We start from the raw sequence: 54,715 nt of genomic DNA on the forward strand, positions 1-54,715 counted from the left end.
GAGCTGCTGACGCACGCCCTCAGCGTCGGCAACACCTCGAGCGCAGATGCCGGCGCAGACGCCGGCGCACCTGGCCAGAGCTAGGAGGTCGCCTCGGCCGACACGGGAGTGCGCCCGGTCTGCGAGTGGAGTTCGGCGACCAGCACGATCGACTTCGCCTGCAGGAAGGTGCAGAGCGCTGAGACGACCGCGAGCTCCTGCGAGAGCGCATGCACGTCGGCGGCAGACAGGTGGAGCGTGTGCTCGCGCGGTTCCATGGTCACCGACCAGCGCGGGCTCTCCCGCGTGCCCGGCTGCAGGTAGACGTCAGTGGGCACGTGCGTCAACTGCACCCGGACGAGGCCGGTGTCGTGCCCTTCATCGCCGTCCTGCACGATGACGTTGACGACCCCGGGCTCGACATAGCCGAGACCCTCGAACTCGCGAGCCCATGACTCGAGCACTTCCTTGCTGCGATACGGCATCCTGAACCTCCGAACCGGGGTGATCTCTTCCACTCCCCAGCATCCACCATCCGCGGCGTCTTCACCGCCTTCCCGCCCGCCCCTGGCGGAGGCTGGCACACTTTGCTGCATCGGGGAGCCTTCGAAGGCGCCGACTCTCGGGCCGCCGCCCGCATCGCCTAGGTTGGTCGGGTGTCAGACGAAGCAACCACCCAGCCGGCGCAGGATCCCTCGCATCGACCGATCTTCTCGTTCTCGCGACGCAGCGGCCGCCTCACCGACGGCCAGCAGACGTCGTGGGAGTCGCTCGGCCCGAAGTACCTCGTCGAGGTCGAGCGCGCGGAGCTGGACTTCTCCGTGAGCCCGACCTTCCGGGTCGACCCGGCCGAGCTGTTCGGCCGGGATGCGCCGCTTGTCGTCGAGGTCGGCTCGGGCACCGGTGAAGCGGTTGTGGCGGCGGCCGCCGCGCATCCCGAATGGAACTTCCTGGCGGTCGAGGTGTTCGTCGCGGGTCTCGCGCGCACCCTTCGGCGGGTCGAGGACGCGGGGCTCTCGAACGTGCGACTCGTCGAGGCGAACGCCGTCGAGGTGCTCGAGCACATGCTTCCCGCGGGCAGTGTCGAGGAGCTCTGGATCTTCTTCCCCGACCCGTGGCATAAGGCGAAGCACACGAAGCGTCGGCTGGTGCGGGATGGCTTCGGCGCCGTCGCGGCAAGGTCCCTCCGCGCCGGCGGCCGTATGCGGCTCGCGACGGACTGGGAGGACTACGCCTTCCAGATGCGCGAGGTGCTGAATGCGGCTCCCGAGTTCACGAGCGAGCACCCGGGCAGCTGGGCCCCGCGCTTCGAAGGCAGGACCCTCACGGTGTTCGAGCGCAAGGCGGAGAAGGCCGGGAGGCGCATCCACGACCTCAGCTACGTGACGGCGGGCTAGCTTCCGCCTGCGACGACTCCTCGTCCTCTCGCTTCCCCGATCCGAGCCGGATCGTCGCGGCGAGTCCGAGGGCCAGGAACGCGGCGGCGGTGAACGCTGACGCGCGGGTGCCGTCGGAGAGCGCGGCCTTGGCGTCGTCGGCGAGGTCGGCCGTTGCTGGGTTCTCGCCGAGGCCCGCGATCGCGCCGCCGGCAGAGTCGACGACCGCCGAGACCACCTGATCTCGCTGCTCGGCGGGCACCTGGGCGTCGTCGAGCGAAGCGCCAAGGGAGGCGCCCGTCGTGGTGAACAGGATGGTGCCGAGGATGGCGACGCCGAGCGCCGAGCCCACCTGCCGGGACGTGGACTGCGTGCCGGACCCCTGCCCGGAGAGCTCGACGGGCACATCCTGCAGCACGACACCCGTCAGCTGCGCCGTGGCGAGCCCGACACCGAAGCCGTACACGAACAAGGCGGGGATGAGCCAGCCCCACTGCGCATCCGGGGCGATGATGAACCCTGCCCAGGCGATGCCGATGATCTCCGCGAGGATGCCGACGCGCACGATGACCACCGCGCTCACCTTGCCACTGCTCGCCCCCGCGAAGCCGCTCGCGACGAACGAGCCGGCCGCGAGCGCCAGGAGCACGAACCCGGTCTGCAGTGCATCGAAGCCGAGCACGAACTGCAGCCACAACGGCAGCGACAGGATGATGCCGAACTCCCCGAGGGCGACGACAAGCGCCGCCACGTTGCCGTTGCGGAACGACGAGATGCGGAAGAGGGAGAACTCGAGGAGCGTCGACTCGCCCCGACGGGAACGGGACACGCCCCGCGCGATGAAGAGGGCGAGCGCCACGGCCGAGATGGCGAACGCCACCGGCACCGGCGAGATGGGGAGGGGCCACTCGAACGACCCGATCGTGAACGTCTCGTCGACCGCCCACCAGCCGTAGGTGCGCCCCTCGATGAGCCCGAAGACGAGCGCCCCGAACGTGACCACGGAGAGGGCCGCGCCGACGAGGTCGAGGGGCTTCTGCGTCGACTCCCGCGACTCGTTCACGAAGAGCAGGACACCGACGACGATGATGATGCCGAGTGGCACGTTGATGCCGAACGCCCACCGCCACGAGAACGCTGTTGTGAGCCAGCCGCCGAGGAGCGGGCCGACGGCCGCCATGCCGCCGATCGTCGACCCCCAGACGGCGAACGCGATGCCCCGCTCCCGGCCGCGGAAGGTCGCGTTGATGATCGACAGCGTGGTCGGCAGGATCATGGCGCCGCCCACCCCCTGCACGAGGCGGGCGAGGATCAGCAGCCCGCCGGTCGGCGCGAGCGCGGCAGCCACCGAGGCGAGCGCGAAGATCACGACCCCGATCAGCATCAGCCGCCGTCGCCCGACGCGGTCGGCGAGGCTGCCGAACAGGAGCAGCAGCGACGCGAACACCAGCGTGTACGCCTCCTGCACCCACTGGACCTCGGTCGACGTGATGCCGAGCTCCGTCACGATCGACGGCACGGCAACGTTCACGATCGTCGAGTCGACGATGATGAGCGCGACCGCGACGCTGATGAAGACCAGACCAACCCACCGACGACGCGCTGACTCCGCCATGATGCTCACTTCTTCTGCTGTGGAACGAGGAGGACGAGGTGAGACTACGCCCGCGATTCTGGAACTTTGCTCAATTGTTTAACTACTTTCGAGGCCGAGATGAATGAGGTGATGGTGCCGTTTCATTCCCTCCCTGACCGTTCATGACATCCTCCGGCGCACCATTTGTTGCGTGTCACGAAGCGTCACACCCTGGCCAGACCGATGGTCCAGGCGTAGCCTCGCTCAGTTCGTGAGAAATCTCGCGAGCTGAGAAATCGCATCGGGAGATCTTCCATGTCGGCCAACACCCCAGGCACCCCCACCTCCGAGGTGGCATCCAACGCCACCGGAGCAGAGGACACGCCGCGCCCCAAGAGCCGCGCGCGCAAGCTCCTCACCTCGTTCGGATTCCAGATCCTCGCCGCCCTCGTTCTGGGTGTTGTCCTCGGACTCGTCGCCCGCAACCTCGGCGACGACGCTGAAGGCAACCCGAACGGGCTCGCGGCGACACTCGACACCATCGGCAGCTCGTACGTCACGATCCTGACGGCCGCCGTCGTCCCGCTCATCCTGACCGCCGTCATCTCGAGCATCGCGCAGCTGCGCCTCGTGACGAACGCGGCGAGGCTCGCGGGCCAGACGCTGCTCTGGTTCGGCATCACGGCGCTCATCGCCGTGACGATCGGCATCACGCTCGGCGTCACCATCCAGCCGGGCAACCGCGTCGACCAGTCGCAGCTCGAGACGGGCGAGCCCTCCTCCGTCGGCACCTGGTGGAACTTCCTCACCGGCCTCGTGCCGCAGAACTTCCTCGGCATGGGCGTGCGCTCGCGCGTCGACGCCGAGACAGGCGACGTGACCTCGACGATCGCGTTCAACGTGCTGCAGGTCATCGTCATCGCTGTTGTCATCGGCATCGCGGCCCTTCGCCTCGGCAAGCGCGCCGAGCCGTTCCTCGAGTTCACGGCCTCTGCCCTCGCGGTCATCCAGAAAGTCCTGTGGTGGATCATCCGCATCGCCCCGCTCGGCACGCTCGGGCTCATCGCGAGCGCCGTCGTCGACTACGGCTGGGAGAAGCTCACGAGCCTCGCCTGGTTCGCGATCGCCATCTACGTGGGCCTCGCCCTCGTGCTGTTCGTCGTGTACCCGATCCTCGTGAAGGCGCACGGCCTCTCGGTCGGCCGCTTCTTCTCCGGCGTGTGGCCGGCCGTGCAGCTCGCGTTCGTGAGCCGCTCGTCCATCGGCACGCTCCCCCTCACGCAGCGCGTCACCGAGCGCAACCTCGGCGTGCCCCGCGAGTACGCATCCTTCGCCGTGCCGTTCGGCGCGACCACGAAGATGGACGGATGCGCCGCGATCTACCCGGCCATCGCCGCGATCTTCGTCGCCCAGTTCTTCGGCATCGAGCTGTCGATCATGCAGTACATCCTCATCGTGGTCGTCTCCGTCGTCGGTTCGGCCGCGACGGCCGGCACCACGGGTGCGACCGTCATGCTCACGCTCACCCTGTCGACGCTCGGCCTGCCCCTCGAGGGCGTCGGCCTGCTGCTCGCCATCGACCCGATCCTCGACATGGGCCGCACCGCGACCAACGTCGCCGGCCAGGCACTCGTGCCGATGATCGTCGCGAAGCGCGAGGGCATCCTCAACGAGAAGCTCTACAACGCGCCCCGCGGCGACGTCGCCTTCTCCGACGAGACCGACGAGGAGGTGGAGGAGACCATCAAGCGCTCCACCGCCTCGACGTCGGACCGCGAGCAGGACGAGTTCGAAGGCGCGACGCTGCAGGACGCGGAACGCCGCAGCTAGCAGCGCCGCAACGATCAACGGGCGCTTGCCCTCGGAACCCCCAGCGGGCATCCGGGAGCGGGCGCCCGTTCTGCGTCTGCGCCGCCAGCCCGCGCAGCGCCGCCTGCCCGCGCCATCCCGCGCCGCGCCGCCTGCCCGCACCATCCCGCACCGCCGAGAGCTGACTTGTGGTCGTTTCCAGCGAGTGTTGACGACCACAACTCAGCCCTCGGCCGCGGGACTCGCATCGAGGCCCGGGATGAGGTCGGGACACGTTCGGGGTGCGCGGGGCCGGGACGGGGGCTCTGGATGCGCGGGGCCGGGCGTGCGATTCTTGCCGCATGCGCGCATCCACCTGGACTCCCCTCGCGATCGTCTACCTCCTGCTCGCCATCGTCGGCGGTGCCGTGACGTGGACCTTCAACGTCATCGCCGGCATGGAGGGCAGCGCCTTCATCGGCGACTACTTCGGCAGCGGTCCCGCCGTCACGTCGATCGTGATCGACGTGCTCGTCGCCGCCACGGTTGGCGTCGTGTTCATCATCGTCGAGGGCCGCCGCCAGGGCATGCGGCGCCTGTGGGTATACATCCTGTGCTTCGGCGTGGCGTTCGCGTTCGCCCTGCCGCTGTTCCTCGCGATGCGGGAGCGGCACCTGGCGTCGAGACGGGCGGCCAGCGAATCGGGCAGGGCCGACGAAGACCCCAGCCACCCATAGCCGATCGCTCCGACCGGTCACGCAAAGGCCACGGAGGTTCTCCTGCTTGGCTCGTCGGATTCGCGGACGAGCGAGACGGAGGACCCGGATGAAGAACGCGCTCTGGTCGATCGGCGGGGCAGCCGCAAGCGTCACTTACGTCCTGCTCGTCGGGTACCTAACGATTCAGGTGAGTGGACTTGCCGGCGGGGCAGTGTTCGGCCTCGACAACCGACTCAGCGGCCTGACAGCACCCGGCCCGGGGCTCCTCCAACTGGCGCTCATTGCCGGAGTGAGCGGCGGCGCGCTCCTCGTCCTCACCCGAGCCGTGCGCAACCTGGACCCTGCCGCCCGCTTCGCGCTGCGGCTCGGCTTCGCGCTAGCGACGGCTGTCCTGGTCGGTGCGGCTTTCGTCGTGCTCTCGCAGCGCTTCGAGGTGCTGGACCTCAACACCGGGCCGGCCCCGTGGATCGAAGGCTGGCTGACCAGAGGCGGCACCGCCTCCGTCGTGCACCTGATGCTGATCGTGCTGGTGGCGATGCTGGTCGCCGGGCGCGAGCGAGACACAGTCAGACTGCCGCGCACTGCCCCGCAAGCCAGTCGTGGGCCAGCGCCGGGGCCTCACCCGTGAGCGCGGACACGTCCGGCTGGATGGGCTCTGGCATGACCGCGCCGGTTCGGTCCGTGTAGCGGGAGGTCGTGAGGAGGATCTCGGAGCCGTCGGCGAGCATGAAGCCGTCGACGCCGGTCGCGAGGCCGTTGCTCTTCTCCCCGAAGGTCGTCACGTTGCTCTGCCCGGTGAACGCGGTCAGCACCATCTCAGCAGCGGAGGCCGTGTAGAAATCCTGCAGGACGGCGATCGGCTTGCCGTCGAAGACGTTCGTGTCGATGTCCACTTCTGCATCGAAGCGCAGCTCGTGACCGTCGTCTGACGTCGCGCTCTCCGTGGTCACGGTGATCGCGCTGTGTGTGCCGTCGCGGTCCACGAATCCCGCGACGTCGTTCGTGTCGAAGAGCGGCGAGACCGCGCCGAGCATCGGGAATGCGCTGCCGCCCCAGTTGCCGCGCAGGTCCACAACGAAGCCGCACGTCTCCGTGTCCGCGAGCGCGGCCAGCCCATCGACACCGGCGCGCGCATACTCCTCGGCGAGCTGACCCTCATGTCCGATCGCCGACACGGTGATCGTGACGGTGCGTCCGTCAGTTGCCTTGACCGTCGGCGGGGCGCTCGGTGCTTCCGCGTACAGAGCATCCCGCTCGTCCGCGGGGAGGAACCTCGCGTGCCTTCCTCCGGCGTCGCCGGCAGCTGCCGCGATGAGTTCGTACGCCTCCTCGAGGTCTTCCGCCTGCGCGCCCGCCGCGATGAGGGCATCCCGTTCGAACGACCAATCTCCGCCCGAGTAGAGGCCGTGCTCTTCCAGGATGTGCGCGGCTTCTTCGACGAGCGCGGCCGGGCTCACTGGCGAGGGCGGACTGGGCGTCGGCTCCGGAGCTGCGGAGCACCCGGAGAGCCCCACCGCGAGTGCGGCAACCACGGCAAGCGAGACGCTGGCGCGCAGACTTCGCGTGCCTTGACCTCCGCGGGCGACGCTGCTCATGTTTCCACCCTACGATCTCGTCGATTCGCGTCAGCGGGGCCGCGGCGAGCCACGTATGCCCGGCTTCCCACGACTCCGCTCCTCACCGCGTACGACTCACTGGTCGATGGACGCCATGTTCGCGGCGTCGTGCCTGGCACCCGCGGCCGGCTCGAGCGCATCGAGGCGGGTGATCTGCGACTCGGTGAGCACAATCGCGTCGGCGGCGGTGTTCTCCTCGACGCGGCTCACGCGGCGTGTGCCCGGGATGGGGGCGATGTCGTTGCCGCGCGTGAGGATCCAGGCCAGCGCCGTCTGGGCTGGCGTCGCGCCGATCTCCTCCCCGATCGCACGGACCTCGTCGACGATGCGCAGGTTGCGCTCGAAGTTCTCGCCCGTGAATCGCGGGTTCGTCTTGCGCCAGTCGTCGTCCGCGAAATCGGCGACCGAACGGATCTGACCGGTGAGGAGCCCGTGGCCCAGCGGGGAATACGGCACGAATCCGATGCCGAGTTCTCGAAGCAACGGGAGGATCTCAGCCTCCACGTCACGCGTCCACAGCGAGTACTCGGTCTGCAGCGCGGTGACGGGATGCACGGCGTGCGCCCGCCGGATCGTCTCGGGGGATGCCTCCGATAGCCCGAAATGCAGGACCTTGCCCTCGGCGACCAGCTCGGAGACGGCACCCGCCGTGTCCTCGATGGGAGTGTTCCGGTCGACGCGGTGCTGGTAGTAGAGGTCGATGTGGTCGGTGCCGAGTCGGCGCAACGAGCCTTCGACGGCGGCACGGATGTTCTCTGGGCTGCTATCGACACCCGGCCGCCGCTCGGCGTGGGAGTAGAGACCGAACTTCGTCGCGATCTTGACCTCGTCGCGGCGCCCCTTGATCGCCTCGCCGACGATCTCCTCGCTGAGGAAGGGGCCGTAGATCTCTGCCGTGTCGATGTGGGTCACGCCGAGTTCGAGCGCTCGGTCGATGGTCGCGATCGATTCGGAGTGGTCGAGCGCGCCCTCGCTTGTGTAGGTACCCGCCATGGTCATGGCGCCGAGTCCGATGCGGGAGACCTCGAGGCCTCCGAGAGTGATGTGCTTCATGGAAAGCAGTCAATCCGCATCCATCGACGACAGCGCGGCCCTGATGTGAGGTGCACTGACAGGGCCCCTCTGGGCAGCGAGCTGCGGCGTATGGTCGCTGGCATGGACATCCATGACGACCTGAGCGCGTTCCTCACCTCTCGACGCGCGAAGCTCACGCCGTCGCAGGCGGGGTTGCCCGACTTCGGTGGTCGACGCCGCGTTCCTGGGCTTCGCCGCGAGGAGGTCGCACTGCTCGCGGGGATGAGCGCCGAGTACTACAAGCGACTCGAGCGAGGCAACGCCGGCGGTGTCTCCGAGGCCGTGCTCGATGGCGTGAGCCGTGCCCTGCACCTCGACGAGGCCGAGCATGCGCACCTGCACGAACTGGTGAGGGCGGCCAATGAGGGCACGCGCCCGCAGCGACAGCGCCGCACCAAGAAGCAGCAGCTCAGCGCAGCCATGCAGCAGACCATCGACGCCATGTCGACGGTGCCCGTGTTCATCCAGAACGGCAGACTCGACGCGATCGCGACCAACACGCTCGGTCGTGCGCTGTTCGCCCCGATGTTCGAGGATGCCCGCTCGCCTGTCAACGCGGCCCGGTTCCTCTTTCTCGACGAGCGCTCGCATGACTTCTACCGCGACTGGGAGGGCAACACGCGTCAGATCGTGGCACTCCTCCGATCCGAGGCTGGCCGCTCCCCGCACGACCGCAACCTCAGCAACCTCGTAGGCGAGCTCTCCACTCGCAGCGAGCTCTTCCGCAGGCTCTGGGGAGCTCACGACGTGCGCGAGCACCGCGACGGGCTGAAGCGCGTGCACCACCCCGTCGTAGGCGACCTCGACCTCACCTACCAGAGCATGGATCTCGCCTCTGACCGCGGACTGCTCATGCTCGTGTTCTCCGCAGAGCCGGGGAGCGCATCCCACGAGCGCCTGCAGTTGCTGTCGAACTGGGCGTCGACGCATCCGGATCCCGCGAGCGCGGAGGCTGCGAACCGCGCGCTCTGAACCGGGGGCGCCGAGAGCTATCCGGAGGCCACAGCGGTTGCGGGACAAGTCGACTTCGTCCATACTGAACATCTGATCGCAATGACGCACTAATGTTCGGAGCTACGAATGCAAGGACGCATCCAAGCCATCCTCGGAATCGACGCGGGAACCACCTCAGTGAAGACCGTCGCCTTCGCCCTCGACGGCACGATCCTTGCCGATGCGAAATCCAGTGTTCGCATCCACAGAGACGACGACGGCCGCGCCGAGGTCGATATGGCTCTCGTCTGGCAGGCCGCGGCCGCGACCATCACCGAAGTCGTCCACGAGCTCGGAGACACCGACGTCATCGCGATCGGCGTCACCGGCCAAGGCGATGGCGCTTGGCTGGTAGACAGCGACCTCCATCCGATGCGACCCGCAGCACTCTGGCTCGATGGACGGGCGAACGCACGCCTCGCCGACTGGCTCGAGGACGGTCGGGCAGCGACCGTCAACGACATCACCGGCTCCCCCCTCTTCGCCGGTGCACTCCCCCTCCTCGTCGACGAGCTCCAGGAAACCGGTGCACTCGACAACGACCGCCTCGGGTACCACCTGAACTGCAAGGACTGGCTGCGCTGGAACCTGACTGGCATCGTCGCCACCGACCCCAGCGAAGCTTCCCGCACCTACCTCGACACAGCCGTTGGCGCCTACTCGGATGAACTCCTGAGAGCCCTGAGCCACGAGCGGCTCCGGAACGCCCTACCTCCGGTGCAACCGCCAGAATCAGTCGGTGGGACGCTCCTCCCCCAGGTCGCGGAACAGCTCGGCCTTCCCGCCGGAATTCCCGTCGCCATAGGCCTTGTCGACACGGCCGCCGCAGGGGTCGGACTCGGTGCGATCGGCGACGGCCAGGGCTACGCGATCCTGGGAACAACCGGGTTCATAGGCGTGAACCACCCGTCCCGCACCGAAGTGAGGACCCGCGAGAGCATCGTGCTCTTCACCGGACGCGGCAGCCAAGTGCTGGAATCGATGGCCCCAATGACCGGGACACCGAACCTCGACTGGGTCAGAGACACGCTGGGGCTCACCCACGAGCACTGGGCGGCCGTGGAGTTGCAGGCCGACGTCGTCCCTCCGGGCAGCGGCGGTGTCATCTACCTTCCATACGGGGCCCCAAGCGGCGAACGCGCACCCTTCTTCGACCCGGCGGCTTCGGCGGGCTGGCTCGGGATGAGCATCACCACAACTCCCGCGCAACTCCTCCGAAGCGTCTACGAGGGCCTGGCGTATGCACTGACGGAGTGTCTCGACATGCTCGGCCTCGACGGTGATCTTCTCGTCTGCGGTGGTGGGTCGGAATCGAACCTGCTCTGCTCGGTCCTGGCCGATGTCAGCGGTCGCAGCATCATCCGACAGCAGGCCCCAGAGGTCGGAGCCCGGGGCGCCGCCACCCTGGCGCTTCTCGCGGGGGAACACGCATCGAGCCTGGAAGACGCCGTCCACATGTTGGCACCCGCCTCGAGCACCTTCACCCCTTCCCGTGAGCGAGCCGAGATCTACCGAGACGCCTACACGACCTTCATCGAGACGCGCGATGCGCTGAGGCCGGTTTGGCCCCAGCTGCGCGCGTTGCGCGAGCGATCAACGGCTCTCGCCGTGTCCACCGAGTATCCGAAATCCGAGCCACCACGACCCGCGCCCAGCCACCCAACCAGAAGCACGCACGTCCACCAAGGAGGATCCCTGTGACCGACTCCCGCCCATCCGTCTTGATCACCGCACCGTTTGACGCGCACCAGCTGGCGCTGCTGCGGACCAGCTTCGAGGTCACCAGCATCGCCCCTTCGATGGATGGCACCTCTCTGGCCCATCGAGGCATCGACGAGCAGCTCGCGGCCGCGGAGGTGATCGTCGCAGAGCTCGACCTCATCGACGAGGCGACACTGGCCCTTGCACCGAACCTCGCGGCCGTGGTCTCCTGCAGGGCAAAACCCGTCAACGTCGACCTTGACGCGTGCTCTTCCCGGGGAATCCCCGTGATCACCACACCCGGCCGCAATGCAGAGGTGACCGCCGACCTCAGCTTCGCCCTCCTCATGGCGACTGTGCGCCACGTGTCAGCGTCTGAGCGCTGGCTACGCGCCAAGAATTGGACAGAGAGCGATGTCTTCGAACCCTACGAACGCTTCAGGAGCATCGGCCTGGGCGGGCGAACGCTCGGAATTCTCGGCGGCGGAGCCGTCGGCCGCAGAATGCTCCGACGTGCACTCGGGTTCGGGATGAAGGTCAAGGTCTACGATCCGTTCCTCCCAGCTGACGCCTTCGGATCAGACGCGGTAGTCGCCACCCTCGACGAGGTGATGTCGACCTCGGACATCGTGACGGTCCACGTGCCCCTCATGGCAGAGACGGAAGGACTCATCGGCGCGCGGGAGCTTGCGCTGATGAAGAGCGATGCGTTCCTCATCAACGCGGGTCGTGCGGCGATCATCGACGAACAGGCGCTGATGGCGGTCCTCCGCGAGCACCGCATCGCGGGCGCAGGCTTCGATGTCTTCTACCAGGAGCCACTCCCCTACGACTCCGAGCTCTTCGCGCTCGACAACGTCACGATGACACCTCATATTGCCGGCGCCTCCGACGATGTCATCGCCGAGCACTCGCGCATCGCGGCCCACGCTCTGCAGCTCTGGCTCGCCGGAGAGCCGCTCCCCGGCGTCGCGAACGCCAAGGCTCTCACGACGGCAACCGCATCCTGACGCCCTCGTGCGCCCTCCGTTCGCACGCTGAACGGAGGGCGCTTCTCGCCGACTCAGCGGAGAAGCGCCGCGGCAGTCTCCGAGTCGGTCACGAGCATGTTGATCAGGCCACTGCCGAGCGCAGCACGGAGCGCAGGCAGCTTCGTCACGCCATGCGCCATGACGAGCCTCCGCGGGATCGTGCGCATCTGCTCGAGCGTCAGCCCGACGATGCGCTCATCGAGAGCGCCGAGGACGGCCTCACCCTGCGCATCGAAGAATCGACCAGCCAAGTCTCCGACAGCACCCTGCGCCGTGAGCGCGGCCCTCGCATCAGCATCCAGCGACTTGAGCAGGAGCCCCTGGTTCGCCTCGGTTCCACCGAGACCCGCGACCAGCACACCCGCCCCGCACGCAAGACGCAGCACCTCTTGCACGCCGGGGTCGGCGTACGCACTCTTCGCCGCGTCAGCTGACGCCGCAAGGAGCGGGGCGGGCAAGTGGAATGCCTGTCCACTGGTTCGTCGACCGAGCGTCGATGCGAGCTCATGCGGGTTCGCGCCATTGACGAGACCGCCGCCACTTCCGGCGATCGGCACGAACTTGGCACCGAGCGCCTGCTCCGGCACCTGGGCGGCGACGAGCGCCACAGCGGTCGAGATCCCGAGCGCGACGACCGCATCCTTCTCGATGACGCTGACGAGCGCTTCGGCGCCGACGGCCGCGAAGGCCCGGTCGGCTTTCGCGGAATCGGCCACACTCGGTGCGACCCACGCCTGGCGAAGGTCGTAGCGTGCCGCCAGGTCACGCTCTTCGTCAGCGAAGAGGGAGTCCTGAACGTGCACGACGATCTCGACGAGGCCGGATTCGCGCGCCTCTGCGAGCAGCCTGGTGACGCGAATTCGAGACAGGCCGAGCGCGTTCGCGATCTCCTGGTGAGTGAGGCCGTGTTCGTAGTACATCCGTGCAACGCGTCCCAGCAGCATGCCGCAATCCTCCCATGGAGCTCCGCCACGGTCGCCGATCTCGTTCTCGATCGAGTACTTGACACGGCCGGATTCGACGCCCACTATGTGTGGAGCATAAGTTCATTGTTGTGAACAAATGTACACCACTAGCCAGTACGTACTCAATGAGGAGTCTCCCTATGGCAATCAGTTCTCCCTCCAGTACCGAGAGTCGGTTCGCGCGGCTCCTGCGCACGCAGGGCATCGCTCGCCCCATCGCGTGGGGATTCGTCGCGCTGACGATCTTCATGATCGGCGACGGCATCGAGGCGGGCTTCCTCTCGCCGTACCTTGATCAGCAGGGCTTCGACGCCGGACAGATCACCGCACTCTGGGCGACGTACGGCATCGTCGTCGCCGCAGCCGCCTGGCTCAGCGGTGCGCTGGCTGAAGCCTGGGGTCCGAAGCGAGTCATGATGCTCGGCTTCGGTATCTGGGTCGTCTTCCAGGTGCTCTTCCTCGTCTTCGGAGTAATGGCCGAGAACTTCAGCATCATGTTGCTGGCCTTCGGCATCAGGGGCCTTGGCTACCCGATGTTCGCGTACGGATTCCTCGTGTGGGTCACGATGGGAACGCCGGAGAACGTGATGGGCAAGGCGGTCGGCTGGTATTGGTTCTTCTCCACCCTCGGCCTCGGCGTCCTCAGCTCCTACTTCGCCGGGGCGATCATCCCGGTCATCGGAGAGCTGGCGACGCTCTGGCTCTCGCTTGCATTCGTCACGGTCGGCGGCCTCATGGTCGCCCTCCTCCTCCGCAACCCAGTCAGCAAGAAGGTCACGGTCGCGAACAGCGTTCGGGGTGTGGTGAGCAGCATCACGATCGTCGGCACAAACCCCAAGATCGGCATCGGCGGCATCGTGCGCCTCATCAATACCCTCTCGTTCTACGCGTTCGTGGTCTTCCTAACGACGTACATGGTTCGAGACGTCGGGTTCGCAGTCGCCGAGTGGCAGGTCATCTGGGGCACGATGCTCGCCGCCAACGTCGCCGCCAACCTCATCTCCGGCTACCTGTCTGACTGGATCGGGCGCGTCAACGTCGTCGCCTGGGCCGGCGGCATCGGCTGCTTCGTGACGATCCTCGCCCTGTACTACGTGCCGACCGCAATCGGCCCGAACTTCGCAGTCACCATCGCCATCGCGATCGCCTACGGACTCGCGCTCGGCATGTTCGTGCCACTTTCGGCAATCGTTCCCCTCCTCGCCCCCATGCACAAGGCAGCCGCCGTCGCCATCCTCAACCTCGGCGCTGGACTCAGCCAGTTCATCGGCCCAGTGATCGCCGGACTTGTGACCCCGATCGGGATCCAGGGAACGATCTGGGTCATCGCCAGCCTGTACCTCGTCGGGTTCGTCCTGACGTTCATGCTCAAGCCCTCGAAGCCAGGCGTCACGGCGGACCAGATGTCGTCCGCCTCATCGACACCTGCGCCCATCGCCACCTGATCCATCCACATCTCGCCAAAACTCGGAGTGACACATGACCACACAACAGCGCGTCGAAGCGCTCACTGCAGAACTCAGCGAAACGGGACTCGGCGTCGTCGAGCGAGGCCTGGCCCTCGCTTCCGGAGGCAACCTCTCGGCACGCGTCGACGACACCACCTTCGTCGTCACCGCGTCAGGCACCTGGCTCGACCGGCTCACCCCCGACGACTTCACTGTGATGAACCTCGCCGGAGAAGTCGTAGCCGGCAACCCTTCTCCTTCCAGCGAATGGAAGTTGCACCAGCGGACGTACGAGGAGCGCCAGGACATCAACTCCGTCGTGCACGTTCACCCCCAGCACACTGTTCTCCTCGACGCGCTGGGCCACGAGATTCGGCTCATCACACTCGACCACGCGTACTACGTCCGCTCGATCGGCACCACGCCGTACTACCCGAACGGCTCCGACGAACTGGCCGATTCCGCTGCTGAGCAGGCAAAATCCCACAACTGCATCGTCATGGGCAACCACGGCTGCTCTGCGCTCGGGGAGACCATCTCCATGGCCTACCGCCGTGCACTGAACCTCGAGGAGGCAGCGACCGCGACGTACAGGGCGCTTCTCCTTGGAGATACGACAACCACGATGCCGGCCGACGCATTCGCCGCATTGCACCACGCGTGACCGGACAAGACAACTGGAGGACTTCATGACGCACCTCAACCAGCAGGCCCCGAACCTCGAAACCGCGCTTGGCCCCGACCTGAGCAGTGCCACGCGTGTCTTCCTCGCTGCACCCCCTCGCCTGCTGATCGACGGCGAGATGGTGGAAGCGCACTCTGCTCGCACGACGGACGTCGTCGACCCGGGCACCGGGCGCGTGATCGCTCGAGCCGCTGCCGCGGATGCAGTGGATGCGGATCGTGCAGTCCGCGCGGCTCGCCGGGCTTTTGCCGACACCTCACCGTGGCGCCGAATGAGCGCGCTGGATCGAGGGCTCGCGATCACTCGCTTCGCACGCATTCTCGAGGAACACCGCGAAGAGATCATCGACCTCGAGGTCATCGACGGAGGCAAGCTTCGCCGTGACGTGGAAGCCGGCGACTTCCCGCTCGCCATCCGTCATCTCGACTACTTCGCCGGCTGGACCTCCAAGATCGAGGGGAACACCATCCCCGTATCGATCCCAGACGCGATGGTGAGGACGGAGCGAGAACCCGTCGGAGTCGTCGCGCAGATCGTGCCGTGGAACTACCCACTTCTCATGGCCATGTGGAAGATCGCCCCCGCATTGGCCGCCGGGTGCACCATCATCCTCAAGCCAGCCGAGAACACTCCGCTGAGCGCCCTGCGCTTCGGTCAACTGGCGCTCGAAGCGGGCATTCCGCCGGGCGTCCTCAACATCCTGACGGGATATGGGGCTGAAGCCGGGGAAGCCCTCGTCGATCATCCCGGCGTCGACAAGGTCGCTTTCACCGGCTCAACGGCAGTCGGAACTCGGATCGCACAGCGGGCGGCCCCCATGGTCAAACGCGTCACACTCGAGCTCGGCGGCAAGAGCCCGAACATCGTCTTCGACGACAGCCCGGTACCGGAGGCCGCGCGAGGCGCCGCATCGGCGATCTTCTCGAACGCTGGACAATCCTGCTCAGCAGGCTCACGCCTGTACATCCAGCGCGGCATCTTCGAGGAGGTCGTCGGCGAGCTGGCAACGATCGCCGAGTCGCTGCGTGTCGGTCACGGTCTTGCAGAGCAGTCGCAACTCGGTCCGCTGATCAGTCGCACGCAACACGAGCGCGTCCGCGGCTTCATCGACGGCGCCCTGCAGCAGGGCGCCACAGCCGCCGCGGGCGGATCGCAGCTTCCCGACGGCGTCGACTCGGCGGGCTACTACGTGCGGCCGACCATCCTGACGGATGTCGACGACACCTTCACGGCAGTTCGGGAAGAGATCTTCGGTCCCGTCGTCGTCGCGCAGCCGTTCGACGACGTCGACGAGATCGCCAGGCGCGCCAACGACTCCCCCTATGGATTGGCGGCTGGAATCTGGACACGCGACATCGGCCGAGCGAATCGCCTCGCTCGGCGCCTTCAAGCAGGAACCGTGTACATCAACATGTACGGCGCCACCGACGCGGCCGCCCCTTTCGGCGGGTACAAGATGTCCGGCTACGGCCGCGACATGGGGCATGCGAACCTCGAGTCCTACCTCGAAACGAAGACGGTGTGGACCAGCCTCGACTGATCATCGCGCTCTGGCAGATCTCGATCGGTATCGTCGTCCAGATCCTGGCGATCTCGTGCTGGTTCGCTACAGCCGCCGCCGTCCCGTCGCTCACCATCGAGTTCGATCTTGGTGCGACGGGGCGGACGCTGCTGGTCGCCGCGGTGCAGGCGGGGTTCGCGCTGGGCGCGGTTGCCGTAGGGCTTTCTCGCATCACCGATCGTCTCGACCCCCAGCTCCTGATCCCTGTCGGCTCGCTCGCTACCGCGCTTGTCACGCTCTTGCCGTTGCTCGCTTCCGAGAGCCTCGCGCTGCTTGTGGCTTCTCGAGTGCTTGTCGGCGTCACACTCTCCTGCGTCTACCCCGCAGGGATGCGTGCAACCGTGTCCTGGTCGACACCGCGCTGGCGGGGCCTGGCGGTCGCAGGTGTCGTCGCCGCACTCACGCTGGGGACTGCAGCGCCGCATCTGCTTGAGGCAACGCCGGTTGAGGATTGGCGAGGTGTGCTCGTCGCCTGCAGCGCCTCAGCCACCGTTGCAGCGCTCCTCGGCCTCACCCTGCGGACGGGAAGCCACGCAGCTCGGCGCTCATCCGCTGGCGACGTGCCGACGGAGAGGTCCGAGCGAGCGAGCGCCCTCACAACCTCGCCGCTCGGTTCGCGACAGCAGCAACGCATCGCCTTGGCCTACATCGGCCACATGTGGGAGGTCTACGGACTCTGGGTCTGGCTTCCGGCGCTGCTTCTCACCCTTCCCGGGTGGATCGGACAGCAGATAGGCCTCTGGGCGTTCAGCATCGTCGGGCTGGCTGGCGCTGTTGGCTGCGTCATCGGCGGGGTGGTCGCGAGCCGCTACGGCAAGCGAGTCACGGCGCGCTGGTCAGTTGGGATCTCGGCCACTTGCGCCCTCGCGACGCCGGCTCTGGTCGCACTCCCGGTCGCATTCGCACTCGTCATCCTCGCCGTCTGGAGTGCATCCGCGATCGCCGATTCCCCCCTCTACTCCGCCATGGTCGGGGACGCCGCTCCCCCGCAGCAGGTCGGCAGCGCCATCGCCACGCAAATGGGTCTGGGGTATTTCCTCAGCATCGGTGCGATCGCCCTCGTCGCAGCTCTGGCCAGCGTCGTCGGCTGGCAGTACGCGTTTGTTGTGCTGGCGATCGGGCCGATCGCGAGCTTCGTCGCGCTTCGGAAGCCGGCACGCTCACAGTCCTGAACGAACGACTGCGTCGGTTGGATCGGCGAGCACGAGGAAGCTGACTCCCGGGTTCTCGACTGACGTCATCCACTCTCACCCGACTTTGTCGGTGGTCGCCGTTAGCGTCGCACCATGAACATCATCCTCATTCCCGGCTTCTGGCTCACGGGCGATTCCTGGGCCCCCGTCACACAGGCGCTCGAAGCGGCTGGCCACACCGTGCATCCGCTGACCCTGCCCGGCAAGGGCCCCGGTGAGGAGCAAGCCGGCGTCGGCCTTCGCACCCACATCGAGGCCGTCATCGCGCTCGTCGACTCGCTCGACGGCGACGTCGCGGTCGTCGGGCACAGCGGCGGCGGAGCCGTGGCCTACGGCGTCGTGGATGCGCGACCCGAGCGCGTCGCGAAGGTCGTGTACGTCGACTCCGGCCCGCTCGCAGACGGCGGCGTCATCAACGACGAACTGGAAGCGTCCGGCGCCACCCTCCCGCTGCCCGACCGCAGCGCCTTCGGAGAGCCCGAGCTGGTCGACATGAGCGAGGAGGTCTGGAAACGGCTCGAGGCAATCGCCGCGCCCGAACCCGCCGGCGTCGCGACCGAGAAGCAGCAGCTGAGCGACGAACGCCGCTACGACGTGCCAGCTGTCGTCATCACCAGCACCATGCCGGAACCACTGCTCCGGCAGTTCATGGAGGGCGGCCACCCCTACGTCGCAGAACTCGCTCGCGCACGCTCAGTTCGCATCGTCGAACTCCCGACGGGCCACTGGCCGCAGCTCACGAAGCCCGCAGAACTCGCCGCTGCCGTCGTCGACGCCGTGACGGACTGAGAACGACAAGACGCCGCATCCCGAGCACCGGCGGGTCAACCTCACCGAGCAGACATCACCGGGTGGATGTTGTCGCGCCGACGTCACCGCACCAACGCCAGCGCGTCGAACACGGAGGGGCCAAAAGAGGAGCGGGATAGAAAGAAAGAAAGAAAGAAAGAGGGACTAGAAGATGAGGGAGAGAAGGGGCAGGGGGCTAGAAGAGGATCTGGACGACGGCGAGCAGCGCGACTCCGCCCAGGACCGCCGCGAGCACGGCGACACCGATGCGCATCTGGGGACGTCGCCGCGAGCCGATGCTGCTCGATGTCTGCGCGAGCTGCGTCGCGGCTATCAGCTCCGGTGACCCGGCCGGCGGGAGCTGCTCCGTCACGCTCCCCGGGTCGGACGCAGGAACGTCGATCGAGTAGTCACTCGGGTCGACCCGCTCCGGCAGACGCTCGAACCTGCCGTTCGCTGCAGTACCCATGTCGCTCCTCCGCTCCATCGTCGCCCGCACCACTTGCCGCCCTCACCCTCACCCCACGCTATCGAGCCCAGGTCCGAGAGCCCCGGGAGCTGCCGCTTCTGTCCGCCATCCGAACCTGCGAGAATCCGCGCATGCGCAAATGGCTGCTCCTGGCCGCGGCGATCTCGTGCGAGGTCACCGCATCCCTCTCCCTCAAGGGGGCACTGGATGCCCCCGCTCTGTACGCGGTCGTCGTCACCGGGTACCTGGCTTCGTTCGCGTTCCTCGCACTTGTGCTGCGCGCCGGCTTGCCCCTCGGCGTCGCCTACGGCATCTGGGGTGCCCTGGGGGTCGCCCTGACCGCCCTGCTGTCGGCGGCGCTCTTCGCCGAACCGCTCACCGCACTCATGGGCCTCGGCATCGTGCTCATCATCGGCGGCGTGCTGCTCGTCGAGCTGGGATCGCAGCGCGCGCACGACCGCGCCAAACGACTGAGAGATCAGACGCAGAGGGCCGCCGGGGTGTCCGCGTGACGCTCGGCTGGCTCTTCCTCGCCGGCGCGATCCTCACCGAGGTCGGCGGCACGCTCTCCCTGCGGAAGACCGTCGACGGCAGCCGCCTCTGGTACCTGCCCGTCGCCGTCGGCTACGTGACCGCCTTCACACTGCTGTCGCTGACCTTGGCGCAGGGGGTCCCGCTCGGCGTCGCCTACGGCATCTGGGCGGCCGTCGGCGTCGCACTCACCGCCGTGCTCAGCCACTTCATCTTCAAGGAGCCGTTCACGTGGATGATGGCGGCCGGCATCGCCCTCATCGGCGCCGGGGTGCTGCTCGTCGAGGTGGGTGGCCAGCACTGAGCACCGGCCACCTCACGTTTCAGCTTCGGGCTGACGTGGCGGCGGCAACCGCTTCGACGGTGAGCGGCGGGCCGCCCTGGGATCGGCGCTCCACGATCGGGAATGCTGCGCCGTTCAGCACCACCACGGGGGTGGCGAGCGAGCGGACCCGGGCACGCACGGCGTCGAGATCCACCTCGACGATCACGTCACCGGCCTCGACGACGTCACCCTCCGCTCGCTTGAGGTCGAACCCCTCGCCGTGCAGGTCGACGGTGCCGAGGCCGATGTGCACGAGGACCTCGAGCCCTTCGGGGGTCGTGACGCCGAACGCGTGGCCGGTCGGGAACAACGCCGTGATGGTTCCGGATACGGGACTGCGGAAGTCGCCGGACGTCGGCTCGACCGCGAAGCCGTCACCCATCGTGCCCGCGGAGAACGCCTCGTCCTCGACGTCGGAGAGGCGGATCACCGTTCCTTCGACCGGGGCGAGGACGTCGATGCGCTGGCCCGCAACGCCTGCAATGCCAGCAGCCCCGCCGGTCACGCCGGCCGTGGCCGCAGCGCCCTCCAGCGCGGCCTCGTCGCCGAGCAGCTTGTTCTTCTCGTCGCCCTGATTCGCGTTGTGCTCGGCGAGGAGCGCCGGCGTGAAGCCCCAGAAGTAGGTGATCAGGAAACCGGAGATGTACCCGGCGAGGAGCCCGACGACATACGCGAGGATCGCGTATCCCTGCCCGTTGTCGCTCTGCAGCAACGGCAGCAGCGCCCACCCAGAGGGGCCGATCGCCGTCGCGCCGAAGGCACCCGCGAACTGGTTGAAGGCCCCAGCGACTGCACCGCCGACGGCACCGCCGAGGCAGGCGGTGAGGAAGGGGCGCCCCAGCGGCAGCGTGACCGCGTAGATCAGCGGCTCCCCGACGCCCAGGATGCCGACCGGGAGGGCACCCTTGATCGTCGTCCGCAGGGACCTGTTCCGGTTCAGCCTGAAGTAGATCGCGAGCGCGGCGCCGACCTGTCCCGCTCCCGCCATCGCGAGGATCGTGAGGAGCGGCGTGAAGCCCACCTGCTCGATGAGCGTCGCGTGGATGGGGATGAGCGCCTGGTGGAGGCCGAGCATCACGAGCGGCAGGAAGAGCCCGCCGAGCACGAACCCGGCAAGGAGACCGGAGTTGTCGAGCAGCCAGATCGCGCCCGTGCCGATGGCACTCGCGATGTTGCCCGCGACGAACATAAACACGAAGATCGTGGCGAGTCCGGAGATGAGGAGAGCCAGCGTCGGCGTGACGAGGATGTCGATGGCATCCGGGATCTTCCCGCGCAGACTGCGCTCGATCCAGGCGCAGAGCCCGGCGGCGAAGATAGCCCCGATGACGCCGCCCTGCCCGGGTGCGAGCACGATTTCGCCGAGGACGGGGAGGCTGTACTGCACGTCGCTGATGCCGGCGAAGACGATGATCGCCGCGACGGCGCCACCGAGCGCGGGTGTGCCGCCGAACTCCTTGGCGGCGTTGATGCCGGCGAAGATCGGCAGGAACGCGAAGAACGCCGAGCCGATGACGGTGAGAGCCGGAACCACCGCCTCGACGAACTCAGGAGCCGTCCCGACCGTGACCCAGTTGACGAGGAGCCCGCGAACGGCGGCCACGATGCCGGCTCCGATGAGCGCCGGGATGAGCGGCACGAAGATATTGGCGATCTTGCGGATGAAGTTCTTGAACGGGGTGTTGTTGCGCTGCTTCTGACCAGCCTTGATGGCCGCGCCACGCGCGGCGAGGGCCTCGGCGTCAGCACCTGAGGCACCGAGCGCTCGACGGAACCCGTCGGTCACCTTGGTGACCTTGCCTGGTCCGAGCACGACCTGGTAGGTGTCGTCATCGACAACGCCCAGCACGCCGGAGAGCGATGTGATCGCGCCGTCGTCGACCAGGTCGCGGTCGACGAGAGAGACCCGCATCCGCGTCATGCAGTTCTCGACGCCGGCGATGTTGCCTGGGCCACCGAGCAGCTTCAGCAGCTCGCTGGCGAGATCGTCGTTTGCGCTCATGGGCATCCTCTTCTCGCGACGTTGCTCGAATTTTGAAGAACAGTACCAGGATGAACGAAGAAAAGGTAAAAAAGTTCCCTTCGCCGGCGTGAGCCAGCGCGATCCACCACGGCGAGACGGGACGCCGCGACCTCGTTCACGCTCGTCGCCGAACCTCAGCCCCGCGGGACCGCCCGATGCGTCTTCTCGATGGCCGCGACAGAACCCTCGTAGTCGACCTGCGCGACCCCGGTGAAGACGCAGTCGACGACCATGAGCTGCGCGATTCGACTGCCGAGCGCCGCGGAACGCAACGGGGTCTCCCGGGCAGCGGTGCGCAGGACGATGTCGGCGAGACCGGCAAGCGATGACCGCTCATGGTTCGTGATCGCGATCGTCGTCGCTCCGGTCGACTTCGCGATGCGGAGGAACTCGACCACCCCAGCGGTCTCGCCTGAGTGCGAGATGGCGATCGCGACAGACCGATCGTCGAGCACAGCCGCGGCCGTCCATGCCGCATGGGCCTCCGGCCACTCGAGGGCGATTCGCCCGATTCGAGAGAGCTTGCGCTGCAGGTCGACACCGACCACTGAACTCGCCCCGATCCCGTGGATGTCGACACGGGCGGCGCCTGCGATGGCCGCGACGGCAGCCGCCAGGGAGTCGATATCGAGGACCTCAGCGGTGTCCGCGATCGAGAGCGTCTCGTTCATCGCGATCTTGGCGACGACGTCGGCGAGCGAATCGCTCGGTGAGATGTCGGCCGCCGGGGCGACCCCTCCGCTCGAGGCGAGGCGCTCTCGCAGGTTCTGCTCGGTGAGGTCGTGACGCAGATCGCGGAAGCGCGCGTATCCGGCACGTCGCGTGAACCGCACGACCGTGGTCGTCGAGGTGTCGGCGAGCTCCGCGATCTCCGCCATCGACTTCGACGCGAAACCCTCGGGGTCGGCGAGGAGCGCCTCGGCGATGCGACGCTCCGATGGCCGGAGCGAGGGCAGCAGCGCCCGAAGCTCAACCAGTACAGTGCGAGAGTTCGCCTCAGTGCCTTGAGTGCTCACGATCCACCTGCTTTCCGAGGACAGCGTAGCGAGGCTCCACCGCACCGCGCCGTGGAAGTTTATTTACTTACCCACCGCATCTCGTGTACTTTCATAACTCAGGATCGCACGGTGGCGAGCCGAGGATCGGAGACGAGCATGCCAGACACAGAGATCTCGACACTCGCGGCGCTCTCGACCGAGGGGCGCAATCCGCGCAGCATGGAGCTCGACACACTCGAAACCGAGCAGATCCTGCGCCTCATGAACGACGAGGATGCGACCGTCGCCGGCGCCGTCCGCGCCGCGCTCCCCGTCATCGCGCGAGCCGCCGATCGCATCGCGGAGGCGCGGCGTGCCGGCGGGCGACTCATCTACCTCGGCGCTGGCACCAGCGGCCGCATCGGCCTCCTCGACGCGGTCGAGTGCCCTCCGACCTTCGGCACCTCACCCGAGGATGTCCTCGGCGTCATGGCCGGTGGGTCGCAAGCGTTCGTGCGCGCCGTCGAGGGCGCCGAGGACGACCCCGAACTCGCTGAGCGGGAACTCGACGCAGTCGCCCTGCGGGCAGAGGATGTCGTCGTGGGACTCGCAGCGAGCGGACGCACGCCGTACGTCATCGGCGGACTCAAGGCCGCCAGGCGCCGCGGCGCCGCGACCATCTCCATCGCCTGCAACGCGGGCGCGCCCATCAGCGCGGAAGCCGATATCGCGATCGAGGTCGTGACCGGGCCGGAGGTCCTCACGGGGTCGACCAGGCTCAAGGCCGGCACCGCTCAGAAGCTCGTGTGCAACATGCTCTCGACGGCCAGCATGGTCCGCGGTGGCAAGACCTACGGCAACCTCATGGTCGACGTCCGCCCATCCAACGCCAAGCTGGTCGACCGGGCTCAGCGCATCGTCGCCGAGGCGACGGGGGCGTCACGCGCCGACTCCGACGCCGCACTCGCATCGGCGAGCGATCATGCGAAGACCGCCGTGGTCATGCTGCTCGCCGACTGCGACGCGCAGCGGGCCGCCGCCCTGCTCACCGAGGCCGAGGGAAGCGTGCGCAAGGCGGTCGAGCTCGCCGCAGGCTGAGCCCGGCGACCGAGAGCTGAGCTGAGCTGAGCTGAGCTGAGACACACCGCCCACAGGTCGACGGCCCTGCTCGTCACCGGGCGTCGAGGCCCACCAGCTCCGCGCTGCGCTTCCACAGGCCCTCGATGAGGTCCTCGTCGAAGATCTGCGGATTCACGTTGGTCGCGTGGTGCCGCTCGTCGTAGTACTCCCCCGCCTGCCAGGTCACACCGGGCTGCCCGGCGATGAACCACTCGAGCGTCTCGCCGCCCTTGGCCGCGCTGATCGTGAAGAGCTTCGCGAGCGGTGTGCGATAGAGCAGGCGCATGAGGCTCGTCGAGTCGGAGGAGAAATTCGTGCCGACAACCCCGGGGTGGAAGGCGACGCTCGCGACGGGCCGTCCCGCCAGACCTCGGTGCAGCCCCTTGGTGAAGAGGATGTTCGCGAGCTTCGCGTCGCCGTAGGCCTTGTTCGCGCTGAAGCGGGCGTCGTTGTTGAGGTCGTCGAGATCGATGCGACCCATGAGCCGCGCCGCGATGCTCGCCGTGTTCACGACGGCCCCCACGCTGACCTGGTCGAGCAGGAGGTTCGTGAGCAGGAACGGTGCGAGGTGGTTGACCTGCAGGGTCAGCTCGTGACCGTCGACGGTGCGCGTTCGGTCGCCGAAGATGCCGCCGGCGTTGTTCGCGAGCACGTCGATCGGGCCGACCTGCTCGACGAGTCTTGCCGCGAGCTCCCGCACTTCGTCGAGGCGGGAGAAGTCGGCGACGAAGCGCTCCGCCCCGATCTCCTCGGCGACGGTGGCTGTCTTCTCCGCGTTGCGCCCGACGACGACCACGCGCCACCCCTTAGCTGCGAGGGCCCGCGCCGCCGCAGCTCCGATCCCGTCCGAGCCGCCCGTGATGACGACCGTTCGCGCATCAGCCACGAGCGTTCGCCTCCAAGACGCTCTCGAGCCGCGTGATGATCGCCTCGAGTCCGAAGTCGAAGGCCAGCTCGAGGCGACGCGACGGCTCGAGCGACGTCGTCACGCCGTGGAGGACGGGGTGCGCGATGGGGTCGGCCGGCCACGGAATGGGCGGGGAGGCCGCATCCACGACCCGCCCGAAGGTGAGCCCTTCGAGCACGGCGATCGCGACGAGCGCCTGCTCGTCGGTGAACCCCACCGCGCGGAACGTGATCGCGATGGCCTCGTAGACGTTGAGCGTCTCCTCGTCGCTCACGGGTTCCTGCACCATGATCGGCAGGGCGAGCGGATGCTTCGCGAGGGCCGAGGTGTAGTCCTTCGACCATCGTCGGACCTGGTCCTGCCAGCTCAGGGCGGCGAGCGCCGCGAGGTCCTCGTCGGTGGCGTCCTCGAGTCCGATCGCGAGCGACAGCTCCGTGCTGATGAGGCTGCGGATGCCGTTGACGATGCCCTCCCGCCCATGCACGTGGTGGTACATCGACGAGGCGCTCACGCCGAGCTCCTTCGCGAGGACCGGGATGGAGAAGTCACCCTTTCGGTCGATCTGGTCGAGCGCAGCCAGACAGATCTTCTCGGGCGACAGGATCGGTACCCGCGGACGAGCCATTGTCACACTCCCAGTTCTCGATCCACGGCAGAGCGTGGAGATGGATCGGTCTAGAAGACTATGACGCTTCTCGCGCGCTCGCCTCTTCGCATGGCATCGAACGCGTCGTTGACGTCGCTCAGCTGGATGCGTTCGCTGATGAGCTTGTCGACGGGCAGGCGCCCGGCGAGGTAGAGCGCGGCGAGCTTCGGGAAGTCGCGGCCGGGCACCGTGGAGCCGTAGTTCGTGCCGATGAGGCGCTTGCCGGTCTCGGCGAGCATCAGGGCGTCGATCGAGACCGGGGCGTCGACCGGCGGGAGTCCGACGATGACGGCGGTGCCGCCCGGCGCGATGAGGCTGGGCAGGGACTCGATGGTCTGCACGCGTCCGATCGCCTCGAACGCGTATTCGGCGCCGCCACCCGTGATCGCAGCCACCTGGGCGGCGAGATCGGGCCCAGGCACGATCGTGTGGGTTGCCCCGAGCTCGCGGGCCGCGGCGAGCTTGTCCTCGTTGAGGTCGATGGCGATGATGGGGTTCGCTCCCACGAGGTGCAGGCCCATGATGATGCTCTGCCCGACGCCACCGGCGCCGATGACAACCGCTGACTCGCCCGCGTCGACGGAGGCGTCGTTGACGACCGTGCCGATGCCGGTGGCGATCGAGCAGCCGATGAGGCTCGCGACGTCGAACGGCACCTCACGGGGAACCTTGATGGCGGCCGACTCCGGCACCACCGCGTACTCGCTCATCGTGCCGGCCGTGAGGTACGGGTACACGGGTTCGCCGTCGAGCGACAGGGGCGTCGTGCCGTCGGGGAGGAGGCACTCCTCGCTGCGGCTGCCCGTGCACACGTAGGCGCGACCGCTGAGGCAGGCGGTGCACCGGCGGCAGGGGTAGAACCAGCTGAGGATGACGTGGTCGCCCGGTTCGACGTCGACGACGCCTTCGCCGATGGCGATGACCTCGCCGGCACCCTCGTGGCCCATGACGGTGGGCGATGGCAGCTGCCAGTCGCCGTCGAGCACGTGCCGGTCGGAGCCGCAGACGCCGGACGCGCCGAGCTTCACGAGCACGGTGCCCGGCCCCGGCTCAGCGACCTCGATCTCGCGGATCTCGAGCTGGTTGCTTCCCTCGAAGTGAACTGCCGCTTGTGCGCGCATGGTCAGACCCCTTTCCGGGTGGTCGTCTGGTGAGTGGTCGTGGCTTCCGTGTCCGAGAACGCGCCGACGCCGCGGCGCCGGTAGAGCAGCTGGGCGAGCAGCAGGTACACCCCGCCCGAGAGCACGGTGGCTGGGGCCGAGGCGGTGAGGATCAGGAAGAGCGGATGCGTCTCGAGGGTCACCGGGTTGTAGATCCACAGGTAGAACGCCGCACCGACGACGACCGAGATGATGCCGGCCCAGTTGACGCCGCCCGTGAAGTGGTAAGCGCTCTCGCCTCGGAGCCGGTAGAGGTCGGGGAGGCGAACCCACTGGCGTCGGAGCACAAAGTAGTCGGCGAGGATCGCCCCGGACATGGCGGCCAGGAAAGCGCCGGAGATCGTGACGAACACCATGAACTGCTGGTACATGAAGTCCGGGAAGAACGTGAGGATCGCTGGGAGCACGAAGAACGCGCCGCAGAGCAGCGGCCAGGGCACGCGCCCGAGGAGGTTGCCGCTCGCCTGCCTGATCGCGAGCACCGTCGAGTAGACGATGGAGGACATGCTCGTGATGTTGGCGAACGAGATGAACAGCAGCATGAACGCGCCGAGGATCGGACCGCCGAGCGGGAGCATCCACACCGTCGGGTCGGAGTCGCCGAGGGTGAGCGCCGCGGCCATGCCGACGACCTGGGCGACGAGCGTGCCGACGATGAGGCCGGTGAACGCCGGCCAGAGCGCGGCCTTGGGCGAGCGGGTCATGCGCGCCATGGAGCCCATCACGGGGTACCAGGAGAAGCCGACGGCGACGTTGAACTCGACCGCGAGCATGAAGTTCAGCTGCGATTCCTCGAACGGAGCGAGGGGCTCGGCCGCGAAGAGCGCCTCCCAGGACGTGTTCGAGACGAGGAAGAACAGCATGAAGACCGTGACGAGCACGAGGCCCGGGGCGACGAAGCGGTTGAGCTTGCCGATCGTGACGGGGCCACGCGACAGGATGAGCCACGCGATGAGGATCGCGACGAGGCCGACGACCGTGACGAGGAGGCTGCCAGAGCCGAAGTCGGTGCCTGCGGCACCGTTGGCGACCTGCGTGACGGCGCGGCCGACCATGATGGCGAGGAGCGACGACCAGCCCATCTCGGTGACGAGGATGACCGTGAAGACGAGCACGCCCACGCCGATGAGCCCGAACACGGGGCGGAGGATCGTGTACTGCTCGACGCCGAAGCGCGCGCTCGCCGCCGTGGCGGCCGGCACCATGATGCCGAGGCCGATCGCGTTGCCGATGACCATCGCGGCGATGCCGTCCTGGAAGCCGACGAGCAGCGCGGTCGAACCGCCGACGAGGAACGCCCAGGTCGCGATCGCGAGGCTCAGGTTCACCCAGCTGTAGTCCCAGCCGGACCAGATGCGCTCCTTCTTGAGGAGCGGCAGCGAGCCGAACGTCGCCGCCTGGTCGAGTTCGGCGGATGCACCCTCGACCTTTCGCCCGGCGCCGCCGCTCACTGGATCACCACGAGGGCGCCAGCGGCCACGAGGGCCACGCAGGTGAGTGCGAAGAGGCCGATGTCACGGCCGCTCAGGGGTTCGTGCGCGATGTCGCCGGCTTCGGCGGTCGCGATAGAGTCGAGTCGTCTCGCGAGATCTGCCGTGATCTCCGGGTCGCGCATGTCCATGGGTCCAGCCTTCGTCGTCGAATCCAGAAGAACCGAATTACTTTCGGTTTCGGCTATCCTGAGGCTGCTCCCCCGGCCATGTCAAGAACTACTTTTCGAGAGACACGGCAGGCTCGAGATCCGAGCGACCACGACGACGATGTGAGGCTGGCAATGGCGCTGATTTCCGTACTGCAGGCACAGGGCGCCGTCGGCGCCGTCGAGGAGAACCTCGAGCTCCTCCGCTCCTTCGCCGGGCGAGCGGCCGAGGCTGGCACCGACATCCTCGTCACGCCAGAGCTCTTCGCCACCGGCTACGCGCCAGAGCGAGTCGCCGGCGAGGACGGCTCGGCCATCCGCGAGCAGATCGCACGCATCGCCGCCGACTCCGGCATCGCGATCGTCGCTTCCACGGTCGAGCACACCATCGAACGCTCAGCCGGGTTCGCCGCCAACGCCACGACCGAGCGCCGCTTCATCTCGGCTTCGCTCTTCGCGAGCGACGGCAACGAGCTCACCCGCTACCGCAAGTCGAACCTCTTCGGCGCTGAGGAGCAGCGGGTCTTCGACCTCGGGGATGCCGCCGCCGAGGTCGTCGAGGTCGCGGGCCTCAGGGTCGCGCTCGCCATCTGCTACGACATCGAGTTCCCCGAGATCGCTCGACGTGCCGCGGTCGCGGGCGCGGAGGCACTGCTCATCCCGACGGCCGTTCCGTCGACGGGCGACGTCGCGGGCGACCAGCCGGGGCACTCGTACAACGCCGAGGTCATCTCGACGCACATGGTGCCCGTGCGGGCCCTCGAGAACGGGCTGTACATCGCCTACGCGAACCACTCTGGTCCGGGATTCACGGGGCTCAGCTGCATCGCGAGCCCCTACGGCAACACTCTCGCCATCGCCGGTCGCGACGACACCGAGCTGCTGAGCGCTGAGGTCACGCCCTCGGAGGTGGCGAAGTCCCGCGAGGTCAACACGTACCTGCAGGACCTCCGCGACTTCCGCTAGCCCCGCACAGTTCGGCCGGCTGCACGCCTACCGGTCGCTCGTCGGCCCGATCGGCTCGGACGCCGAGCCGTCCTGGGTGTCGGGCCGCGCCGCATCCCTCGACCGTCGGCGGGCCGCCGTCTCGCGGCCCAGCTGCCGCCCGCCGAAGACGACGAGCACGAGGCCGACGACCAGCGACGCGATGCGCACCCAGATGGGAAGATCCGCGATGAGCGCCGGGCCGGCGAAGATGAAGGTGGCGGCAACGAAGTACCAGACGGCGACCTGCTGGGGAGCGGCTTCCTGCTCGGGCTTCATGCCCACAACCCTACGAGCGGCAACTGGACGCGACGTCGACGAGCCGGCCGCGGGTGTCGTCCGCGGGGGTCAACCGCGGCCACGGGCCACACGGGCCTAGGTCAGGTGCGGCGCGTTAGCATCGGGGATGCTTCAGCGAACCCTCGGCCGTACCGGCCGCCCCGTGTCCATCGTCGGCCTCGGCACCTGGCAGCTCGGCGCCGACTGGGGTGACGTCGACGAGCACGCAGCGCTCGACGTCCTCAGCGCCGCCGTCGAGAGCGGCGTCACCTTCTTCGACACCGCCGACGTCTACGGTGACGGTCGAAGCGAGACGCTGATCGGGACCTTCCGACGCGAGAACCCGAACGCCGACGTCTTCGTCGCCACGAAGATGGGACGCAGGGGCCCACAGGATCCCGCCGAGTTCACGCTCGACAACTTCCGGGCCTGGACGGACCGCTCGCGCAAGAACCTGGGCGTCGACACCCTCGATCTGGTGCAGCTGCACTGCCCACCGACCCCCGTATTCTCGAACGATGCCGTCTACGACGCCCTCGACACGCTCGTCGCTGAGGGTGCGATCGCCGCCTACGGCGTCAGCGTCGAGACCGCGGATGAGGCCCTCGCCGCGATCGCCAGGCCAGGAACCGCGTCCGTGCAGATCATCTTCAACGCGTTCCGCCTGAAGCCGCTCGACCTCGTGCTACCGGCAGCGCGCGAGGCTGGCGTCGGCATCATCGCCCGAGTGCCCCTCGCCTCCGGCCTCCTGAGCGGCAGGTACACGAAGGACACGACCTTCTCGGCCGACGACCACCGCACCTACAACCGCGACGGCAGCGCCTTCGACGTCGGGGAGACCTTCTCAGGCGTCGACTTCGGCACCGGCGTCGAGGCGGCCCAGGCGTTCGCCGCGGCGCTTCCCGAGGGCATCTCCCCCACCGCGGCGGCCATCGCCTGGGTCGCAGCGCAAGACGGGGTGACGAGTGTCATCCCCGGCGCACGCAACCGAGCGCAGGCGGAGTCGAACGCATCCGCCGCCTCGCTCGAGCTGCCCGCGGATCTCGACGCGAACGTGCACGAGATCTACGACCGGTTCTTCCGCCAGACGGTCCACGCCCGGTGGTGAGCGGCTTCGCGGGCGGCTCCACTGCGGGGTCGCCCCGCGCGGTTTAGGCGGACGCCGCAGCTGTAGCCGTGCACTTCGGGCACAGGCCGAAGATGTCGACGACGTGCCTCGCCTGCGTGTAGCCGTGCTTCGCGGCGACGCTCGACGCCCACTGCTCGACGGGGTCAGCCGTGATCTCGACGGCCGCTCCGCAGTTGCGGCAGATGAGGTGGTGGTGGTGCTCGCCCATGACGCAGGCGCGGTAGACGACCTCCCCCTCGGCGTTCTGCAGCGAGTCGGCCTCCTCGCTCTCGCTCAGCGCGCCAAGCGTGCGGTACACGGTGGCCAGCCCGATGCGCTCGCCAGCCGCCGACAGCCGCTGGTGGAGCACCTGGGCGCTCACGAACTCCGACGACTCCGCCAGAGCGCGGCGCACGGCCTCACGCTGACGGGTGTTCCTCTTGACGGGGGCCGCGGCAGCACCGGCGGTCGCGCCGCCCTCACCGTTCGTCTCGTCACTCATATCAGCCGACCATACCGGGGGCGGATGCGCGTTGCGAGACGCCCTGCGCGAACCGGTCGACGACGCCCTTCGCGAGGAGCGCGATGACGAAGATCGCGACCGCGGTGAGCGCCATCGACCCGCCGGCCGCGAACGACAGCGACCGGGACACCTGCAGGCCGACCACGGCGGCGGCGACGCCGAACGCACAGGACAGGGCGAGCATCCACCCGATGCGCTTCGTGAGGAGCCTGGCCGCCGCCGCGGGAGCCGCGATCATGGCGATCGCCAGGATGGACCCGATCGCCGGCATCGCGACGACCACCGTGAGCGTGATGAGCGCCAGCGCCACGAGATCCCAGACTCCCTCGCGGAAGCCGGCCGCGCGGAAGCCGCGGGCGTCGAAGCTCGAGAACAGCAGCTGCTTGCCGAAGAGCGCGTACACGCCGAGGACAATCACGAGCGCCGCACCGAGCAGCCACACGTTGGTGGGGTTCATGGCGAGGATCGACCCCGTCAGGTACGAGTCGACGCGCACCGACTGGCCGCGGTTGAGCGACGCGAAGAGCATGCCGAGCGCGTAGCCGAAGCTCAGGATGATGCCGGCCGCCACCTGCTTGCCCTGCCGCGGCACTCGCGAGAGCGCGGCCATGAGCGCCACGAGCAGCAGGCTGAAGATGGATGCGCCCACGACGATGTTGATGCCCACGACGGCCGCGAAGACACCGCCGGGGAACGTCGCGTGCGTGAGGGCGACGGTGTAGAAGGCACGCTGGCGCAGCAGCACCAGCACGCCGACGAGACCGCTGAGGAGGCCGACCAGCGTGCCCGTGAGCAGCGCGAGAGCGAAGTAGTCCATGGCTACGAGACCACCCCGGCAGCGGATGCGGGGGCACGGCCAGCAGCGGCGGCGGAGCCTCGGCGGCGGGCGGCGGCGAACGCGGTGAGCCTCGTCACGACGACCACCACGAGGTACAGCGCGACGAGCACGAGCACGAGCACGGCACTCGGGGAAGCCTGGATGCCAGCATCCAGCGACAGCCAGAGGCCAGCCCAGAGGCCGACGAGCCCGCAGCCGACCGACACGAGGAGCGAAACCACGGCGATTGCCCAGACCCGACGCGTGACGAGGCGAGCGACGGCGACCGGCACGATGAGGAGGGCGAGCACAAGCAGGTTGCCGACCGCACGTGCGGCTGCGACGACCACGAGCGCGATCGCGATGTTCAGCGCCAGCTCGTAGGCGAGCACCCGCATGCCGGACGCCTGCGCCTGCTTGCGGTCGAAGGAGACGAGCAGCTGCTCCTTCCAGGTGCCGAGGACCAGCAGCACGGCGGCGCCGCCGAGCACGCAGATCGCGACGACGTCAGCGCTCGAGACCGTGAGGAGCTGCCCGAAGAGGAGATGCTCGAGTCCTGACGCGTAGTCGACGCTGCGCGAGACGATGACGATGCCGAGGGAGAACGCACCGGCGAGGACCACGGCGATGGTCGCGTCTGAGCCGATGCCACGCGCCGAGGCGATGGTCAGTGCAACCGTCGCGATCAGGGCCGCGATGCCGGCGCCGACGTAGACGCCGTCGGTGCCCGCCGCAATGAAGCCGATCACGACGCCGGGGAACACCGAATGCACCAGGCCGTCGCTGAGGAACTCGAGGCCGCGCAACGCGAGGGCCGTGCCGACGATGGCACTCGCGACCGCGAGCACGATGATGGCGACGGCCGCGCTCTGCACGAACGGCAGCTGCAGCAGGACGGAGAGATCGGTCACACCCGGGCCCGCTCGTGATCGTCGCTGTCGTCGCCGCCCGGCGCGCAGACCGTGCCGTGGGCGCCGCCGTGCGCTTCGGTGTCTGCGGACGTGCCGGAGAACGCCGCCGCGAGCGCCGCATCCGTCAACGCCTCCGAGATGGGCCCGCCGGCGATCTGCCTGCCGTTGAGCAGCAGCACGTGGGAGCACACCTCATGCGCGAGCTCGAGGTCGTGCGTGGAGACGACGATGCCGACCCCCGTCTCTCGGAGGCGGCGCAGGGTCGCGATGAGCGCATCCCGGTTGGCGCGGTCGAGGCCGTTGAACGGCTCGTCGAGGAGGATGAGCCTCGGCTCGGTGGCGAGCGCCCGAGCGAGCAGGCCGCGCTGCCGCTGACCACCCGACAGCTCCCCGAAAGTCGTGTTGGCGAGCTCGGTGAGCCCGACCGTCTCGATGGCGCGACGCACGATCTCGCGATCAGCGGCTCGCGGCCACCGGAGCAGCCCGATGCGCCGGTAGCGGCCCATCATCACGACCTGGCGGAGCGAGACGGGGAAGTCGGGGTCGATGTGCGTCGACTGCGGCAGGTAGCCGACCTCCGACGCGCGAGACCCCGGAGCCGAGCCGAGCACCTCCGCGGTGCCGCTGGTCGACAGGAGACCGAGCAGCGACTGCAGCAGCGTCGACTTGCCCGCGCCGTTCGGGCCGAGCAGCGCGACCGCGTCGCCCTCACCCAGCTCGAACGACACACCGGTCAACGCAGGCGCCTCCCTGCCATAGGCAATGGAGGCGTCGCGGTACGAGACGAGCGGGGTTGGATGCGTCACTGCTGCGCGAGCACCTCAGGCACGTCGGTCGCGGTGGCGCCCCAGGAATCGATGATCATCTGAGTATTGTGCACCGTCGCACCGACATACGTGCCCGTCGGGGTTCCCGGCTCGCCGAGCGCATCCGTCGCCAGCGCCTCATCACCCGAGAACACCTTCGCTCCGGTCTGAGCCGCGATGGTCTCCGCGTTCTGCGGGGAGAGCTGCGTCTCGGTGAAGATGGCCTTCACGTTGTGCTCCTTGATCTCTGCGATGAGGGAGTCGATCTCGGCGGCACTCGGCTCGGCGCTGTCGTCGAAGCTCGGCATGATCGAGCCGACGAACGTGATGCCGTACTGGTCGAGGTAGTAGTGGAGCGCGTCGTGGTTGGTGACGATGACCCGCTCGGCCTCGGGGACGGCGTCGACGTTCGCTGCGATCCACGTGTCGAGCTCGGTCAGCTGGGCGTCATAGGCGTCGGCGTTCGCCTGCACCGCGGCGGCGTCGATGCCGGGGAGCTCCTCGAGGTGCGTGGCGATCTCGGCCGCCATGAGCTTCGCGTTCGCGGGTGAGGTCCACGTGTGGGGGTTGCCCTCGGCGTGCTCATCCTCAGCGTGCGCCTCGCCCTCCGCGTGCGCCTCCTCCTCGTGGCTGTGCTCTTCGCCCTCGGCGTGCGTGTGCTCGTCCTCAGCGTGCTCTTCCTCACCGTGCTCGTGCTCGTGGCTGCCCGACAGCGTTACGTTGGCCGAGGCATCCACGACCTCGCCCGAGTAGCCGCTCGACGAGACGGCCGCGTCGAGCCACTCCTCGAGTCCAGCGCCGCTCGAGACGACGAGATCGGCCGAGCCGAGCGCGACGAGGTCGGCGGGGGTCGGCTCGAAGCTGTGCGCGCTCATGCCGGGCTGCAGCAGCTGCGTGACCTCGACGTTCAGGCCCTCGGTGAGCTCGCGGGTGAAGTCGGCGACCTGCGTGGTGGTCGCGACGACGGTGAACGACTCGCCCTCCGCGGTGGGTGCCGCGGCGCTGTCGGTTGCCGCGGTCGGACCGGAGCAGGCCGCGAGCGCGAGGGTGGACAGGCCGGCGAGGGCGATGAGGGCAGGAGAGCGAAGGTTCACCCGTGGAGTGTAATTCGTACTGAGAATCAATGTCAATTGCGTGGGCTGGGAATTGCGGTCGGTAGCTCGGTGGGTCCCGTGGCTGCCCGGCGGCTCGGCAGCCCGGCGGCCCGACGGCTGGGTGGCTGGGTGGCTGGCTGGGCGGCTGGGTGGGTGGCTGGCTGGGCGGCTGGGTGGCTGGGCACAGAGTTGTGGATAGACGCTGCTACGACCCGCGCCAACGACACCCCTCCACAACTCTGTGCAACGCGGCGAGCGTGCATCCCCGTCCGCCCTCACCTCACGGGCCGGGAACCGAGCCCGCGCCCGGGCGCCCCGGCGGCTGGGTGGCTCGGTGACTGGGTGGCTCGGTGACTGGGCACAGAGTTGTGGATAGACGCTGCTACGACCCGCGCCAACGACACCCCTCCACAACTCTGTGCAACGCGGTGAGCACGCGCGGTAGGCACGCCTCCCCGGAGCCGGCGCAACCAGTGACCAGAGTTGTGGCGAAGTGCGCCTTGGAGAACGGGGAACAGCATTTAGCCACAACCCTGGCCGCCGTTGCGGGCGCGGGCGGGCGCGCGGACGCGTCCGACCGCGGCCAGCGGGGCTCAGTCGAGCAGCAGCGCAGGCTCCTCGACGATCGTCGCGACGTCGGCGAGGAAGCGGCTCGCGACGTCCCCGTCGACCAGGCGGTGGTCGAAGGAAGCGCCGAGCGTCGTCACCATGCGGGGGCGAACTTCGTCCTCGAACACCCACGGCTTCAGCTTGATCGTGCCGAGCGCGAGGATGCCCACCTCGCCGGGATTGATGACGGGCGTGCCCGTGTCCATCCCGAACACCCCGATGTTGGTGATCGTGAAGGTACCGTCGCGCATCTCTGTCGGCGGCGTCTTCCCGTCGCGGGCGCGATACGTGAGCTGCTCGATGGCCTGCGCCAGCTGGTGCAGGGTCATGGCGTGCGCATCCTTGATGTTCGGCACGATGAGCCCACGCGGGGTCGCGGCGGCGAGGCCGAGGTTCACGTAGTGCTTGACCGTGTACTCCTCGTCGGTCCACGCGGCGTTGACCATCGGGTTGCGGCGGATCGCCCACATCACGGCTCGCGCCACGATGAGCAGCGGCGACACCTTCACGCCGGCGAAGTCGGGCGACGCCTTGAGGCGCTTCACGAACTCCATCGTGCGCGTCGCGTCGACGTCGGTGAAGAGCGTCACGTGCGGTGCCGTGAACATCGACGAGACCATGGCGTTCGCCGTTGCCTTGCGCACGCCCTTGACGGGGTGCTTCTCCTCGCGTACCTCGCCCCAGATGGGGGTCTCGAGGTTCTTGAAGACACTCGCCTGCTGCGCGTGGCGGATGACGTCGTCGCGGGTCGTCTCACCGGCGAGCCCGGTTGGCTCGACCTGCGACAGGTCGACGGCGAGGTCCTTCGCAAGCTTGCGGATGGGGGGCTTCGCGATGATCGGCGACGCGGATGCGGCGGGCACCGACCCTGGGCGGGCCTGCGTCCGCGCCACCCCAGGTGCTGGAGCGGGAGCCTGCGCGGCCGGGCGATGCGACGGCTGGGCCGGGGCGGGGATCTGCGCGGGGCGCGTCGGCTGGGCTGGTACGGCCGACTTCTTGCGTCGGCGCGTCGTGGGCGCGTCACCGAGTCCGTAGCCGACGAGCACCGAGTTGGCGCCGGACTCGGCGCCCTCGCTGGAGACGGTGGAAGCCGCATCCGCCTGTGCCGCATCGAATTCGAGGTCGGCAGCCGGTGCCTCGGGCGCGGCGGGCGCCTCGGAGCTGCTCGCGGACCCAGCGGTCTCGATGGAGAGGATGTGCTTGCCCACGTCGACGGTCTGGCCCTCGCTCGCGAAGAGCTCGACGACGCGCCCCTCGAAGGGGCTGGGCAGCTCGACGATCGACTTGGCCGTCTCGATCTCGCACAGCGTCTGGTTCAGCTCGACGCTGTCGCCGGCCTTCACGTGCCAGGAGACGATCTCGGCCTCGGTGAGTCCCTCCCCGACGTCGGGGAGTTCGAAGTTCTCGGTGCTCATTGGTGTGCTTGCCTCTATCTGTGCGGGCTTGGTTCAGTACTCGAGCGAGCGGTCGACGGCTTCGAGGATGCGGTCTGCGTCCGGCAGGTAGCTCGCCTCGAGCTTCGCTGGCGGGAAGGGAACGTTGAAGCCCGACACGCGAAGCACGGGCGCCTCGAGCGAGAAGAACACTCGCTCCTGCACGGTCGCGGCGATCTCGGAGCCGATGCTGGCGTTCGAGGGGGCTTCCTGCGCGATGACGAGGCGACCCGTCTTGCGGACGGACTCCACGATCGGCGCGTAGTCGATGGGGCTCAGCGAGCGGAGGTCGATGACCTCGAGACTGATGCCCTCGGCCTCGGCGACCGCCGCCGCCTGCAGCGCTACCGCGGTCATGGCGCCGTGCGCGACGAGCGTCACGTCGGTGCCGACGCGGGCGACTCGGCTCGCGTGCATCCCGGCAGCGGGGGCGGCGAGGCTGACCTCGCCCTTCTGCCAGTACTTGCTCTTGGGCTCGAAGAACATGACGGGGTCGTTGCTCTTGATGGCCTGCTGGATCATCCAGTACGCGTCGTTCGGCGTCGACGGAGAGATGAGACGGAGTCCGGCGGTGTGCGCGAAGTAGGCCTCTGGGCTCTCCTGGTGGTGCTCGACGGCGCCGATGTGCCCGCCGTAGGGCACGCGGATGACAACCGGCATCTGCAGGCGGCCCTCGTTGCGGTTCGTGAGCTTCGCGAGCTGCGTCGTGATCTGGTCGAAGCCGGGGAAGATGAAGCCGTCGAACTGGATCTCGCACACGGGCCGGTAGCCGCGCATGGCGAGGCCGATGGCGGTGCCGATGATGCCGGACTCCGCGAGCGGGGTGTCGAGCACGCGGTTCTCGCCGAAGTCGCGCTTCAGGTGCTCGGTGACGCGGAAGACGCCGCCGAGCGTGCCGATGTCCTCGCCGAGCTGCACGACCTTGTCGTCGTCTTCCATGGCGCGGCGCAGGCCGGCGTTGATGGCCTTCGCGAGCGGCATGGTGACCGTCTCCGGCGCATCCGCCTCCGACTCGGGCGTTGTGGTGCTCGTGGCGACGTCGGTCATCGGGTTGCCTCCTGGCTCGCGTTGTCATCGAAGGACGCCTCGTACCGGCGCAGCCACTGCTTCTCTTCCTCGAGCTGCGGATGCGCGTCGCTGTACACGTTCTCGAACATGGAGTCGTTGTCGGGCTCTTCGATCTCGAAGACGCCGCGGCGCACGTCGGCCGCGTAGTCCTTCGCTGCCTCGTCGACGCCGGTGAAGAAGTCCTCGCCCACGTCCTGCGCGCGCAGGTACGCGCCGAGGCGGGCGATGGGGTCGCGGCGGCGCCACGACTCCTCCTCGTCCTTCGTGCGGTACTTGGTGGGGTCGTCCGTCGTCGTGTGGGCGCCCATCCGGTAGGTCTCGGCCTCGATGAAGCCGGGGCCACCGCCGGCGCGTGCCCGCTCGAGGTGCGCGCGGGTGACGGCGAAGCTCGCCATGACGTCGTTGCCGTCGATGTGCGTCGAGGGCATGCCGAAGCCGCCCGCGCGCTTGTAGAGCGGGTTGTTGGCCTGCACGGAGACGGGCACGGAGATGGCCCACTGGTTGTTCTGCAGGAAGAAGACGAGCGGCACCTGGTAGCTCGTCGCGAAGATGTAGGCCTCGTTGGTGTCGCCCTGGCTGGTCGCGCCGTCGCCGAAGTACACGACGGTCGCCTCGTCCTTGTCGAGGTCGCCGGTGCCGGTGGCGCCGTCGAACTTCTGGCCGAGCGCGTAGCCGGTCGCGTGGAGGGTCTGCGAGCCGATGACCAGCGTGTAGGGGCGCACGCCGTGGCCTTCCGGCGACCATCCGCTGTGGGTCACGCCGCGCAGCAGGCGCAGCACGTCGACGAGGTCGACGCCGCGCACGAAGGCGACGCCGTGCTCGCGGTAGGAGGGGAAGACCGCATCTTGCGGGCGCATGGCGTAGGCGGAGCCGATCTGGGCGGCCTCCTGTCCCTCGGCGGGGACGTACAGGGACAGCTGTCCCTGGCGCTGCAGCATGGTCGACTCACGGTCGAACGCCCGCACGTAGCTCATGTCGCGATAGGCGCGAAGGTAGTCCTCCGTGGTGAGCAGCTCAAGCTGCTCCAGGAAGGGCTCGGCGGCCTTCGTCGGCTTCACCTCTCCCTCTGGAGTGAGGATCTGCACGGTCTCGTCGCCTGGAGTCACGTCGTGTGGCGCCTTCCTGCTGTTCCGATCTCGCATGCGGTTGCCCGAGATTTCGCCAGTCTAGTTCTCCACCCCATGGCCGTTCAGGAGAAATCCTCCAACAGTTCGGGCCGACCCTGCACGGCATCGACGACACGAGGCGGGCGAGCGCCCCAGCCGCTTCACCGCAGGATCGGGGAGAATGGGGGCATGCGAGCCATCTTGAGCATCCTCATCAACGCCGTGGCCCTCTGGGTCGTGACCCTCATCCTGCAAGCGCATGTCCAGGTCATCCCGTTCGAGGAGTCGACTTGGGGCGTCATCGGCACGCTCGCACTGTTCGGGCTGATCTGGGGCGTCGTGAACGCCGTGGTGGGCGGGGTCGTGCGTGTCGTCGCGTTCCCCCTCTACATCCTCACGCTCGGCCTCATCTCGTTCATCGTCAACGGATTCCTGTTCTGGCTCGTCGGGGTCATCAGCGACAGCATCGGCTTCGGCATCGAGGTCTCCGGCTTCTGGTGGGCGGTGCTCGCAGCGCTCATCATGTCGGTGGTCACCGCGGTGCTCGGCGGCTGGGTGCGCGGTGCCGACTCGAAGCTCAAGAGCGATGAGCGTCGCCGTCGGGAAGCCTGATCGAGGCGTTCAGATCTTGATGTCGTCTGGCTTGAGGTTGCTCGTGATGGGCGCGAACTTCTCCTCGATGAGACGATTCACCTCGTCGATGGCCTCACCGGGTTCCGGAAGCGGGTCGAGCCGGTCAACCGTGTAGAGCCTCGACTCGTCGAGCTCGAAGCCGTCGTAGACGTCGAGGAGGTCCGTGCGGGCCGCATCCAGGGAAGGCACCCCGCTCGCGTCGGCCATGCCGGCGGTCTCGAGGTAGCGCGTCTGCGCGTGGGCGGCGAGCGGGTCGTCGTCGAACGGCGTCACCGCATCGGCCTCGGCGAGCACGACCGTTGAATCCTCGCCATCCGGGGCGAGCCCCTGCAGGCCGACGATCGGGTCTTCCCGGTGCTGGATCTCGATGATCGGGGCTCGGCTCCCGGGCGACGCATCATCGCCCCGACCATCAGCCTGCTGGTGCCGCAGCTGCGCCCTCAGCCGTTCGGCGTCGATGGGACCCCCGATCGAGACGAGGCCCTTCGTGTCGAACCTCCCCAGCCCGGCGATCGACGCAGCGACGAGCGCACCCTGCGAGTAGCCGGCGAACACGACGGCATCGCCCGGCTCGATACCCGCCTCTGCCATCGCAGCGAGGACGGCGGACACCGACTGCGAGTCGATCCCCGCATACGCCGCGAGGTTGCCGGCCAGGTCGAAGGGGTTCCCCGTCGTGCCGTACGACTGGTTCGAGGTGCCCGTGATCGCGACCTCGTAGAGTTGGGCTCCGGCCGCGTCGACGTAGCTCGTGACGCGCACCTGCGGCCCTCCGTCGACCGAGGGAGGGATGGCGGCGACCAGCGACTGGAGTCCCGTGGGAGCGGCATCCCGGCCATCGAGCGGAGCGCTGGCGCTCCCCACCCTGAAGCGATCGCTCGGGGTCAGCCCCGCCACACCTGCCCCGGCGAGCGCCCACGACACGAGAGTGCTGCCGTCGGCGCCGGGGACCGGCGGGAGGCCGAGCATCCCGAGCGCGAAGTCGTCGGCGTTCTCCACGGTGACGCGGATGAGCTCCTGCACCCGCGGGTCGCTCAGCGTCGGAGCCTCCCCCGCAAGAGCCGCGAGCGCCGCGATTCCAGCCGCCGGGCCGAGGAGCGCGACCGTCAGCGGCAACGAGCGTCCGAGGAAGTTGGCGGCGCTTGCGCCCGCTGCTTGGACGACGGCCGCGGAGACCGCCTCGGCCCGCTCGTACAGCTCGGCAGCAAGCTGGATGCGCTCGCCCAGCGAGGACAGCTGGGTTTCCAGCGGCGCCCCTCCGAAGAAGGCGACCTCGGCCTGCGCCGCCGCTGCAGCGAATGTGAGGCCCGAGCCGCTCAGCCATACGGACGGCGGCAGCCACTCCTGACCGGCGAGGATCGTGCGGAGCGCTTCGAAGTCGTCGGCGAAGAGCCCGGCGCGCACGGCGACGGCGCGGACGTCGCTGGGCCCGACGACAACAAGCTCGCCGCTCATCGGGCCCCCAACGCCTCGAGCTCGAGACTTAATGCCCCATGCGCTCGGCGGTACTCGGCCTCGGCGAGCCCTGCGGCGGTCGCGACGAGTCCGATCGCGTCGGCGAGGAGCTCGGCCTCGATGGCAAGGCAGCGCTGCGCTGGCGAGCTCCACGCGTCGGAGACCGCGAGCAGCCTGAGGCCCGTGCAGATATCGGTGGTGCCTGAGCCGAAGGCGTACAGGGCGCGAGCGTTGTCGAGGGCGATGAGCTGCAGGGCGTGGATGATCTGCTCCCTCGCGGCATCGACGAACGGCAGTGTCTGGCCGATCGTCGACGGTGCGATGGGAACGAAAGACGTGGTCTCTGGCATTCGCGGTGGTCCTCTCGTGCGTCGGAGACTCCGATCCTGCGGCGGCAGGAGAAGCGGCGACGCATGCACGCCCACGGGTGTGGAGGGACGCGCATCCACAGGCCGGATGCCTGCAGAGTGCGGCTTCGCTCCGACGGGCAGCGAAAGAGCGGGTGAACACGCACGCGAACCGGTGCTGAATGCGTGACAATGGGCGTCATGGCGAAAAACAGCAAGGACGCGGTCTTTCGCATCATCTTCGTCTGCACCGGCAACATCTGCCGCTCCCCGATGGCGGAGGTCATCTTCCGCGACATGGTCGAGCAGATCGGCCTCGGCAGCGCCGTGAGCATCAGCTCGGCGGGAACCGGCGAATGGCACGTGGGCGAGAAGGCGGACCCCCGCACGCAGTCCGCGCTCGAGCGGGCCGGGTTCACGGCGGAGAACCATCGCGCGAAGCAGTTCGAGGTCGACTGGTTCGACACGTTCGACCTCATCATCACCTTCGACCGCGGCCAGCGGCGCATCCTCAAGGCGTGGGCCTCCGACGACGAGCAACGCTCGCTCGTGCAGCCCCTCCTCACCTTCCACCCGGCGCCCCCGGGCGGGATCACGGAAGTCCCAGACCCGTACTATGGCAACGATCAGCTCTTCGACCACGTGCGCGACTTGATCACGAGCGCGTGCGAGGAGCTTCTTCGTCAGATCGAGCCGGTCGTCCGGGCAGCGCTGACGGCGCGCGCCGGATCGTCCTCGTCCCAAGGAGCACAATGAGCCCCCTCCCTCCCCAGATGCTGAGCCCCCTCGACTCGCGCTACCGCAAGAGCGTCGAAGGTCTCGGCGAGCACCTCTCCGAGGCCGCGCTGAACCGTGCCCGCGTGCACGTGGAGGTCGAGTGGCTGCTGTTCCTCACCGACCGTGAGATGTTCGGCTCGCACAAGATCGATGCAGACAAGGCCGCAGCACTGCGCGCCCTCGTCACCGACTTCGGCCAGAAGGACATCGACGAGCTGGCCGAGGTCGAGGCTCGCACCCGTCACGACGTGAAGGCCGTCGAGTACTACGTGCGCGCCCGCCTGGAGGAGCTCGGGCTGAGCGAGCTCGCCGAGCTCACCCACTTCGCCTGCACGAGCGAGGACATCAACAACCTCTCGTACGCGGTCACCATCCGCGACGCCGTCACCGACGTCTGGCTCCCCTCGGCTTCCGGTCTCGCGGACCGCATCGCGGAGCTCGCCGTCGAGCTGCGGGCTGTGCCCCTGCTGTCGCTCACGCACGGCCAGCCGGCGACGCCGACCACGCTGGGCAAGGAGCTCGCCGTGTTCACGCACCGACTGCGCCGCCAGCTGAAGCGCGTCGAGGAAACCTCGTATCTCGGGAAGTTCGCCGGTGCCACGGGCAACTTCGCCGCGCACCAGGCGGCAAGTGTCGACACCGACTGGGAGACGCTTGCCGACGAGTTCGTGAGCGGCCTCGGCCTCACCTGGAACCCGCTGACCACGCAGATCGAGTCGCACGACTGGCAGGCCGAGCTGTACTCGGACGTGTCGCGCTTCAACCGCATCCTGCACAACTTCTGCACCGACGTGTGGACCTACATCTCGCGCGGTGTCTTCCGTCAGATCCCGCAGGCCGGCTCGACGGGCTCGTCCACGATGCCGCACAAGATCAACCCGATCCGCTTCGAGAACGCGGAGGCGAACCTCGAGATCTCGAGCGCTCTCCTCGACTCGCTGGCCTCGACGCTCGTCACCTCGCGCCTGCAGCGCGACCTCACCGACTCGAGCGCGCAGCGCAACATCGGTGTCGCGTTCGGCCACTCGCTGCTCGCGCTCGACAACGTGACGCGTGGACTGCGCGAGATCGCCGTCGACGAGGAGCTGCTGGCGAACGAGCTCGACGGCAACTGGGAGGTGCTCGGCGAAGCGATCCAGACCGTCATCCGAGCCGAGATCGTCGCTGGTCGTTCATCCATCGCCGACCCCTACGCTGTGCTGAAGGACCTGACACGCGGCCGCCGCATCGGCAAGGCCGATCTCGTGGAGTTCGTGACGGGCCTCGACATCGGCCAGGAGGCGAAGGACTCGCTCCTCGCCCTCACTCCCGGCAGCTACACGGGCGCCTCGTCGCGCCTCGTCGACCACCTGGGCTGAGCGCGCGGGCGGAACGCCCGCTGGTTCTCCAGCTACTTGCTGGTTGGGGCCTCGTTCGACGTCGTCTCGTCGAGCGGGGCCTCTTCTGCATCTGCCGGGAGCGTGGCTGCGGGCTCCTCGGTCGCCGCGGCCTGCTCCGGTTCGCCGATGCGCTCCGAGGGCTCCGCTTCGGCTGCAGCCTCGTCGACGAAGGGTGCCTTCTCGTCTGCGGCCGCCGCCTGCGTGGCCGCGCGGCTCTGCTCGCCTTCGTCGCTGCGGGAGACGCCCTGCTCTGCGTTCTCGAAGCGGTCGAGGTAGATCTCGTTCTCGGGATTCGGCGAGTAGGAGAGCACGAGCATCGCCAGCACGAGGATCGAGACGATGAAGGCGACACCGGCGAAGATGATGCCGAGCAGGAAGTCCTGTGTCGTGAGCAGCAGGATGAGGAGCACGAAGCCCGCCATCACGGCGGAGATGCCGAGCAGCTCGAAGGGCTTCATGAGCGCGCGGCGCTTGGGTTGTGTCACTGGGGAATCAGGCTTTCTTGGTGAGTTCTGGCTCGGCGGCCGGTGCATCCGCGAGGATGCCGCGGAGGGTGATCCCCTCGATGACCAGCAGCACGCCGAGCACTGCGAGGTAGGCGCCGACGTAGCCGACGGTCTGCACGGATGCGGTGAGGGTGCCCTCGACCTGCTCGATTCCGCCGTAGTCGACGCGGAGGTCTGGCGGGATGATCGCGACGAGGAGTCCGAGGAGCACGGTGACGGCGCCGGTGATGAGCACCTCGCGCGAGAAGAACTTGGTGGCGCGGCCCACGCGGGCGCTGATGAGTTCGAGCGCTCCCGTGACGAGGGCCCAGGTGGCGACGGTCGCGATGAACGCGGCGGCGGTCGCGTGCTCGGTCTCTGCGGTGCCCATGAAGAGCGCGAAGCCTCCGGCGAGCGCCGAGACGACGGCTCGCGCGAACGTGAGCGCGCGCGCCGGGTGGTCCTTGAAGCCGACGGCTTCGAAGCCGATGAGCACGCCGGATGCGAGCGCGAACGCACCGAACGTGATGAACCCGAACGCCGCAGAGTGGTCTTGGGAGAAGGTGATGACGGCGGCGATGATGAGCGCGGGCACGGCGCGGGCGATCATCGACATCCACAGGCGTTCCGGGACTGCTGTAGGCCCCACTTGCATCGTCATCGTTCGCTCCTCACGATCTGCCGCCAGTCTACCCAGTCGGTACCGCACGGCTCCCCGGCGCGGGACGACGTCACCGTGTTGCAACCTGGCAGCCGTCAGGGCACGTCATCCGCGCTTCGCTGCGACTGGGCTCAGCGGACATCGAGAAGGCCCGCGCGGATGCCCCAGAGCACGACCTGCAGGCGGTCCCTCGACGCGGTCTTCTGGAGGAGCCCCGCGAGGTGGTACTTCACCGTGGTGGGTTCGACGAACAGCTCACCGGCGATCTCCGCGTTGGACAGGCCGCGCGCGAGGAGCCCGAGGACGTCGAGTTCCCGCTCCGTCAACTCGACCCCCGTCGTCGGGGCTGGCTGCGACACGGGCCGCCGCCGCTCGGCAAATTCGTGGAGGATGCGCCTGGTGAGGCGCTGGTCGAGCGTCCCGTGCCCTGCGGCGACCGACCGGACCGCGGCGAGCAGCGTCGCCTCATCCGCGCCCTTGAGGAGGAACCCGGCCGCCCCGGCCTCGAGCGCCGCGAACACGTCCGCGTCGACGTCGAAGGTGGTGAGGATGAGCACCGCAGCGTCGAGCGACGGTTCTGCAGCGATCATCCGCGTCGCAGCGATGCCGTCGGTTCCTGGCATCCGGATGTCCATGCAGACCACGTCGGGGCTCAGCTCGCGAGCGAGCCGGACCGCCTCTGCACCGTCGGCGGCTTCGCCGACGACGTCGAAGTCGGGCTCCGCGCCGAGGATCACCGACAGCCCGGCGCGCACGACCGCCTGGTCGTCGGCGATGAGGATCCGGATCATGAGGCCTCCCTGTCACGGTTCGGGCTTTGGCCCGTGCCACGGATCGTGAGCGCATTCCGCCAGCCGCCGTCGCTCGTCGGTCCAGTGCTCAGGGTCGCACCCACGAGCCCGGCTCGTTCGGCCATGCCGGAGAGCCCGTACCCCGGCTGCGCGGGCGCGGGTGGCACGACCGCATCCGCTCCGGGCCCGGATGGCGCGTTCGCGACGACGATCTCCACGCCGTCGTCGCCGAACCGCACGCTGACGTCGCTGCGTGCACCCCGGGCGTGACGTGCCGCGTTCGCCAATGACTCCTGCACCATGCGGTACGCGGTGGCCTCCGTCAGCGGGCCGAGCGGTCGAGGCGCACCGGCTACACGGAAGTCGACGGCCTGACCACGCTCCCGCGCGGCATCCACGAGCGTCGCGATCCCCTCCAGGTTCGGGGTGGGGCTCGGGCGCTCAGGGCCGCCCGTGCGTTCGTCGTCGTCGTCGCTGCGCAGCAGTCCAACGGTGCGCCGGAGATCGACGAGCGTCGTGCGTGCGTCGTCCTGGATGCCCTGCATCATGGCCCTCGCCCGGTCAGGGTCGGAGCGGGTCAGGGTGGTTGCCGCCTGCGCGCTGACGATGATGCCCGACAGGTGGTGGCCGGCGATGTCGTGGAGTTCGCGTGCGAGGGCAGTGCGCTCCGCCCTGAGTTCGCCGCGGGCCCGTTCCGCCTGACGCTGCTCGGCCATGCGCGCCTGCTCTCGGAGAGCATCCGTCAAGCGTTCCCGACCGAGCACGTAGTCCGCGATGCCCGCGGGAAGGACGTAGAGGAGCAGGATGCGCAGGAGAAGCGTGGCGGTCAGGACGAGCGGCACCTCGCGTGACCCGAGCAGCATTGCAACGCCACCGACCGTGGTCGTCGCGGCCGCCCCGACGCCGAGTGCGATGAGCGCCGCCCTGTGGGGCAGCTGCCGCACGACCCGGTACGACGCGACGCCCACGGCGAGCGCGCCGATGCCGAGCTCCCCGGCCGTTGTGGCGAGGATCGCGAGATCGATGCCGACGATCGCCGCGAACACGGGCAGCGGGCGGAAGCGGCTCGGCCACAGCAGCAGCGCCTGGACGGCGATGAGGCTCGCCAGCACCAGCGGTGACCCGGTTCCGGGGACAGACGCGAAGAGGGCGCGATCCCAGGTGCCGATCGCAAGGAATCCGACGGCACCCGCCAGCACGAGGAGACTTGGCGTCGCCGACCAGAGGGCGACCATCACGGCCGAGTTCCGCGGCGATGGGCGCATGACTCGATTCAACCACGCCGGGTGGTGGCCCCTGACGAGGCCATCACCCGGCGCGAACTCGTCGTCCGCTACTGCCCGCACAGCGTCTCGTCGAGGGCGTTGATGACCATGCGGTACTGCGCGAGAAGCCGCTCGTTGTCGTCGGGCGAGACAACCGCCCAGGGGAGCGCGGTGACGCCGATCGTCACGGCGGTGCCGTCCGGGCCGATGGCGTTGCGGGTCTGCGTTCCGGGGATGTCTCCCCCGTGCCCCCAGGCGACTCCGCCACAGGACAGCGGGTAGCGCTGCAGGCCGAGGCCGTACGCGGCACCAGGGGTCAGCTCATCCCCGGCGGGGACGGTCGTCTGCATCTCCGCGAGCGCCGCCTCGCTCAGGAGTCGGCCGTCGAGGAGGGCGCGCATGAAGGTGTTGAGCTCGGACGGCGTGGACACGAGAGCGCCGGCGGCCCAGCCGAACGCGGGGTCCAGCTCGGAGATGTCCCGGAGGTCGCCGGCCGTCTCAGCGTGGTACCCGCGGGGGTGCTCGCCGCGCAGCTGCCGTTCGCCTGGCGCGGGCAGGTAGGTGTGCTCGAGGCCGAGCGGCGCGACGATGCGCTCGTCGATCTGGGTGGCGAGTGCCCGTTTCGTGACGGCCTCGATCATGAGTCCCAGCACCAGGTAGTTGGTGTTGCTGTATCCCCACCGCTCCCCTGGGGCGAACGCCGCGGGCCGCTCGAACGCGACATCGAGCATGGCCCGGGGAGAGATGTACGTCTCCTGCGCGCCGAACGCGTCCGCCGCGATCTTGTCCGCGTACTCGGGCAGGCCAGCGGTGTGCTGGAGGAGCTGGCGCACGGAGATCTTCGTGCCGTCGACCCCGTCCCCCGTGATGAGACCGGGCAGGTACGTGTCGATCGGCTCGTCGAGGGCCACCTGCCCCTCATCGGCAAGCTGGAGGACGACCGTCGAGACGAACATCTTCGTGTTGCTGCCGATGCGCACCTCCCCGTCCACGGGCGGTGCGTCCCCCGTGGCGATGTCCCCTTGTCCGAGAGCGAGGTTCGAGGTCCTGCCCTCGCTGTCGGTGACGGATGCGAGCACGCCGGGGTATCCCGCGTCGACGAGCGCCTGCATGGTCGCCTCGTGCGGATCCGGACTGGCGTCGGCGTTGGCTGCGTTCGACCATGCCCCGACGCCGATCGCGCCGGCGGCGAGCACGCCGGCAGCGGCGATGACTGCGGTCGCCTTCCGGGGCTTGCCGCTTCGAACGTTCGTTGCTGGATCGGTGGGGTGTGCGTCTGCGGTTCGTTGCGTTTCCATGCATCCAGCGTGACGAAACGCGCCTCTTGGCACCCCATCCTTGCGAACAGTCGCGCCTGCCCACGCGGCCAGTCAGCGGCCTTCGGGGCTCCGGGTCCGCGCGACCGTCAGGTCGAGGACAAATCAGGTGCCGGGACCGGAGCTGCATGACCGCTTGCGGCCAGAATCTCGTCGACGAAGCCCTGGGCGGTGGTCGCCACGATCTGGAAGTGGTCGCGCTCCGCGGTGGTGCTCTCCGGGCGCTCGACCTTGTCGAGGGCGGCGTCGGCGTACTCCTGGAGTGCGTTGATGAGGACGGAGTGGCGATCTTCGTCGGTCAGGTCGAGAGTCACGAGATGCGGGGTCTGCTCAGTCATCACGGCAGTGTCTCACTCTCTCCCGACACCAATATGTGCCCATCGACACCCCCGCGACGCTCGGTCGCGGGGAACATCCGCGGCTCATCGAGTGGAGAAGGCCTCGAGGGGGCGAGCCCATCGCTGCCCGACGACGTCTCGTTCGAATCGCGGGTCGAGCTCCTGGGAGAGCAGGGAGAAACCGGCGCTCTGGAGGAAGCCAGCGGCGGCGGTGAACTCCCGGGCGCTCCAGACCTCGACACGTGAGGCGTTTCGTCTCCGGGCGAAGTCGATGCCGGTGTCGACGAGTGCCCGGCCGATGCCGCGGCGCCGCGCGTCGGGTGTGACGATCAGCAGCCGCAAGAGGGCGGCCTCGCCGTCCTCCCCGGGCATGCAGAAGACGCATCCCACGCGTCTTCCGTCGAGCTCGGCGATCCATGCCCCTTCACGCTCGCGTTCCTCGACGGCGGCATAGCCCTCGATGGCGTGCGCGACAAGACGCTCGTAGGTGCGGCCATCCTCGAAGGAGTCCGAGAAGGCCTTGTGGGCGAGCAGTACCCAGGCGAGGTCCCCGGGCTGGTCGAGCTGGCGGATCGAGTGCGGCGGAGCGGACGGTGCTTCAGGAGAGGTCATGACAGCTTCCTTCGAGCGCGAAGAAGTGGACGGACTCCGGTCAGTGCGTACATTTCCACGTTACCGGCGACGATGCCAGGAACGAAGTGTTCAGCGGTGCAGGCCGGGGCCGCCGTCGAGCTGAGCGGCGTCTGAAGCGGGTCCGAACATGGGACAAGGCTTCTGAGCACACCTGCCAGCGCACCACCCTCATGACGCGCTCGGGGTCACTTGACCTCCGCCAGCTTCGAGACCGATCGAACCGTCGCGGCCAGGATCGTCTGCCGCGCACGCCCCTGCGGAAGACGAGGCGCGCACTGCCAGATGGTCAACCAGGCGTGGGTGGTGGCTTCCTGTGCTCGATCTTCCCGATTGAGGAGTCTGAGCGCCAGCGCGAACATCGTCGGGCTCAGGGCGTCGTAGAGACGAGACAGCGCTGCACGGTCTCCGGATCCCACGAGCACGAGGTCGGCATCCAGCCTCTCGTCTCCTGACTCCGATCCCCCGTCGGCACGTGGCCGCTCTGCCACGACCGTGCTCATCGCGCGCCGCCTCACACCGGGCCACAGCTCGACGTGCACCGACCTGAGTTCGACATGGCGACCCTCTCTCTGTGAGGGGGTCGGAGTTGGCCGCTCTCCCTCGAGCCCTGCAGATATTTACCTAGTTAACCTAGCTAAATGAGAAGCGGGGTGCCCGCGAGTTTGCTGAGACCGTGAGGTGCCGACGGATGTTCGACCCCTCGGCAACAGCGATGCGCTCTGCGGTTGCGTCCCGGCGTGATCGCATGCCGGAAGCCAACCCTCAAGACACGCGTCGCGCGTCGCTCTCGGGGGCCCGGATGATCGCCATCAGGAAGGCGGTCACCCCGATGCCTGCGCTGACCCAGAAGACCGGGCTCGGCCCCATACTGTCGAGCAGCCTCCCACCGGCGAACGCGCCGAGAGCGATGCTCGCATTGAACACGCTGACCCAGAGGGCGGCAACGGACTCGCGATGCTCGGGCGCCGCCCGGGCGATCCAGGCCTGGGTGCTCACGGAGACGCCACCGTAGAAGAATCCCCATGCGGCCATCAGCACCGCGGCAGCAACCGTCGCGGTCGCCAGCGAGGGGAACAGTGCGAGCACGCAGACGAGCCCCAGGCTCAGGCTCACGATCACGACCCTCGGCACCTTGGCTGCAGGCGGACCCGCCACGAAGTTGCCAACAATCCCGAGGGCACCGTAGATCACGAGCAAGGTTCCGATGACGGGTGCGCCGAGCCCCGCGACCACCTCGAGTGCCGGACGGACGTAGGTGTACGCCGAGAAGTGCCCCGTCACCAACAGGGCCGTGATCGCGAGCCCCACTCGGACCCCCGGGTTCTTGAAGGCCAAGACCAGCACGTTGAACGGAACCTCCTCCTCCGACGGCATCGCCGGCAGGGTGGTGGCCATCGCGAGCGCGATGAGTGCCGCGGCGATAGCAAGGCCCCAGAACACCGCGTTCCATCCGAGGACAGCGCCGACATAGGTGCCAATGGGGACTCCGAGGACGGAAGCGAGCGCGATCCCGCTGAAGATGACCGTGGTCGCGAGCCCCACGGCACGGGCTCCGACGAGTCTGGGAGCGAGGCTCGCCGCAAGGGCCCAGACGCCTCCCATGCTCAACCCGAGGAGCACTCGGGCGGCCGCGAGGACGAGGAAAGTGTCGGAGATGGCGGTGAGCGCGTTGGCCGCGACGACGAGCACCATCAGCGCGATCAGCGTCGCACGACGGTCGATCCGCCCGGTCACGATGGGGATGAACGGGGCTGTGACCGCTGCGACCAGGCCGGTGATCGTGAGCGAGAGACCGATCGTCCCCTCGCCTTCGGCGAGCGACGCGCTCATGGGGGTGAGAAGACCGACGGGCATCATCTCCGCCGCGACGACGATGAACGTGGCTGCAGCCATGAGGGCAACCGCGCCCCAGCGGTTCCTGGTGCCGTGACCCGGGCGAGAGACGGCCGAAACTGCCACCGAGGACTGGGGCGCTGCTGCTGGGGGCACTGGCGAAGTCATGCATTCAGCGAACCCTCCGCGCGACTTCGGATCAACGGCAGATTACTGATACTTGCATTAGCCTGACTTATCGATAAAGGGTTCCTGCGTGGTTCCCAGCCACCGCGGAGGGGAGAGCCGTCACACATGCCTGAGGTGCCGATCAGAGAGATCGAGTGCTTCCTCGTCCTCGCAGAGGAGCTGCACTTCGGACGAACCGGCGAGCGCCTCTTCGTGTCTCAGAGTCGCGTAAGCCAGCTCATCAGCACGCTGGAGCAGCGCATCGGTGCGAGCCTGGTCTCTCGGAGCAGCCGTCGAGTGCAACTCACGGAGTTCGGGACAGAGTTCCGCGACGCGCTCTCACCAGCGCACCGCGCGCTCGTCGAGGTGGTCGAGCACGCCCAGATGCGGGCGCGCGACGCGCCGACACCGATCCGGGTCGGATTCCAGGGCGCGATCTACGACTCGATCGCGAAGGCCATAGCGCAGTTCGAGCGAGCGCACCCGCAGACCCCCGTGCACATCAAGGAGCTACCACTCGGTGACCCGTTCAGCGACGTGCTGGCGGGCCGCGTCGACGCAGCAGTCGTGCTCCTGCCCGTTGACGACCCTGAGCTGGTGGTCGGGCCGATCTTCTCGCGACACGGTCAGATGCTGGCGGTCTCCGTCGACCACCCGGTGTCGAAGATGCGCGAGCTCAACGCCGAGCAGCTGTCGGAGATGACCCTGGTGCCGATCGTCGGCCCCGCGCCCGAGTACTGGCAGCGCGTGCACTCACCGAGCACGACTCCCGGCGGAAGACCGGTTCGCTTCCGCGGAGGAGCGAGCACACTGCAGGAAGGCCTCTCGCAGGTGGCGTCGAGCAGCCGCGGCCTGATCCTCTGCACTGCAACAGCCGACTACAGTCGACGCGCAGACATTGCATTCGTGCCGCTGAACGGGCTCCCTGAATCGTCACTTGCCCTGGTCTGGCGAGCCGACCGGGAGACCGCACGCATTCGCGAGTTCTCATCGACGGTCGACGAGGTCGTTGCACGGCACGGCACGACGGCAGACGCCAGCGGCACGACTAGCTTCGGGGGCTGAGGGCCACAACAAGCACATCCGAGGCCGCAAGAGCCTCCTCGAGGCGCCCCTCTCCGTGAGCAGTATCACCTTCGGACGACCAACGTGACAGATCCGAGAGCGCGCCATGGAGCGCGATCGCAAGCGACCGCGGCGAGGCGCCTGCACTGATCTCCCCCGTCGCCTGTCCGCTCTCGATGATCTTGGCGATGGAGTCGACGCAGGAGCGCGACGCGACGTCGCCCCCTTCGCGCAGGACGGCCGGAGCATCGTGGAACAGGATCTGCTGAACTTCAGGAGCGCTTGTGCGAGTGATGTATGCGCGGGACCGCTTGCGCAATGCGTCACCCGCTCGGGGCTCGGCGTCCGAGATCGCGAGCAGCTCGGCATCGATCTCGCCGTCAATGCCTGAGACCACTGCCCGCAGGAGGCCTTCCTTCCCGCCGAAGTGGTGGTACAGCGCCCCGCGCGTGAGCCCTGCAGCAGCCGTGAGCGCATCCATCGACGTGGCTGCGTAGCCGTCCCGCGCAAACGCTGTTCTCGCGGCGGCGATGAGACTCGCGCGCGTCACGTCGATCATCTGCGCTCTCGTTCGACCCGCCATGAGACCTCCTCGATCACGTCCGAGCGTAGTTGACATACGTACCGTATGCCAACATGCTTGCATTCACATACGCACTGTATGTGAATATGAGGAGAGGGTCCGCCGAGAGCATGGCTGGTCAGTACCGAACGTTGTTCCAGGAGCCGGGGACGAAACCCCTGACGGCCGCCGGCCTGGTTGCCCGCATGCCGCTCTCGATGGTGGGCATCGGGGTGATCACCATGGTCTCGAGCACCACGGGCAGCTATGCGCTGGCCGGAGCCCTGGCCGCCAGCTACGCAGTTTCGGCGGCGATCGCCGGCCCACAGGTCGCTCGATTCGTCGACCGCTTCGGCCAGCGCAGGGTTATCCCTTTCGTCGCCGCGTTCAGCGCAGTCGCCATTGCGCTGCTCGCCCTCACCTCGGCGAGCGGCGGCCCCGAGTGGCTACTGTTCACCACCGCGATACTCGCGGGGATCGCCCCGAGCGCACCAGCGCTCGTTCGCGCCCGCTGGACTCACCTCCTTCGAGGAACGCCGAGGTTGCATGCCGCGTACGCGTGGGAGACAGTGCTCGACGAAGCCAGTTTCATCCTCGGCCCGCCCCTGTCCATCGGCCTCAGCGTCGCGCTCTTCCCACAGGCCGGGCCGCTCGTGGCCGGCGCTTTCCTGCTTGTCGGCGTCCTGTGGCTTGCCGGGCAGCGGCACACCGAACCTCCGGTGAGAGCCGCACTGCAGTCGAGCCGCCGGTCAAGCGCGTTGAGGGAGCCGACCGTCGCACTGGTCGCCGTCGTCATGGTCGCGCTGGGTGCCATCATCGGAACAATCGACGTCGTGAGCGTGGCCTTCGCCGAGCAGGAGGGGGCCCCCGTTGCGGCGAGCATTGTGCTGTCGGTCTACGCCATCAGCTCCTGCGCCGCGGGGTTCCTCTTCGGATCACGTGAGTGGAAGACACCGACGCCCCGACTTCTGAGGCTCGGGCTCCTGGCAACTGCCGTCACAGTGCTGCCGCTGCTGTGGGTGCCCACGATTGCAGCGCTCTGCGTTGCCGTCTTCGTCTCCGGCATCTTCTTCGCCCCGACGATGATCATGGCCGCCAAGCTCATCGAAGAGGTCGTCCCGGAAGACGCCCTCACGGAATCGCTGACCTGGTCGACAGCGGGGCTCGGCTTCGGGACCGCCCTCGGACCGGCGATTGCTGGGTCGATCATCGACGCTCACGGTGCAACTGACGGCTTCTGGGTCGCGATCGTCGCCGCCGCACTGCTCGCAGGACTGTCGTTCACTGTCGCGGACGCACGACAGAGGACGTAGGCACGCGCTTGATCGAGTCATCGAACGTGGGCCTCGACCGGCCGGTCGCGATCAGCCGCAGTTCAACCCCTGGTTGGCATCCGCTACCACCCCCTCGTCCGTAGCGTCGTGAGCACGAGACAACCGCTATGACGAGGAGCGCGACGAGATGACGATCGAAGTTGAGGCCCTGACCAAGACCTACAAGGGAAAGCACGCAGTGCGGAATGTGAGCTTCACGGTCCAGCCGGGCAAGGTCACGGGGTTCCTTGGCCCGAATGGAGCAGGAAAGTCGACGACGATGCGCTCGATCGTCGGCCTCGACCACCCCACCGCCGGGCGTGCGCTCATCGACGGCACCGAGTACCGGGCGTTCGCGGCGCCGCTGCGCGAGGTCGGTGCTCTGCTCGACGCGAAGGCGGCGCACAAGTCCCGCACGGCACTGAACTACCTCGCCTCGATCGCAGCGACGCACCGGATTCCGCGCTCGCGCGTCGACGAGGTCCTCGAGGCAACCGGCCTCAGCGCAGTCGCCCGGAAGAAGGTCGGCGGGTTCTCCCTCGGCATGGGTCAGCGTCTCGGCATCGCCGCGGCGCTGCTGGGCGACCCGGGCACGCTCATCCTCGACGAGCCGGTCAACGGCCTGGACCCCGAGGGCGTGACCTGGGTCCGCGAGCTCCTGGCGCG

Annotated in this window: 58 protein-coding genes (2 of these 58 only partly in view); 24 read left to right on the forward strand and 34 right to left on the reverse strand. The window is 68.3% G+C overall.

The features are described 5' to 3' along the window. Positions 1 to 84 carry the final stretch of a MarR family winged helix-turn-helix transcriptional regulator gene (locus ITJ61_RS12475; protein ID WP_194686352.1) on the forward strand. Its footprint begins 456 nt before the window's first position, so 84 of the gene's 540 nt are visible here — the last part of the coding sequence; its start codon lies off the left edge, out of view; the stop codon is at positions 82 to 84. Here the strand turns inward: ITJ61_RS12475 and ITJ61_RS12480 are convergent. Next, a complete protein-coding gene (locus ITJ61_RS12480) occupies positions 81 to 464 on the reverse strand; it encodes a hypothetical protein (protein WP_104243822.1) in 384 nt (127 codons plus the stop codon). The genes ITJ61_RS12475 and ITJ61_RS12480 overlap by 4 nt on opposite strands. 171 nt (positions 465 to 635) lie before the next feature. Here ITJ61_RS12480 and trmB point away from each other — a divergent pair, with 171 nt between their 5' ends. Continuing rightward, complete coding sequence (trmB, locus tag ITJ61_RS12485; RefSeq protein ID WP_194686353.1) at positions 636 to 1,376, forward strand: tRNA (guanosine(46)-N7)-methyltransferase TrmB; 741 nt, start codon at positions 636 to 638, stop codon at positions 1,374 to 1,376. Here the strand turns inward: trmB and ITJ61_RS12490 are convergent. Continuing rightward, positions 1,354 to 2,970: a DHA2 family efflux MFS transporter permease subunit gene (locus tag ITJ61_RS12490; RefSeq protein ID WP_194686354.1), complete on the reverse strand. Its 1,617-nt coding sequence runs from the start codon at positions 2,968 to 2,970 to the stop codon at positions 1,354 to 1,356. The two genes, trmB and ITJ61_RS12490, sit on opposite strands and share 23 nt — an antisense overlap. 276 nt (positions 2,971 to 3,246) lie before the next feature. On the opposite strand from ITJ61_RS12490, the gene ITJ61_RS12495 reads away from it, so the two are divergent. From ITJ61_RS12495 to ITJ61_RS12505, 3 genes are all read left to right on the forward strand, one after another. After that, the gene (locus tag ITJ61_RS12495) at positions 3,247 to 4,761 is read left to right on the forward strand and encodes a dicarboxylate/amino acid:cation symporter (RefSeq protein WP_104243828.1); all 1,515 of its coding nucleotides are present in this window, start codon (positions 3,247 to 3,249) and stop codon (positions 4,759 to 4,761) included. A gap of 320 nt (positions 4,762 to 5,081) precedes the next feature. Further along, positions 5,082 to 5,456 carry a DUF2834 domain-containing protein gene (locus tag ITJ61_RS12500; protein ID WP_194686355.1) on the forward strand — a complete coding sequence of 125 codons (375 nt, stop codon included), beginning with the start codon at positions 5,082 to 5,084 and terminating at the stop codon, positions 5,454 to 5,456. Positions 5,457 to 5,544: 88 nt separating this feature from the next. Beyond that, positions 5,545 to 6,066: a hypothetical protein gene (locus ITJ61_RS12505; RefSeq protein WP_194686356.1), complete on the forward strand. Its 522-nt coding sequence runs from the start codon at positions 5,545 to 5,547 to the stop codon at positions 6,064 to 6,066. On the opposite strand, the gene ITJ61_RS12510 is transcribed toward ITJ61_RS12505, so the two are convergent. Further along, positions 6,005 to 7,033 carry a S41 family peptidase gene (locus ITJ61_RS12510; RefSeq protein WP_194686357.1) on the reverse strand — a complete coding sequence of 343 codons (1,029 nt, stop codon included), beginning with the start codon at positions 7,031 to 7,033 and terminating at the stop codon, positions 6,005 to 6,007. The genes ITJ61_RS12505 and ITJ61_RS12510 overlap by 62 nt on opposite strands. 96 nt (positions 7,034 to 7,129) lie before the next feature. Then, positions 7,130 to 8,107 (reverse strand): aldo/keto reductase, encoded by a 978-nt coding sequence (locus tag ITJ61_RS12515; RefSeq protein WP_194686358.1) that lies wholly within the window; start codon positions 8,105 to 8,107, stop codon positions 7,130 to 7,132. 102 nt (positions 8,108 to 8,209) lie between these two features. Here ITJ61_RS12515 and ITJ61_RS12520 point away from each other — a divergent pair, with 102 nt between their 5' ends. The 3 genes from ITJ61_RS12520 (at position 8,210) to ITJ61_RS12530 (ending at position 11,832) form a co-directional block, all read left to right on the forward strand. Beyond that, on the forward strand, positions 8,210 to 9,100 hold the full coding sequence (locus ITJ61_RS12520) for a helix-turn-helix transcriptional regulator (protein ID WP_104300617.1): 891 nt from the start codon (positions 8,210 to 8,212) through the stop codon (positions 9,098 to 9,100). A gap of 108 nt (positions 9,101 to 9,208) precedes the next feature. Further along, positions 9,209 to 10,822 (forward strand): FGGY family carbohydrate kinase, encoded by a 1,614-nt coding sequence (locus ITJ61_RS12525; RefSeq protein ID WP_104307515.1) that lies wholly within the window; start codon positions 9,209 to 9,211, stop codon positions 10,820 to 10,822. Further along, positions 10,819 to 11,832: an NAD(P)-dependent oxidoreductase gene (locus ITJ61_RS12530; RefSeq protein WP_181059545.1), complete on the forward strand. Its 1,014-nt coding sequence runs from the start codon at positions 10,819 to 10,821 to the stop codon at positions 11,830 to 11,832. Before ITJ61_RS12525 ends, ITJ61_RS12530 begins: the two co-directional genes overlap by 4 nt. A gap of 53 nt (positions 11,833 to 11,885) precedes the next feature. Here the strand turns inward: ITJ61_RS12530 and ITJ61_RS12535 are convergent, their stop codons facing one another. Beyond that, on the reverse strand, positions 11,886 to 12,797 hold the full coding sequence (locus tag ITJ61_RS12535) for a sugar-binding transcriptional regulator (RefSeq protein WP_146080611.1): 912 nt from the start codon (positions 12,795 to 12,797) through the stop codon (positions 11,886 to 11,888). A 161-nt stretch (positions 12,798 to 12,958) separates the two neighbouring features. Between ITJ61_RS12535 and ITJ61_RS12540 the strand changes: the two genes are divergently transcribed. The 5 genes from ITJ61_RS12540 (at position 12,959) to ITJ61_RS12560 (ending at position 18,494) form a co-directional block, all read left to right on the forward strand. Continuing rightward, positions 12,959 to 14,263 carry an MFS transporter gene (locus tag ITJ61_RS12540; protein ID WP_104307517.1) on the forward strand — a complete coding sequence of 435 codons (1,305 nt, stop codon included), beginning with the start codon at positions 12,959 to 12,961 and terminating at the stop codon, positions 14,261 to 14,263. Positions 14,264 to 14,297: 34 nt separating this feature from the next. After that, positions 14,298 to 14,930, forward strand: coding sequence for a class II aldolase/adducin family protein (locus ITJ61_RS12545; protein WP_194686359.1), 633 nt, complete (start codon positions 14,298 to 14,300; stop codon positions 14,928 to 14,930). A gap of 25 nt (positions 14,931 to 14,955) precedes the next feature. Beyond that, entirely contained in the window at positions 14,956 to 16,491 is a 1,536-nt protein-coding gene (locus tag ITJ61_RS12550) for an aldehyde dehydrogenase family protein (protein ID WP_104342006.1), read from the forward strand. After that, a complete protein-coding gene (locus tag ITJ61_RS12555) occupies positions 16,473 to 17,684 on the forward strand; it encodes an MFS transporter (RefSeq protein ID WP_194686360.1) in 1,212 nt (403 codons plus the stop codon). Before ITJ61_RS12550 ends, ITJ61_RS12555 begins: the two co-directional genes overlap by 19 nt. Before the next feature lie 114 nt (positions 17,685 to 17,798). Then, positions 17,799 to 18,494 (forward strand): alpha/beta fold hydrolase, encoded by a 696-nt coding sequence (locus tag ITJ61_RS12560; RefSeq protein WP_194686361.1) that lies wholly within the window; start codon positions 17,799 to 17,801, stop codon positions 18,492 to 18,494. Positions 18,495 to 18,690: 196 nt separating this feature from the next. Here ITJ61_RS12560 and ITJ61_RS12565 read toward each other — a convergent pair whose 3' ends face one another. Beyond that, positions 18,691 to 18,963, reverse strand: a complete 273-nt coding sequence (locus ITJ61_RS12565) for a hypothetical protein (protein WP_194686362.1) — start codon at positions 18,961 to 18,963, stop codon at positions 18,691 to 18,693. 131 nt (positions 18,964 to 19,094) lie between these two features. Here ITJ61_RS12565 and ITJ61_RS12570 point away from each other — a divergent pair, with 131 nt between their 5' ends. Continuing rightward, the gene (locus ITJ61_RS12570) at positions 19,095 to 19,475 is read left to right on the forward strand and encodes a DMT family transporter (protein ID WP_194686363.1); all 381 of its coding nucleotides are present in this window, start codon (positions 19,095 to 19,097) and stop codon (positions 19,473 to 19,475) included. Next, complete coding sequence (locus ITJ61_RS12575; protein ID WP_104243859.1) at positions 19,472 to 19,798, forward strand: DMT family transporter; 327 nt, start codon at positions 19,472 to 19,474, stop codon at positions 19,796 to 19,798. Before ITJ61_RS12570 ends, ITJ61_RS12575 begins: the two co-directional genes overlap by 4 nt. A 19-nt stretch (positions 19,799 to 19,817) precedes the next feature. Here ITJ61_RS12575 and ITJ61_RS12580 read toward each other — a convergent pair whose 3' ends face one another. Beyond that, on the reverse strand, positions 19,818 to 21,821 hold the full coding sequence (locus ITJ61_RS12580; RefSeq protein ID WP_228496664.1) for a glucose PTS transporter subunit IIA: 2,004 nt from the start codon (positions 21,819 to 21,821) through the stop codon (positions 19,818 to 19,820). Positions 21,822 to 21,976: 155 nt separating this feature from the next. Beyond that, on the reverse strand, positions 21,977 to 22,858 hold the full coding sequence (locus tag ITJ61_RS12585) for a MurR/RpiR family transcriptional regulator (RefSeq protein WP_104243863.1): 882 nt from the start codon (positions 22,856 to 22,858) through the stop codon (positions 21,977 to 21,979). 138 nt (positions 22,859 to 22,996) lie between these two features. Here ITJ61_RS12585 and murQ point away from each other — a divergent pair, with 138 nt between their 5' ends. Beyond that, positions 22,997 to 23,917, forward strand: a complete 921-nt coding sequence (murQ, locus tag ITJ61_RS12590; protein WP_194686365.1) for an N-acetylmuramic acid 6-phosphate etherase — start codon at positions 22,997 to 22,999, stop codon at positions 23,915 to 23,917. A gap of 73 nt (positions 23,918 to 23,990) precedes the next feature. Here murQ and ITJ61_RS12595 read toward each other — a convergent pair whose 3' ends face one another. From ITJ61_RS12595 to ITJ61_RS12615, 5 genes are read right to left on the reverse strand one after another with little or no spacing between them, the layout of a single operon-like run. Next, positions 23,991 to 24,824, reverse strand: a complete 834-nt coding sequence (locus ITJ61_RS12595; RefSeq protein WP_194686366.1) for an SDR family NAD(P)-dependent oxidoreductase — start codon at positions 24,822 to 24,824, stop codon at positions 23,991 to 23,993. Next, positions 24,817 to 25,470 carry a TetR/AcrR family transcriptional regulator C-terminal domain-containing protein gene (locus ITJ61_RS12600; protein ID WP_194686367.1) on the reverse strand — a complete coding sequence of 218 codons (654 nt, stop codon included), beginning with the start codon at positions 25,468 to 25,470 and terminating at the stop codon, positions 24,817 to 24,819. The genes ITJ61_RS12595 and ITJ61_RS12600 overlap by 8 nt, the downstream gene beginning before the upstream one ends. 50 nt (positions 25,471 to 25,520) lie before the next feature. Beyond that, entirely contained in the window at positions 25,521 to 26,612 is a 1,092-nt protein-coding gene (locus ITJ61_RS12605) for an alcohol dehydrogenase catalytic domain-containing protein (protein WP_194686368.1), read from the reverse strand. A 2-nt stretch (positions 26,613 to 26,614) separates the two neighbouring features. Beyond that, positions 26,615 to 28,102: a purine-cytosine permease family protein gene (locus ITJ61_RS12610; RefSeq protein WP_323744355.1), complete on the reverse strand. Its 1,488-nt coding sequence runs from the start codon at positions 28,100 to 28,102 to the stop codon at positions 26,615 to 26,617. Continuing rightward, a complete protein-coding gene (locus tag ITJ61_RS12615; RefSeq protein WP_194686369.1) occupies positions 28,099 to 28,272 on the reverse strand; it encodes a hypothetical protein in 174 nt (57 codons plus the stop codon). The genes ITJ61_RS12610 and ITJ61_RS12615 overlap by 4 nt, the downstream gene beginning before the upstream one ends. Before the next feature lie 153 nt (positions 28,273 to 28,425). Here ITJ61_RS12615 and ITJ61_RS12620 point away from each other — a divergent pair, with 153 nt between their 5' ends. Further along, entirely contained in the window at positions 28,426 to 29,256 is an 831-nt protein-coding gene (locus ITJ61_RS12620; protein WP_194686370.1) for a nitrilase-related carbon-nitrogen hydrolase, read from the forward strand. 27 nt (positions 29,257 to 29,283) lie between these two features. Here ITJ61_RS12620 and ITJ61_RS12625 read toward each other — a convergent pair whose 3' ends face one another. Then, positions 29,284 to 29,553, reverse strand: coding sequence for a hypothetical protein (locus tag ITJ61_RS12625; protein WP_146082031.1), 270 nt, complete (start codon positions 29,551 to 29,553; stop codon positions 29,284 to 29,286). Positions 29,554 to 29,680: 127 nt separating this feature from the next. On the opposite strand from ITJ61_RS12625, the gene ITJ61_RS12630 reads away from it, so the two are divergent. Continuing rightward, complete coding sequence (locus tag ITJ61_RS12630) at positions 29,681 to 30,661, forward strand: aldo/keto reductase (RefSeq protein WP_194686371.1); 981 nt, start codon at positions 29,681 to 29,683, stop codon at positions 30,659 to 30,661. 43 nt (positions 30,662 to 30,704) lie between these two features. Here the strand turns inward: ITJ61_RS12630 and ITJ61_RS12635 are convergent, their stop codons facing one another. The 8 genes from ITJ61_RS12635 to ITJ61_RS12670 all read right to left on the reverse strand — a co-directional run bounded on the left by ITJ61_RS12635 (position 30,705) and on the right by ITJ61_RS12670 (position 39,028). Then, the gene (locus tag ITJ61_RS12635) at positions 30,705 to 31,163 is read right to left on the reverse strand and encodes a Fur family transcriptional regulator (RefSeq protein ID WP_194686372.1); all 459 of its coding nucleotides are present in this window, start codon (positions 31,161 to 31,163) and stop codon (positions 30,705 to 30,707) included. 1 nt (position 31,164) lies between these two features. Continuing rightward, complete coding sequence (locus ITJ61_RS12640; RefSeq protein ID WP_194686373.1) at positions 31,165 to 32,001, reverse strand: metal ABC transporter permease; 837 nt, start codon at positions 31,999 to 32,001, stop codon at positions 31,165 to 31,167. Positions 32,002 to 32,003: 2 nt separating this feature from the next. Continuing rightward, positions 32,004 to 32,912 carry a metal ABC transporter permease gene (locus tag ITJ61_RS12645; RefSeq protein ID WP_194686374.1) on the reverse strand — a complete coding sequence of 303 codons (909 nt, stop codon included), beginning with the start codon at positions 32,910 to 32,912 and terminating at the stop codon, positions 32,004 to 32,006. Then, positions 32,909 to 33,718: a metal ABC transporter ATP-binding protein gene (locus ITJ61_RS12650; protein WP_104243885.1), complete on the reverse strand. Its 810-nt coding sequence runs from the start codon at positions 33,716 to 33,718 to the stop codon at positions 32,909 to 32,911. The genes ITJ61_RS12645 and ITJ61_RS12650 overlap by 4 nt, the downstream gene beginning before the upstream one ends. Next, positions 33,715 to 34,812, reverse strand: a complete 1,098-nt coding sequence (locus ITJ61_RS12655; RefSeq protein ID WP_194686375.1) for a metal ABC transporter substrate-binding protein — start codon at positions 34,810 to 34,812, stop codon at positions 33,715 to 33,717. The genes ITJ61_RS12650 and ITJ61_RS12655 overlap by 4 nt, the downstream gene beginning before the upstream one ends. Positions 34,813 to 35,405: 593 nt before the next feature. Beyond that, a complete protein-coding gene (locus ITJ61_RS12660; protein ID WP_104341993.1) occupies positions 35,406 to 36,836 on the reverse strand; it encodes a dihydrolipoamide acetyltransferase family protein in 1,431 nt (476 codons plus the stop codon). 33 nt (positions 36,837 to 36,869) lie between these two features. Continuing rightward, positions 36,870 to 37,835, reverse strand: coding sequence for an alpha-ketoacid dehydrogenase subunit beta (locus tag ITJ61_RS12665; RefSeq protein ID WP_104244172.1), 966 nt, complete (start codon positions 37,833 to 37,835; stop codon positions 36,870 to 36,872). A gap of 62 nt (positions 37,836 to 37,897) precedes the next feature. Beyond that, on the reverse strand, positions 37,898 to 39,028 hold the full coding sequence (locus tag ITJ61_RS12670) for a thiamine pyrophosphate-dependent dehydrogenase E1 component subunit alpha (protein ID WP_258064849.1): 1,131 nt from the start codon (positions 39,026 to 39,028) through the stop codon (positions 37,898 to 37,900). Between the two features lie 189 nt (positions 39,029 to 39,217). Between ITJ61_RS12670 and ITJ61_RS12675 the strand changes: the two genes are divergently transcribed. After that, a complete protein-coding gene (locus tag ITJ61_RS12675) occupies positions 39,218 to 39,640 on the forward strand; it encodes a phage holin family protein (protein ID WP_104243893.1) in 423 nt (140 codons plus the stop codon). A gap of 9 nt (positions 39,641 to 39,649) precedes the next feature. On the opposite strand, the gene ITJ61_RS12680 is transcribed toward ITJ61_RS12675, so the two are convergent. Together ITJ61_RS12680 and ITJ61_RS12685 are read right to left on the reverse strand one after the other, a co-directional pair. Beyond that, on the reverse strand, positions 39,650 to 41,116 hold the full coding sequence (locus ITJ61_RS12680; RefSeq protein ID WP_194686376.1) for a hypothetical protein: 1,467 nt from the start codon (positions 41,114 to 41,116) through the stop codon (positions 39,650 to 39,652). Continuing rightward, positions 41,113 to 41,466 carry a hypothetical protein gene (locus ITJ61_RS12685; protein ID WP_104307536.1) on the reverse strand — a complete coding sequence of 118 codons (354 nt, stop codon included), beginning with the start codon at positions 41,464 to 41,466 and terminating at the stop codon, positions 41,113 to 41,115. The genes ITJ61_RS12680 and ITJ61_RS12685 overlap by 4 nt, the downstream gene beginning before the upstream one ends. 198 nt (positions 41,467 to 41,664) lie before the next feature. On the opposite strand from ITJ61_RS12685, the gene ITJ61_RS12690 reads away from it, so the two are divergent. Both ITJ61_RS12690 and purB read left to right on the forward strand, forming a co-directional pair. Beyond that, the gene (locus tag ITJ61_RS12690; protein ID WP_308471438.1) at positions 41,665 to 42,219 is read left to right on the forward strand and encodes a low molecular weight protein-tyrosine-phosphatase; all 555 of its coding nucleotides are present in this window, start codon (positions 41,665 to 41,667) and stop codon (positions 42,217 to 42,219) included. After that, positions 42,216 to 43,598, forward strand: a complete 1,383-nt coding sequence (purB, locus tag ITJ61_RS12695; protein ID WP_194686377.1) for an adenylosuccinate lyase — start codon at positions 42,216 to 42,218, stop codon at positions 43,596 to 43,598. Before ITJ61_RS12690 ends, purB begins: the two co-directional genes overlap by 4 nt. A gap of 32 nt (positions 43,599 to 43,630) precedes the next feature. Here the strand turns inward: purB and ITJ61_RS12700 are convergent, their stop codons facing one another. From ITJ61_RS12700 to ITJ61_RS12740, 9 genes are all read right to left on the reverse strand, one after another. Beyond that, entirely contained in the window at positions 43,631 to 44,104 is a 474-nt protein-coding gene (locus ITJ61_RS12700; protein ID WP_194686378.1) for a hypothetical protein, read from the reverse strand. Between the two features lie 7 nt (positions 44,105 to 44,111). Beyond that, the gene (locus ITJ61_RS12705) at positions 44,112 to 44,765 is read right to left on the reverse strand and encodes a hypothetical protein (RefSeq protein ID WP_146080612.1); all 654 of its coding nucleotides are present in this window, start codon (positions 44,763 to 44,765) and stop codon (positions 44,112 to 44,114) included. Positions 44,766 to 44,896: 131 nt separating this feature from the next. Continuing rightward, entirely contained in the window at positions 44,897 to 45,556 is a 660-nt protein-coding gene (locus ITJ61_RS12710) for a response regulator (RefSeq protein WP_194686379.1), read from the reverse strand. Further along, entirely contained in the window at positions 45,553 to 46,821 is a 1,269-nt protein-coding gene (locus tag ITJ61_RS12715; protein WP_194686380.1) for a histidine kinase, read from the reverse strand. The genes ITJ61_RS12710 and ITJ61_RS12715 overlap by 4 nt, the downstream gene beginning before the upstream one ends. Before the next feature lie 68 nt (positions 46,822 to 46,889). Continuing rightward, on the reverse strand, positions 46,890 to 48,119 hold the full coding sequence (locus tag ITJ61_RS12720) for a serine hydrolase domain-containing protein (protein ID WP_194686381.1): 1,230 nt from the start codon (positions 48,117 to 48,119) through the stop codon (positions 46,890 to 46,892). 107 nt (positions 48,120 to 48,226) lie between these two features. Continuing rightward, complete coding sequence (locus tag ITJ61_RS12725; RefSeq protein ID WP_104243911.1) at positions 48,227 to 48,475, reverse strand: hypothetical protein; 249 nt, start codon at positions 48,473 to 48,475, stop codon at positions 48,227 to 48,229. Positions 48,476 to 48,559: 84 nt separating this feature from the next. Then, positions 48,560 to 49,087 carry a GNAT family N-acetyltransferase gene (locus ITJ61_RS12730; protein WP_104307540.1) on the reverse strand — a complete coding sequence of 176 codons (528 nt, stop codon included), beginning with the start codon at positions 49,085 to 49,087 and terminating at the stop codon, positions 48,560 to 48,562. Between the two features lie 206 nt (positions 49,088 to 49,293). Further along, the gene (locus ITJ61_RS12735) at positions 49,294 to 49,608 is read right to left on the reverse strand and encodes a hypothetical protein (protein WP_194686382.1); all 315 of its coding nucleotides are present in this window, start codon (positions 49,606 to 49,608) and stop codon (positions 49,294 to 49,296) included. A gap of 262 nt (positions 49,609 to 49,870) precedes the next feature. Continuing rightward, complete coding sequence (locus ITJ61_RS12740; RefSeq protein WP_219819664.1) at positions 49,871 to 51,001, reverse strand: MFS transporter; 1,131 nt, start codon at positions 50,999 to 51,001, stop codon at positions 49,871 to 49,873. A 234-nt stretch (positions 51,002 to 51,235) separates the two neighbouring features. Here ITJ61_RS12740 and ITJ61_RS12745 point away from each other — a divergent pair, with 234 nt between their 5' ends. Beyond that, complete coding sequence (locus tag ITJ61_RS12745; RefSeq protein ID WP_104243919.1) at positions 51,236 to 52,174, forward strand: LysR family transcriptional regulator; 939 nt, start codon at positions 51,236 to 51,238, stop codon at positions 52,172 to 52,174. On the opposite strand, the gene ITJ61_RS12750 is transcribed toward ITJ61_RS12745, so the two are convergent. Next, a complete protein-coding gene (locus tag ITJ61_RS12750) occupies positions 52,158 to 52,757 on the reverse strand; it encodes a TetR/AcrR family transcriptional regulator (protein WP_219819665.1) in 600 nt (199 codons plus the stop codon). The two genes, ITJ61_RS12745 and ITJ61_RS12750, sit on opposite strands and share 17 nt — an antisense overlap. A gap of 110 nt (positions 52,758 to 52,867) precedes the next feature. On the opposite strand from ITJ61_RS12750, the gene ITJ61_RS12755 reads away from it, so the two are divergent. Together ITJ61_RS12755 and ITJ61_RS12760 are read left to right on the forward strand one after the other, a co-directional pair. After that, entirely contained in the window at positions 52,868 to 54,049 is a 1,182-nt protein-coding gene (locus tag ITJ61_RS12755) for an MFS transporter (protein ID WP_194686383.1), read from the forward strand. Positions 54,050 to 54,197: 148 nt separating this feature from the next. Beyond that, positions 54,198 to 54,715: the 5' portion of an ATP-binding cassette domain-containing protein gene (locus ITJ61_RS12760; RefSeq protein ID WP_194686384.1), read on the forward strand. 385 nt of this gene lie beyond the right edge of the window; the window shows 518 of its 903 coding nt (coding positions 1-518); it begins with the start codon at positions 54,198 to 54,200; its stop codon lies beyond the right edge, outside the window.

This window comes from Pseudoclavibacter sp. VKM Ac-2888, assembly GCF_015351285.1.
In the GTDB taxonomy this organism is placed as follows: domain Bacteria; phylum Actinomycetota; class Actinomycetes; order Actinomycetales; family Microbacteriaceae; genus Pseudoclavibacter.

Coding starts and splice junctions, on each gene's coding strand:
- ITJ61_RS12580 (WP_228496664.1), bottom strand. CDS start 21,821: ATGAGCGCAAACGACGATCTCGCCAGCGAGCTGCTGAAGCTGCTCGGT.
- ITJ61_RS12535 (WP_146080611.1), bottom strand. CDS start 12,797: ATGCTGCTGGGACGCGTTGCACGGATGTACTACGAACACGGCCTCACT.
- ITJ61_RS12505 (WP_194686356.1), top strand. CDS start 5,545: ATGAAGAACGCGCTCTGGTCGATCGGCGGGGCAGCCGCAAGCGTCACT.
- ITJ61_RS12495 (WP_104243828.1), top strand. CDS start 3,247: ATGTCGGCCAACACCCCAGGCACCCCCACCTCCGAGGTGGCATCCAAC.
- ITJ61_RS12600 (WP_194686367.1), bottom strand. CDS start 25,470: ATGGCTCGTCCGCGGGTACCGATCCTGTCGCCCGAGAAGATCTGTCTG.
- ITJ61_RS12730 (WP_104307540.1), bottom strand. CDS start 49,087: ATGACCTCTCCTGAAGCACCGTCCGCTCCGCCGCACTCGATCCGCCAG.
- ITJ61_RS12605 (WP_194686368.1), bottom strand. CDS start 26,612: ATGCGCGCACAAGCGGCAGTTCACTTCGAGGGAAGCAACCAGCTCGAG.
- ITJ61_RS12715 (WP_194686380.1), bottom strand. CDS start 46,821: ATGCGCCCATCGCCGCGGAACTCGGCCGTGATGGTCGCCCTCTGGTCG.
- ITJ61_RS12620 (WP_194686370.1), top strand. CDS start 28,426: ATGGCGCTGATTTCCGTACTGCAGGCACAGGGCGCCGTCGGCGCCGTC.
- ITJ61_RS12520 (WP_104300617.1), top strand. CDS start 8,210: ATGGACATCCATGACGACCTGAGCGCGTTCCTCACCTCTCGACGCGCG.
- ITJ61_RS12560 (WP_194686361.1), top strand. CDS start 17,799: ATGAACATCATCCTCATTCCCGGCTTCTGGCTCACGGGCGATTCCTGG.
- ITJ61_RS12565 (WP_194686362.1), bottom strand. CDS start 18,963: ATGGGTACTGCAGCGAACGGCAGGTTCGAGCGTCTGCCGGAGCGGGTC.
- ITJ61_RS12685 (WP_104307536.1), bottom strand. CDS start 41,466: ATGCCAGAGACCACGTCTTTCGTTCCCATCGCACCGTCGACGATCGGC.
- ITJ61_RS12630 (WP_194686371.1), top strand. CDS start 29,681: ATGCTTCAGCGAACCCTCGGCCGTACCGGCCGCCCCGTGTCCATCGTC.
- ITJ61_RS12570 (WP_194686363.1), top strand. CDS start 19,095: ATGCGCAAATGGCTGCTCCTGGCCGCGGCGATCTCGTGCGAGGTCACC.
- ITJ61_RS12515 (WP_194686358.1), bottom strand. CDS start 8,107: ATGAAGCACATCACTCTCGGAGGCCTCGAGGTCTCCCGCATCGGACTC.
- purB (WP_194686377.1), top strand. CDS start 42,216: ATGAGCCCCCTCCCTCCCCAGATGCTGAGCCCCCTCGACTCGCGCTAC.
- ITJ61_RS12660 (WP_104341993.1), bottom strand. CDS start 36,836: ATGAGCACCGAGAACTTCGAACTCCCCGACGTCGGGGAGGGACTCACC.
- ITJ61_RS12615 (WP_194686369.1), bottom strand. CDS start 28,272: ATGGACATGCGCGACCCGGAGATCACGGCAGATCTCGCGAGACGACTC.
- ITJ61_RS12500 (WP_194686355.1), top strand. CDS start 5,082: ATGCGCGCATCCACCTGGACTCCCCTCGCGATCGTCTACCTCCTGCTC.
- ITJ61_RS12720 (WP_194686381.1), bottom strand. CDS start 48,119: ATGGAAACGCAACGAACCGCAGACGCACACCCCACCGATCCAGCAACG.
- murQ (WP_194686365.1), top strand. CDS start 22,997: ATGCCAGACACAGAGATCTCGACACTCGCGGCGCTCTCGACCGAGGGG.
- ITJ61_RS12540 (WP_104307517.1), top strand. CDS start 12,959: ATGGCAATCAGTTCTCCCTCCAGTACCGAGAGTCGGTTCGCGCGGCTC.
- ITJ61_RS12675 (WP_104243893.1), top strand. CDS start 39,218: ATGCGAGCCATCTTGAGCATCCTCATCAACGCCGTGGCCCTCTGGGTC.
- ITJ61_RS12490 (WP_194686354.1), bottom strand. CDS start 2,970: ATGGCGGAGTCAGCGCGTCGTCGGTGGGTTGGTCTGGTCTTCATCAGC.
- ITJ61_RS12705 (WP_146080612.1), bottom strand. CDS start 44,765: ATGACGATGCAAGTGGGGCCTACAGCAGTCCCGGAACGCCTGTGGATG.
- ITJ61_RS12635 (WP_194686372.1), bottom strand. CDS start 31,163: ATGAGTGACGAGACGAACGGTGAGGGCGGCGCGACCGCCGGTGCTGCC.
- ITJ61_RS12510 (WP_194686357.1), bottom strand. CDS start 7,033: ATGAGCAGCGTCGCCCGCGGAGGTCAAGGCACGCGAAGTCTGCGCGCC.
- ITJ61_RS12680 (WP_194686376.1), bottom strand. CDS start 41,116: ATGAGCGGCGAGCTTGTTGTCGTCGGGCCCAGCGACGTCCGCGCCGTC.
- ITJ61_RS12545 (WP_194686359.1), top strand. CDS start 14,298: ATGACCACACAACAGCGCGTCGAAGCGCTCACTGCAGAACTCAGCGAA.
- ITJ61_RS12640 (WP_194686373.1), bottom strand. CDS start 32,001: ATGGACTACTTCGCTCTCGCGCTGCTCACGGGCACGCTGGTCGGCCTC.
- ITJ61_RS12740 (WP_219819664.1), bottom strand. CDS start 51,001: ATGGCTGCAGCCACGTTCATCGTCGTCGCGGCGGAGATGATGCCCGTC.
- ITJ61_RS12480 (WP_104243822.1), bottom strand. CDS start 464: ATGCCGTATCGCAGCAAGGAAGTGCTCGAGTCATGGGCTCGCGAGTTC.
- ITJ61_RS12550 (WP_104342006.1), top strand. CDS start 14,956: ATGACGCACCTCAACCAGCAGGCCCCGAACCTCGAAACCGCGCTTGGC.
- ITJ61_RS12735 (WP_194686382.1), bottom strand. CDS start 49,608: ATGAGCACGGTCGTGGCAGAGCGGCCACGTGCCGACGGGGGATCGGAG.
- ITJ61_RS12690 (WP_308471438.1), top strand. CDS start 41,665: ATGGCGAAAAACAGCAAGGACGCGGTCTTTCGCATCATCTTCGTCTGC.
- ITJ61_RS12525 (WP_104307515.1), top strand. CDS start 9,209: ATGCAAGGACGCATCCAAGCCATCCTCGGAATCGACGCGGGAACCACC.
- ITJ61_RS12755 (WP_194686383.1), top strand. CDS start 52,868: ATGGCTGGTCAGTACCGAACGTTGTTCCAGGAGCCGGGGACGAAACCC.
- ITJ61_RS12750 (WP_219819665.1), bottom strand. CDS start 52,757: ATGGCGGGTCGAACGAGAGCGCAGATGATCGACGTGACGCGCGCGAGT.
- ITJ61_RS12625 (WP_146082031.1), bottom strand. CDS start 29,553: ATGAAGCCCGAGCAGGAAGCCGCTCCCCAGCAGGTCGCCGTCTGGTAC.
- ITJ61_RS12710 (WP_194686379.1), bottom strand. CDS start 45,556: ATGATCCGGATCCTCATCGCCGACGACCAGGCGGTCGTGCGCGCCGGG.
- ITJ61_RS12725 (WP_104243911.1), bottom strand. CDS start 48,475: ATGACTGAGCAGACCCCGCATCTCGTGACTCTCGACCTGACCGACGAA.
- ITJ61_RS12745 (WP_104243919.1), top strand. CDS start 51,236: ATGCCTGAGGTGCCGATCAGAGAGATCGAGTGCTTCCTCGTCCTCGCA.
- ITJ61_RS12665 (WP_104244172.1), bottom strand. CDS start 37,835: ATGCCGCTCGCGAAGGCCATCAACGCCGGCCTGCGCCGCGCCATGGAA.